Source organism: Agarivorans sp. 1_MG-2023, assembly GCF_030548385.1.
Lineage (GTDB): Bacteria > Pseudomonadota > Gammaproteobacteria > Enterobacterales > Celerinatantimonadaceae > Agarivorans.
The window spans coordinates 1-57,671 of sequence record NZ_JAUOSJ010000004.1 but is presented as its reverse complement, the minus strand read 5'-3'; the positions used below and the strand labels follow the sequence as shown (position 1 = coordinate 57,671).

Sequence of the window (57,671 nt, the reverse complement as noted above, 5' to 3'; positions counted from 1 at the left end):
CTGCCCGTTCCTACTGCGATTAATAAACAAAAACCAATGCTTGATACAAATACCGGTGCCATAAACGCCAAGGGATGCAAAATGCTTTGTGCCAGCACCAAGGCGACTGCCGCACCAGCCATCAAACTAGCTCCAAGCCACAAGCCCACTGTTTGGCCAAGCCACTTAATTACTTGCGGCGCTATAAATGCGGCGACGATGTTAATCGCCGCATTGCTACCAAACCAAAAGGCGTAATCACTGCTTGAGAGCTGCATATCCACCATTAAACGGCTAGGTGATTGAGACACATAAGCGATGATCATTGCCATGCCTAGCATCACCAATAACGAATAAAAGCGAAAACTGGCCACCCGTAATACGCTGCTATAACGGCTTAGTGAATACAAACGCCCGCTAAAAACATCACTTTGTGGTTTGGTTTCTTTTAGTGCCAGCAGCATGCTAAAAAACACCAGCACGGCAAAACCCACCATGAACCAAAAGTTAGCCGACCAAGACCACCAATGCGTTAACACGCCGCCCAGCAAAGGAGCTAATGCTGGCACGATGCAAATCACGCCATTGAGATAACTAAACATACTTTTGGAGCGCTCAGCGCCAAAGTGGTCACGTACTCCAGCAAATGCAGCCACCGATAAACAGCTGGCCGCAATTCCTTGGCCCAAGCGGGCAAGCATTAATACTTCGTAACTGTTGGCTAGCGCCGCAAGTGCAGAGGTAACCAGGTAAAGCAGCGCACCAATTAAAGCGATGGGTCGGCGGCCAAAGCGATCCGCTAACGGCCCCACAAATAGCTGGCCAATGCCAAAAGCAAACAAAAACACCGGAATGGTTTGCGCTATCCACGCCACCGGAACATTAAAGGCTTCGGCCATTTCCGGTATAGCAGGCAAAAAGATGTCAATTGCTAAGGGAGAAAACAGCACCATTAGCATGAATATGGGTAAAGGGTTAGACAAACGCATTAATCACTCCTAGTTCTAGCTGAATATTGTAGAACTGCAGTAATATGAATGATAATGATAGTTTGGATTCAACCTAAGTCGCTAAAGGAATATTATGTCACAGCAATATGACTTAAATTTACTGCGAGTGTTACTCACCTTGCTAGAAGAGCAAAGTGTATCGCGCGCGGCAGAAAAACTATTCCTCACCCAATCTGCCGTTAGCAAGCAATTAGCTAAGTTAAGACAACAACTTAACGATCCACTATTTGTTCGCCATGCCGGAGGATTAAGCCCCACGCCGCGAGTGCGTAGCCTTGAACCCAAACTGAGGCAATGGCTGCAAAGCGCCAATGACATGATTGAAGCGGAAGGCTTTGAGCCAAGCTCCAGTCAACGAAACTTTCGTTGTTGCTTGAACGAAACCTGTTTTACTACCTTACTGCCGCGCTTTTTTGGCAAGTTAATGCAACAAGCACCGGGCTTAAAACTCGATACTCACCGTTTAGACAGTTACAGTATTGATGGCTTAATTAAGGGTGAATTTGATCTTGCGATTATTGCTCGAGACAACGATGAACGCGCCCCTAGTACTTTTCAAACACGACAAATCCCCGAGCAACTGCAAACTGTAGAACTGTTTACCGAAGACCATGTATGCTTAGTTCGCAACAACCATCCAGTGCTACAAAAGCCATGGAACTTACAGCTCTATTTGGCACAAGCGCATGTAAATTGTGAATGTGAAGTGGGCGACCGTTGGTTATTACACAGTGTCTTGGCCGACCAAGGCTTACACATTGAAAACAGCACTCTTACTGCGGATTTTTTTGCAGCATCCTTGTTGTGTAAATCCAGTGATTTAGTGTTTACCTGCACCCGCAGCTTCGCCACTGAAGTGATGGATACTCACCAGCTCACCATGTTGCCCTTACCGGTAGAAATGGCGCCGTTTAGCTATTTACTGGCTTGGCCGCAACATTTGGAGCACGACCAAGCACATCGCTGGTTACGGCAATTCATTATTGAGCATTGCAGTAAAACCACCAAACCCCTTAATCCTGATTAAGTTTTAACTTCTTAGCCAAGGGTTCAATGGCTGCGCCTTGGATAAATACCGAATAGAGAACCACAAAAAACACCATGTGCATCATCTCTAAGGCGCCCTCTACTCCAGCGGCGGCGGGGATGAGGGCAAACACAATTGGAGTGGCCCCTTTTAAGCCAATGGAGGAGATAAATAAACGCTTTTTCCAAGACGCTTTGGTAAAAGGTAAGTAGCAAAGCTGCACCGCTAGCGGCCTAGCGACCAGCATGAGTAACACACTAGGGATAAGGGCTAGCCATACCACCTCAAGCAACTGCTGAGGGAAGATCTGCAAACCCAAGATAATAAACATGATGGCTTGTGCCAGCCAAGACACACTATTAAAGAAGTGTTTATTTACTTCTTTTCCTCGCTTCAAACCATTACCAATCACTACACCAGCAACATACGATGCCACCAAAATATTACCGCCTGCTAATTCACTGCCATAGGCCGCCAGAATGAAACAAGCTAATACAAATACTGGAATCAATCCGTATTCTTGCAAGCTAATTTGGCGCAGAGCAATAACACACAATTTACCCACTACATAACCAATGGCGAGGCCGCCAACAATTTGCAGTGTTAAGGTTTGGCTTATTTCTAGGGCCGATACACCGCTATCTGGCGCTAACGACAAGCCCGTAAGAATCACCACCATAATCAGTGCCACCGGGTCATTGGTGGCCGATTCAAACTCCAGCACCGTATCGGTACTTTCTTTAAGTTTGAGTTTTTTTGATTCAAGAATAGAAAACACAGCCGCTGCATCGGTAGAGGACACCACCGCAGCAAACAACAAACAATATACAAAGTCGTAGTCGCTAACTAAGTGAAAGATGATGGCAAAAATAAATGAGGTAAACAGCACGCCCAGCGTAGATAACACTCCACCTTCTTTATACGCCAGCTTAATATTGCTTATTGGAGTATTAATGCCACCAACAAACACAATAATGTTCAGCGCAAATGACCCCACCAATGAAGTCACTTGCAAGTTGTCGTAAACAAAGTTGAATTCACCGTTACCAATCGACAACCCCACCCCCATAAAAATCAGCAACGAGGGAATACCCAAAGTACGCGAGGGGTGGTGTAATAAAATGCCTACGGCAATCAAGCCGGCTAGGCCAAGTAAAACCAACTGGTAGGGCATGGCAACTCCAAAAATTTTGCACTATTTTAGCATAGCTAAGACTTTGAATTAGTACTGCAAATACACTTTAACAACGCAATGAGACACAACACTTAGTTGGGTCTGCTATGGTTTATTTTATTACTTAGTTTATAACCATGGAGTCATCATGCAGGGTTTAAAATTTTTAGCTTTTTCCAGCCTATTTTTATCAATCAGTGCCCATGCCCACGATTCAACCTTAACACTGCGAATCATTGAAACCACCGACATTCACGCCAATGTGATGGATTTTGATTATTACAAAGACAAACCCTCGGCAAAAATTGGCTTAGTTCGCACAGCTAGCTTAGTGAAACAAGCGCAAGCAGAAGTCGCCAACAGTGTATTGGTGGATAATGGCGATTTAATACAAGGTAGCCCTATGGGTGACTACATTGCCAATAGGGGCTTGAATAAGCAGCAAGTTCATCCAGTTTACAAGGCCATGAATACCTTAAATTATGAGGTGGGTAATATCGGCAATCATGAGTTTAACTATGGCTTAGCCTTTTTAGATAAAGCCTTGAGTGGCGCCGCTTTCCCCTATATTAACGCCAATGTTATTCGAAGTGACAACCAGCAAAATTACTTCTCTCCTTACTTGATTAAAAGCTATAGCTTTAACGATAAGGCTGGCCAAGCCCAAACTCTGAAGATTGGTTACATCGGCTTTGTACCGCCGCAAATTATGATTTGGGACAAAGCCAACTTAGAAGGAAAAGTCAGCGCTCAAGACATTAAGCAAAGTGCCGAATTTTGGGTGCCAAAAATGAAAGCAGAGGGAGCCGATATTATTGTCGCGATCCCTCACTCAGGTTTATCTACCGACCCTTATAAACTGATGGCAGAAAACTCGGTCTATTATCTTTCTGAAGTCCCCAATATAGACGCGATTGCCTTCGGCCATGCCCACAGCGTATTTCCAGGTAAAGGCTTTGATAACTTACCAGGAGTAGACAACCAACTTGGCACTATTAATGGAGTGGCTGCGGTAATGCCTGGTCGCTGGGGCAGCCATGTGGGTATTATCGACTTAGAGTTAACACACACCGAAAGCGGTTGGAAAGTTAGCAAAAGCCAATCTATCAATCGGCCTATTTTTGATAACAGCAGCCAGCAAGCCCTCGCGAAACCAGACCCTAAAATTGTTGCCGCGGTGGCGTCCGATCATCAAGCCACTCGTGATTATGTTAATCAACCTTTGGGCAAGTCGAGTGATTTGATGTACAGCTTCTTGGCCTTAGTGCAAGACGACCCAACCATTCAAATTGTTAACCTAGCACAAGCCGATTACGTGCAAACATTGATTCAAGGTGACCCAGACTTAGCCGACTTAGCGGTGTTATCTGCTGCGGCGCCATTTAAAGCCGGCGGGCGAAAAAACGACCCAAGTAATTACACTGAGGTGGAAGCCGGCGAGCTTACCGTTAGAAATGCCGCCGACTTATATCTTTACCCTAATACTCTGGTGGTACTTAAAGTAAGCGGAGCAGAGGTTAAAGACTGGCTTGAATGTTCAGCCGGACAATTTAATCAAATAGACCCAATGCAAGCCACCCCGCAAGCCTTAATTAACTGGGACCAGTTTAGAACCTATAACTTTGATGTGATTGATGGAGTCAATTACCAAATTGATGTGAGCCAGCCAGCGCGCTTTGACGCCTATTGCAAACCGGCTAATCCTCAGTCTGAGCGGATTAAACAACTCACTTATCAAGGCAAAGCGATAGACCCTTCACAGCAGTTTTTAATTGCCACTAACAACTACCGCGCCTATAGCGGAGGCTTTGCAGGCACCGGCGAAGATAAAGTAGTGATTCAAGCCCCCGATGAAAACCGCACCGTATTGGCCAATTACATTAGTCGTGTGAGCAAAAGCCAAGGGGAAATAAACCCTACTGCGGATAACAACTGGACATTTGCGCCCTTGCAGTCCAAAAGCAAAGCCAAAATAAACATCTTTTTCGAAACGTCGCCCAGCGACAAAGCCGCCAAATTTATCGCGGATAACGCTATTTATCCAATGCAGAAAGTCGGCTTAGATGATAGCGGATTTGCCCTCTATCAAATCGATTTACCAAGCCATCCTTAATCAAGGTTGCGGCCAGCAGCTTAACCCGCTAGGCCGCGGTTTTACCTTACTATGCCAACAGTTTTAGATATCGCTCACTGCGCGGCATCTAAAACTGAACTTTTTTGCTTGTTCATCAACAATATCCAAGGAAAATAGAGCGCAAAATTCAAAAGTATGCGATTGTATCCGCAGACGCATTCACGGAGGATCAGAATGGCGAATCTGTCGTTTAAATTTAAACTACTTATCAGTATCACTGTATTATTTATTGTTGTGTTAACCAGCATGTTGATGTTTGGCGGAGCCTCGCTCAGTGCCGAACAAGCGGCAGCCGCTAGCCAGCTAAGTGCTGCAGAATTGCAGACACTATTTGCCCAAACGGCAGCTGACGCAAAAGGCAAAATGATCATGATTTCTGCGGTTGTGGGAATCATCGCGCTATTTATTGTATCTCGTATCGTGCAGGGCTTTTTGGAGCCACTCAACGCCATAACGCGTCGCATTGGCTACCTTGCCGGCAAAGATGGCGATTTAACCTTAAAGTTAGATATTCAAAGCCACCAAGAACTGCTTGAAATGTCTACGCAGTTTAATGCTTTCACTGAAAAGCTACGCCTGATGATTACCCAACTGCAACAGCAATCTGGCCAACTCACTGAAGGCTCAAAAACTCTCGCTAAAAATGCAGAATCTGCCGGAGAAGCTAGCCGTTTACAACGCAACGATACCGACAACGTAGCCGCTGCCGTAAACGAAATGTCTTCTACGGCTAGCGACGTTGCCGGCCTTGCTCAAGGCACTGCCAATAACGCCCAACAAGCTGAACAACAGCTCAGTAAAACTCAGCAAGAGTTTCAAAATTCGGTTGAGCAAATTCGCGGTGTATCCACCAGCATGGAAGGCATTAGCGAACGTATCACTAAAGTGGCTGGGCGCAGCCAAGATATTAATAGCATTCTAGAAACCATTCGCGGCATTGCCGAGCAAACCAACTTATTAGCACTGAATGCAGCGATTGAAGCAGCACGAGCTGGTGAACAAGGGCGTGGTTTTGCGGTTGTTGCTGATGAAGTGAGAAACCTAGCAGGTAGAACACAAAGCTCAACTGAAGAGATTAATCAGCTCATTCAAGCGCTACAAAGCGACGTGAACGCAACGGTTGATTTAATTGCCACTAGCCGTGAGCAAGTGAACACCACCGCTGTAGATACTGAAGCCAGCTACGAGCAGCTACACACTGTAGTCGCAAGTATTACTGCGATTAACGATAATGCCGTTCAAGTAGCAACAGCAGCCGAACAACAAAGCCAAGTGAGCGAAGAAATTAATCGCAATATAACCGGCATTGGCGAAGCGGCTGGCGTGCAGAACTCATTAGCGCATGACATAGAAACCATCAGTACTGAATTGTCGCAAGTGGCTAAGTTAATTGATAGTCAGCTTTCCACACTAAAAGCGTAAACCTAGTTCTAGATGATAAAAGGCTGCCATTGGCAGCCTTTTTTGTTTCAGCATCGCTTAATCTTGATTCTTTATCACAATGGTATTGGCCATACGATCGCCTAAACGGCGTTTTCCTTGAAACAAAATAAAAATCGCGTCAATCCAGCCAATAAATGGACTCAAAATATTCCGACCAAAAGACTGAAAGTAGCTACAATATGCGCCGCTGTCCTTATCAATGACAGTGATCCTTAAAAACCTTTTGGCAATACTTTGGCCTTTAGGCAAACCATCAGATAACAAAAAATAGCTCGCAGCAGCGAATAGCGCTATCCAGCTAGCACTCTCGGTATCGTTAACCATATAGTGGCCTAACTTTAAACAAACTAAATACAGCAAAACACTGATCAAGCCATCAATTACCTGCCCGACATATCTACGCCCAACAGACGCTAATTTTGTTGAGCTTAAATGTTGAGACTTAGCCGCTAAAGAGTTTCCATTGGTATCTGCGTCATCTATCTCAGATAAGCTCGGTTCAATTCTACTCATTGTTATTCCATTAACTAATACACTATTGATATTTATACCACTTATAAGCGTTATCTTCACTTAACATCCCGCTAGTACAAGCTTTTTCCAATCCAGCCAATACCTCTTATCTCAGCGCTCTTTTACCCAACGAACTGTAACGATTTGCTATGGCGCACAAAATACCCACAAACGCTGGTCTATCCTTACAGTGAAGACGTCTAAATAAGACGCCAAAGAACTGAAAAGAGGAACCAACATGACCATGACTCTGCAGTTTTTAGGTGCCACCGAAGAAGTCACCGGCTCTTGTCACTTACTCACGCTAGATCAACACCAAATATTATTAGATTGTGGGCTTATTCAAGGCAGCAAAGCCGATGCTATGCGCAATTATCAAGACTTCCCCTTTGATCCCAGTAGCATCGACGCGGTCATTCTTAGCCATGCCCATATCGATCACTCAGGGCGCATTCCCCAATTAGTCAAAGCGGGTTTCACCGGCCCTATATACACCCATAAAGCCTCGGCAGAACTTTGCGAAATCATGCTTAAAGATACTGCAATGCTGCAAGCCCGAGATACTCAAAGGCTTAACAAAAAGCGTATTCGCAATAACCTACCCGAACTTGAAGCCTTGTTTGATGACCAAGATGTTGCACAAACCGTAAAACAATTTGTGCCGCTAAATTATGGCCAAAAGGTAGCGCTGTTTCCGCAACTCAGTCTGCAACTTTCTGATGCTGGGCATATTCTAGGGTCGGCGATTGTCGAGTTATGGCTGAGTGAAATAGGCACTCGCAAAAAACTGGTATTTAGCGGTGACTTAGGCCGAGAAGGCATGCCTATTTTGAATGACCCAGTAGCCATTGAGCAAGCCGACTTGGTGCTAATGGAAAGCACTTACGGCAATCGCTTCCACCGCTCGTGGGACGATACCATTAGTGAATTGGAGCAGATATTTTCCGCCGCTATTAGTGGCAGCCAAGGCAATATACTATTGCCCGCCTTCTCGGTAGGGCGCGCCCAAGAACTACTGTATTTATTCCACCTTTATGCCAAACAATGGGACTTATCACGCTGGAAGATTTGCTTAGACAGCCCCATGGCGATTGAAGCAACCAAAGTGTATATCAACAATTATCCGGTGATGGATGATGACTTCAAACGCTTTACTCGTCAGCACCCTGGCGAACATCCACTGTTATCCAATGTAGAATTCATTCAAAGTACTGAGCAATCAATGGAGCTAAACGAGGTAAGTAAAGGCTTAATCATTATTGCAGGTAGTGGCATGTGTAACGGCGGTCGGATCCGCTGTCATTTAGAACACAATTTGTGGCGTAGCGAATGCGATGTGATTATTTGTGGCTACCAGGCAATCAGTACACCGGGGCGTATGTTAGTTGATGGCGCCGACCACCTCACCATCCGCGGTAAGCCTGTAAAAGTTGCCGCAAAACTGCATACCGTGGGCGGTTTATCGGCCCATGCCGACCAAGCCGAGTTAATGAGTTGGTACCAACAGTTTGTAGATTCTCCACCATTAATATTAGTGCACGGCGAGACCAGCGCTCAGCAAGGACTTATTGATGCAATACGGGAATCGCCTACCTGTCAGCCGCAGGCTTTAGTGGCAGCCAAACGAGGCGACAAGTTAGATTTAGGCGCTCTACCCGAGCTAGTCTGGTTGCCTTAGCCAACAAAAGTATTACCTGGTAAAAAGGTGCGTTAGCAAACAGTTATTGGCTGTTGTGAGAGGTTTAACGTTGACCTCCCCCAGCTTAAGTGATAATTAAGTCACTTTAATTTCCCATAACAATAAACGTAATTTTTCTATGAATCTCAGTACATTAGCTATTTCAATTATGAGCTTAAGCATTATTGCATGCTCAAATGTAGAGCAAGCGGCGGTAACCAAAGCAACATCAACCCCTCCTTCGCTGGTAGGCCTTTGGGGGAACTCTGATGACCATGGTCAGTCGGTATGGGGCTTCGATCAATTTAATGCCGACGGTACAACGCTAAGTTGGGGAGTGATTCCAGATACCTATGCTGACTTTAGAATTGATGGCACCTATGAGATAAGCGACACCACTGATAAAACGCTTTGCACCACCATTACTAAATCAACTATTCCGCAAATTATGCCTATTGGCAGTATTTGGTGTGATCAGATCATTTCAATAAACGAAAACGAGCTATTGTACATAGATGGTGAAGGCCAACAAAACATACTGTACCGACAAAAAGTAGGTAAGGCTTATTACTAATAAGCCTTGGGCTGAACTTAAATAACATAGCCATACACCGTGGCAAAGTGGCATGCGCACCCCGCCACAACAAACAGATGCCAAATGGCGTGAGTATAGGGTTTATGCTTAGCGACATAAAACATCGCCCCCACGCTAAACAGCAAGCCTCCGGCCGCTAACAGCCACAACCCTTCCGCTGCTATATGTTGATACATAGGATACGCCAAGGCTAACGATAACCACCCCATGGATAAGTAAGTGGTAAGCGAGACTTTAGGGAAGCGAGTGCCAGTGAGTAACTTAAAGCCCACGCCAAAAGCCGCTAAGGTCCATATCACTATCATCGAAATAAGCGACAACAAACCGTCAAACGACACCAGTAAAATTGGCGTATAGGTACCCGCTATCAGTAAGTAAATAGCCGAATGGTCAAACAGTTTTAAGCCGGCTTTCCAAGAGTGTTGAACCACAGCGTGATACAAAGATGAGGCCAGAAATAACAGTATCAGTGAGCCACCATAAATACTCACCGCGGTTAATTCCAGAGCGCCATCCGCTTTAGCAACTAACATCACTAAACCCACAATCGCTATCAGTAAGGCCAATACATGAGAGATCACATTGAGTTGTTCTTCTCTAGCGCTATAGCTAGTAGCCAGCATTTAATTACCCAAACTATTATCGACTTTTTATCACCATAATATTTCAGCGTACACATGTACACTGAAATATTGTGACCATTTTCTTTCACTAGGATAAAGCGGCCAATAAGCACCACTAAACAAAGATTTAAAAGCAAAGCTAAACCAATGAAAGTAAATTAATTAATCAATCTTTATTGTTTAAATCGCTATCCCGATAGCTGCTTTAAACGCCTAAAAAAACATTCTGTTTAAAGCCGTGGCAACAAATTCACTCAGCTTGCCTATACTCAAACTGCACAAAAGTGATAATTATTCACCCTGTTAAGGCGAAGAGATGAAGCAACAGTTACCCCTAGAATTAGCGCAATCTTTGGCACTAAGCAAGGACGTTAGCCAGCTGCAATTTCACCAGCTACTGCAAAACATAAGTGACGACCCGCAGCTCAAACAGTTTGCCCCAGATGGTATTTGCCAAATTGATCCACGCAATGGCAACTTAGTAATCTACAATTCGGCCCGGGCAAAACGGGTGCACACCACCGCTAAACCTAGCCACCATCAAAACGATACACAGTGCCCAATTTGTGAGGGGAAAAGCGCCGATATATTAGATATTGCCGAACACAGCGAAGGTTTTACTTTCATCAATAAAAACCTCTACCCCATCTTCCACCCTATTCAAGATATTCCTCAGGAAGAAGCCGACTACTTTCTGCATCAAGATCCAGAGCACCAAGGTCGCGCGTCTTACGGCTTTCACTTGCTGCAATGGACCTCATCTTTACACGATAAAGATTGGCAAAACTTGCCTTATGCCGACGCCCTTATCAGTTTTGAACGCTTGGCAGTATTAGAGAAAAATTTGCTTTGCCAACCTACCGACTTTATGGCGCGTTCAGAAACTCAGCTTAACCAAGAAGTGGTGAGCGGCTATGTGTCGATCATTAAAAACTATGGGGCGAGCGCTGGCGCGTCTTTGGTGCATGGGCATCAGCAGATCGCTTACAGTAATATTTTACCGCAGCACTTTTTCAACAATTTGCGTTTTAGAAAACGCCATAACAAATCCTTTAGCCAATACATGATTGAAGAAAACCCGCCAGAATTGCTGATCAAAGATTACGGCGAGTGGCAATTACTGGTGCCTTATTTTATGAAACGCCCGTTGGATATGTTGCTCATTTTGAAAGACGCCGACAAACGCTATTTACATCAGTTAAATCAAGATGAACAGCAGCAGGTGGTGTTGGGGTTACAGCAAGCCATTCAAGCGATTTTGGCTTTAATGGAGCAAATGAACATATTGCCTGCTTACAACATGATCATTAACAATGGGCCAGGCTGTGGCTTATATGTGGAATTTTTGCCTAAAACTCAAATGATGGGGGGCTATGAGCAAATTGGCTTATTTGTTTGCCAAGATAATGCAGCTCACTCCGCCGAACGACTCCGTGAGTATATAAATGCGGCAGACTAAGCAGGGCAACTTCACTTATTCACGCCTAAATAAACGGGCAAACAACAAACAAGAAAGACAAGTAAAAATAAATTAAATCAATCATCTATAAATAATTCAAATAGAATCGTTAAGTTACGAACTACCGCATTGTTAGTGTAATAATCTTCCCGCAAAATCTGCACAAATGGGCAACTTATAGCCCATTCATTTTGTATTAAATAGACCAATTGCAGTAGCGAGAACAGTATGGAAATATCTCACCCAACCACCATTAGAGTGGGCAAAAATGACTATGACTTCGATATTATTTCAATAACAAAAACCTATGGTGGTTCTAAACACTTTAGTGATGGTATCAACATATATCTAGAAGATAACAATGGCAAAGTGGAAACAATGGGCGTTGATTTTAAGCCTGATATTCCGCCAACCACTCAGCATATTTCAACCCTATGGGGCGAAGACAAAAAAACTAAAAAAACGTTTCGTTTTGGCTACTACCTGCATTCCAATGACTTCTTGGGTTATACCTCTCAAGCTAATCTATTAAACGCTGCCAAGCGCATCATTCCACTACAAGGCTTTGCCGCAAAGCTAGAGAAGTGGAGCCCGTTAATCACTGGCTTTTTGGCACTTCTGTTTGCTTGGAACGCCTTTTGGACGGGGGCTGGCGTTAGCCACCACGGGATAATGTCCTTCTTTACAACAATGCCTTATGTATTGATTGATACGCCGCAATTAATTGCTAACTTTTCTGATGCCGCGCGCTACAACAATGTTAGCTATGGCTGGGCATTCATGGGGGCTATTGCGGGTTTTGTGCTCAGCAAATTATTCATTGGTATTCCGCTTGGTCGGCTGCGCAACAAGATGCGCTTAGCCTTTGCTGGCTCGCTAAAACAAGAACTTATCAAAGCTTTTGAAAATACTAAGCAAGCAGCACCTGCAGCTCCGATTTCTGGCAAGCCTAGTTCAGATGCAACCACCGATGCCGACGGCTACCAAACTCTTATTTAATCCAAGATATCGTTTAAGGAAACAACATGTCTTTTGAACATGGTTCTCTCAATTTAGGGATCCGCAATCCCTTTCGCTTTGAAGGTACCTTGCGTGCCATTCGCGGTGGCATAACCGCACTTCTTGGTTTACTCGCACTACTAAACGTAGCGAGTGCAGTGCAAACCCACCCTATTACTGGCTGGACTTACGCACTGATTGGCTTTTTATTAATGGCTAATGGCTTATGGACCCTAGGCCGCGGCTTAATGCAGGTTATGCGCTTTTACGTTGGACGCTCAGCGCCTACTTCGCTGTCGTTTAACCATGCTAAGTCTGAGCAAGATAGTGCCAGCCGAGAAAAGAGAGATGTGGCCTACGACCAGCAACAAATAGAATCTATGTTGGTTGGCAGCAAAAACTACACCTTTAAAGAGCCGGTTGGCTTAGTGGCGCGCTTACTGCACACCTTGTTCCCTAAAATTACTTTTGTGCCTTACCCAATTCAAAACCTAGCACAGCGAATTACCGGCGCATTAACGCAAACCTTGGTGGCCTTGTTTATTTTCGCCATCTTAAGCTTTGTGACTTCGGTAGGTTTAGCTGGCGGCAATGCAACCCTGTTGATGCCGTTTTTTGCCTTCACTTTATTGTGCTACATCGCTTTAGTGTGGTTTAGAGCTGGTAGGCCGCTTAACCGCCAACTTGGCCGAGGCATTGAAACCGTCAGCGCATTGGGTTTTGTAAAAATGGTGGTGATCTGTAGCTTAGTCCCGGTCATTGTAAACAGCCTGCTTAACAAGGTATTTGAATACCAAGAAACCATGAAAGCCGCAATTATCGACAGCTTACGTGGGGTAGAAATAGCGCCTGACCTATTGAGCAATGCCGAAACAGAAGTCGCCAACATGGTTAACCTTGCCTATAACAGCTATAGCAACTCAACCTGGTTAGGTTTGATCTTTGTCTTCTCCATCATCAGCTGCGCGCTGGTTCTTGGCCTGACCGCGTTGCGTGCCAGAGAAGCCAATCCAAGCACCGAAATTACCGACAAACTGCCTCGCACCAGTGAAGTAGGTGCGCGACCAATGGACATTTTCAACGAGTTCACTCACCAAGTGATGGAACGTCGCCGCTACATGAAAGTGCCCAACCGTGTATATAAGCCTTTAAGTGCTCGTCAAAACCCAAACAATGGTGAATTTGACGGAGAAGTGATTCAGGAAACCCAGCCTAAAACACTGGATAAAAATGATGAGCCCGTCGCTAAAAAGCTGCGCATTATTACCACCAGTATCGCTCAAGCATTATTGCTGCTAGCCACCTTGTTAGTGTTTTACAGCCTAACGCCTGTAACAACCTTTACCGATTACTTTGATGGCATTGATTTCGATGCCTTAAGCAATGAACAAGGTAAAGAGTTTGCTCTTATCAGTATTGAGAGCTTTTTCTCAGTATTAGGAGTATTAGCAGCCGCTGCCGTATGTGGTATTTTTGGCCGCTTACTAAGCAACCTAAGTCACCCCTTCTGGAGTGAGATTCAGTTTGAATCAAGCTTGGTTTACTTCAAGTGTAAGGGCACGGTTAAAGAAGATACCCGTACCTTTGGTAAAGGCTATAACGACAGCACCAGCCTAGAAACCAGCGTATTCACCTCTACTATTCAGCCACGTTTGTTTGTTACTCGTGTCATCAGCTCTACCTTTGCCGGTATTGGTAACACCAATCTAATGTTCCCACGCCACATTATGACCATGCATGGCGACGAGAACTTAGCCGACGAGTTACATCACGAACTAATGCACAGCATTACTGGCCGAGCAGGTACAGCCGCCATGAATGATGAGCAGCGTAAAGTTGTGGATGAGTACAACAGCTCAAACCTAGAGATGAAAGCAGAATCAGCACCAGAGCGTTTAGCTAATCGCAGCAGCGAATTAAGCTTAGACGCGACCAAAGCACAAGCGGCTTTAGCGCAAAAAAACGATACTGAAGATGAGTTAGCCGCCGAGGCCGATACTCACTAAGTCACTTAAGCCAGCAGCCTTTTCGGGCTGCTGGCTTACTTTTTACTTCGCTCCCCCCTAAACCAGTAATCCCCATAGGCATCATCTAAGGCTTGAGTTCGCTGGCATACTTCAGGCAAACTCTAAATAAGTCTTATTTAACTACAGAGTTGCTTTCCTTTGTCTCAGCCTAGCAATCAATTACAAACTCAATTTGAACGGCTAAAACGTAACAAGCTGTTTGAGCTATTTGTTATCTCGGTGATCTTGGTATCTGCTCTACTGATTGGTGCCAAAACCTACCCACTGCCACCTCAAGTAGTTACCGCAACGGTGATTCTCGACTACCTCATCACCTTGTTTTTCCTGATTGAGCTTACTATTCGCTTTATCGCCGAGCCCCACAAAAAGCGCTTCTTTAATAACTTCTGGAATGTGTTTGATACGCTGATTGTATTGGTGAGCCTCGTCCCGATAGAAAACTCCGAACTGGCGGTTATTGGCCGCCTCATTCGTGTATTCAGAGTGCTGCGCATGGTGTCGATTATTCCCGAGTTGCGCATTCTGCTTACGTCTTTGGTTAAAGCATTACCGCAACTAGGTTATGTAATGCTACTAATGTTTATCATCTTCTATATTTATGCCGCCATTGGTAGCACCTTGTTTGAGCAAATAAACCCTAATCTTTGGGGCGATATCGCCATCTCAATGCTTACGCTGTTTAGGGTAATGACCTTTGAAGATTGGACCGACGTAATGTACGAGACCATGGCGGTGTACCCCTTAAGCTGGAGTTACTTCTTAAGCTTTATCTTCCTCTCCGCTTTTGCCTTTCTCAACATGGTAATTGGCATTGTGGTGAATGTAATGGAGCAAGAACACGCTAAAGTGAGAGAAGAAAACAGTGTGGCAGAGGGCACCAACGAGCCTTCGTTACGCGAGTTACAGCAAGAATTAAAAGAGATAAAAGCCTTGCTTAAACAGCGCTCTTAAGACTCAGCCTAGCAACACAAAAAAGCCCGCTTAAACTCAGTGTTTAAACGGGCTTTTCTTATCCAGCTTAGCGCCTTAGTTTAGCTATACGTACTTCCTCACCGCACGCTATAAGACTCTAATACTACTAGTCTTGTTCGCTTTCTGCTGAGTTTTTCTTGACCAATTTTTCAAGGTTAAGCGCCATAGATAACACCAAGGTTAAACCTTCTTTAAATAGCGACAGGCCAATAGGAGCAAAATAACCGGCAAACAAGGTAGAAAAAGCTGCACCAATTTGCGCTTCACGGTAGTAGCCATCGCTAAACATGCCACCAATGAAGGTGAACAAGAAGGCGATAATCGTTAATAACCAACTTAAGAAGATTACGCCATCCCAACCGTTTTTAAACCAGTTAAGCACAGGAAATTCGGTGTCATCAGCTTCATTGCTCGATTCGTTAGAACGAAGCTCAGACAAGCGTTTTAGTGCGCCAATCCAAATCTGAAAAGGAATAGTAAAAACACGCACAATACAAAGTAGAAAAGCCTGGAAAAGCGCAGGTAGAAAATTCTTTTTAACAATATCCATGTTGAAACTCTTTGATTATCTTTCAATTCATTAATGAGTAATGAGGAGCGCGCCTACTTTAACAATTAAAGCCCTAAAGCATTCGCAAAATTAACTCATAAATTCCTTAAAAAACATAAAATTACCTAACAATCCATCAACTAATAACACTATGAAAATGTAACAAATCAGCTTTAGTTATCTTGGTGATAAACAATAAAAAAGCCGCTCTAGTGAGCGGCTGTAGCATTATTAAAGTTTAAAATTTGGACCTATGTTGATAAGCAAATCCACATAACATGACGATAAATAAAGCTACACTTGCCGGTTCAGGGACACTTACAATATCACGAACCAACCAAGTACCTTGATCATGCCTGCCGAAAGAAGTAGTCCGACCATTGGTCTCCCAGACATCTATCAGGTCATCAAATCCATCGCTGAGAGATGTAACATACTGTCCATCGAATACATGTGTCGACGAAAGCTCGTTAGAACCAAAATCTCTATAAGTGTCTATCAGACCAAATGAAAAACCGATGTTATCTAGGAAGGTATTCCTATCTTCGTCGGGGTAAAAACCATAGCGATCAAAAGTTCCTTCATGATGCGTATCACCGAATAGAAGTATAAATTCTTCTACTATTTCTACATTTTCGTTAAACGAGTAGGTTGTATGACCCGATATCGGAACCCCAAAAAATTCTGTAAACATGTCCGAAATATTCACTAATGAAACAGTTTTCCAACCCGAAAGCTCACTAGATGATAAGTCTCTTAAGTCTAAAAATGCTCCCACATTAATAATGAACCCATCAGGAAATGATAATTGCTCGTGATTCCCTAGCTGACCATCAGCGAGGTCTTCGACTAATACATCATAAGCAATACCATTCGTTTTTGTTAAATCTAACCATTCACGTACCGCAACACCGTTTCTATATTCAGTTGTTATTGAACCGTTGTTTACAAAGTTACCATTAGCGCCGTAACCGTTACCTAAAATAAGAGTTGCATTAGCCGAATGTGATAGTAAAACTAAAAGCACGAACCAGCACTTATTGAACACCTTTCTTTCCTTTTATACTTAATTAATACCTTCCTTGAGGTCGCGTAGAGTATCTCAACTCTAACCTATTGACAATAAAGTGTTTAAACGCGGTACCAGATTGTGATGCAGCCAAAAATGTTTCAATAAAGCTATTGGACAAAACAAAAAAAAGCCGCTCAAGCGAGCGGCTATAACATTAACGCGAGTTAACTTTTTAAACGCTCATCCAACGTTTTACGTCGGCTTCATCTATTTCATCCTTGCTGCCTTGCAACACTACGTTGCCGCGATCTAACACGGTGTAGTGGTCGGCTAAAGCTACCGCAAAATCAAAGTACTGCTCTACCAATACAATCGCCATTTCGCCGCGATCGCGCAGTAGTGCTAATACCTTTTGAATGTCTTTAATAATTGAGGGTTGAATACCTTCGGTCGGTTCATCCAACATCAGCAACTTAGGGCGCATGATTAAAGCTCGCGCAATGGCTAACTGTTGTTGTTGGCCACCTGACAAATCACCGCCTCGGCGCGCTAGCATTTGCTTTAACACTGGAAACAAACGGAAGATTTCATCGGGAATAAAACGCTCGGATTTTGGCAATACCGAAAAACCCGTTTTAAGGTTTTCTAATACCGTAAGTTGGCCAAAAATCTCACGCCCTTGCGGCACTATTGCTATGCCTTGTTTGGCACGTTGCGCCGCCGACATTTTGCTTATGTCTTTGCCATTAAACATGATGCTGCCGGCGCTAATACTTTGCTGGCCAGCTAAGGCTTTAAGCAAGGTGGTTTTACCCACACCGTTACGCCCTAGTACACAGCTAATTTTACCGGGCTCGGCACTTAGGCCTACATTGTAAAGCGCTTGGCTTGCCCCGTAATGGCTATCAACTTGAGAAAGCTCTAGCATTGGCTTACCTCACTGCAAAGCTGGCTCAAACCACAAATCACTTGGTTATCAACCTGAGAAAGTTCTAACATTAATTCTTCTCCTAACGCCCTAAGTAAACTTCGATGACTTGCTGATTTTGCTGTACTTGCTCAAGGGTGCCTTGGGCTAATACCGAGCCTTCATGCAATACCGTTACCGGGCAATCGAGGGCTTTAACAAAATCCATATCATGCTCTACCACAACTAAAGAGTGCTTTTTAGCCAACTCCTTAAACAGTTCAGCAGTAAGGGCGGTTTCTTCGTCGGTCATACCTGCAGCTGGCTCGTCAATAAGCAATAACTGCGGCTCTTGCATAATTAACATGCCAATTTCTAACCACTGTTTTTGCCCATGAGACAACGAGCCCGCTAGCCAGTCTTGTTTATCGGCTAAACGAATCAGCGCTAAGGTGTCGTTGATTTGTTGATTATCGTTAGACGATAACTTGTGGATCAGTGATTCAAATACACCACGGCGACCCGCAAGGGCTAGTTCTAAGTTTTCAAATACGCTGAGATTTTCAATCACCGAGGGTTTTTGAAACTTACGACCGATGCCAATGTTGGCAATTTCGGCTTCATCGTGCTGTGTAAGGTCGATGTCGTTATTAAAAAATACCGTGCCTTCATCGGGGCGCAGTTTTCCAGTAATGACATCCATCATGGTGGTTTTACCGGCGCCATTAGGGCCAATAATGGCACGCATTTGTCCCGGTTCTAGAATCAATGACAAGCTGTTTAAGGCTTTAAATCCATCAAAGCTTTTGGTTACACCATCTACATACAAAATGGTGTCTTGAGGAATATGAACACTACGCATTTACTGCTCCTTCTGCCGAGTCAGTTGAATCCGTTTTAGCTGCGGTTGCCGCTTCTTCATTGGCTTTTTGCTGAGCAAGTTCCGCGTTCTTTTTAGTGGCTGCACGTTCTTGCAGCTTAGCTTTAATACTGCCATATAAACCCACCACACCTTTAGGTAACCACAGCGTGGTAATCACGAATAAGGCGCCTAAGAAGAACAGCCAAAGCTCTGGGAATGCCCCAGTAAACCAAGACTTACCAAAGTTAACTAGCAAGGCGCCAAATACCGCACCAAATAAGGTTCCACGACCACCTACCGCTACCCATACAATGCTTTCGATTGAGTTAAGCGGTGCAAATTCGCCGGGGTTAATAATGCCCACTTGCGGCACATATAAAGCGCCTGCAACACCGGCCAACATGGCCGAGACTACAAATACAAATAGCTTAAAGCGCTCTACTCGATAGCCAATAAAACGAGTACGGCTTTCGCTATCACGTACCGCAATAAGCACTCGCCCTAGTTTTGAATTAACAATCCAGCGACACAAGACATAGGCACCCGCCAAAGCTAGGGCGCTTAAGGCAAATAACACAGCGCGTGTGGTATCGGCTTGTAAGCTAAAGCCGAGAATATCTTTAAAATCAGTTAAGCCGTTGTTGCCACCAAAACCCATGTCGTTACGGAAAAACGCCAGCATTAGCGCGTAAGTAAGCGCCTGAGTAATAATCGACAGATATACCCCAGTAACACGCGAACGGAAGGCTAAGTAACCAAAGATAAAGGCCAAAATACCTGGTGCTAAAAACACCATCAGCATGGCAAAGGGGAACATATCAAACCCCATCCAATACCACGGTATTTCAGACCAATCTAGGAACACCATAAAGTCGGGTAACTCTGGGTTGGCATACACACCACGGTCGCCAATTTGGCGCATCAAATACATGCCCATGGCGTAACCACCTAAGGCAAAAAATGCCCCGTGTCCCAAACTCAAAATACCGCAATACCCCCAGACTAAATCAACCGCTATCGCTAATAAGGCATAACACAGGTATTTACCCAGTAAGGTTACCCAGTAAGAGCTTAAATGCATTGGGTTTTCTGGGCTAAGCGCCAGGCTCATAATCGGCACTAAAATCGCCGACAATAACAAAGCCAGCAACATCGCGTTGCCCACTTTATCTTTTACTAAAAATCGAACTAATAATGACTTAGGCATGGTTTAGTCCTCCACCGTACGGCCTTTCAAGGCAAACAAGCCTCGAGGACGTTTTTGAATAAACAGAATGATGAAAACTAACACCAAGATTTTGGCCAATACTGCCCCAGCAAAAGGTTCCATTAGCTTATTGGCAATACCCAAAGTAAGGGCACCAATCACCGTACCAAATAGGTTGCCTACACCACCAAATACCACCACCATGAACGAGTCAATAATGTAGTTTTGGCCTAGGTTAGGGCCTACATTGGTAAGCTGACTTAAGGCTACGCCTGCAATACCCGCAATGCCCGAACCTAAACCAAAGGTCATGGCGTCTACCCAACTTGAGCGGATCCCCATTGAGTTGGCCATTGGGCGGTTTTGAGTAACAGCTCGCATTTGCAAACCAAAGAAGGTTTTACGCAAAATAGTCCATAGAGTGGCAACGACCATAAAGCTGAAAATAATGATGTATAAGCGGTTATAGGTCAGCGATAACACGCCGTTTATTTCTAGCGAACCACTCATCCATTGTGGAGTAATTACCGCTTGGTTTAAGGGGCCAAAAATACTGCGTACTGCTTGCTGCAGCACCAAACTTAAACCAAAAGTCGCCAGCAAGGTTTCCAGTGGGCGACCATACAAAAAGCGAATCACACCACGCTCAATAAGAATGCCCACTAAACCCGATACTACAAAGGCCGCCGGAATTGCCACCAGCAGAGACCATTCAATATTGTTAGGCATTAATTGTTGAACCACATAAGTGGTGTACGCACCCAGCATTATCATTTCGCCGTGGGCCATATTAATCACGCCCATCACGCCAAAGGTAATCGCCAAACCTACTGCGGCCAGTAACAGCACGGCACCCAAACTAATACCGAAGTACATATTCTCGGCAACGGTGTTAATTTGCAGTAGTTGTTGATTAGTGGCGATAGCTTTATCAATGGCAGCTAGAACTTGCGGGTCTTGTTCAGCTGATTGCTGTTTTACCAATACGTTTCGTGAAGCGGGATCAAGCTTACCAGCGAGCAGTTCAGCTGCTGCTTCTCTTGCTGCTGCATCTCCCTCTTGCAAGTTAATAATCGCCTGCATTTCTTTTAGTTTGGCGATCACGTCTTTGTCTTGCTCGGCCACCAAACGTTGCTCAATAATTGGTGTATACGAGGCATCTGCGGTATTCATTAACGAGCGGACCGCAGCAATACGTTCACTTGCATCGTTGGCGTTTAAACCCACCAGCGCCAAGCCATTACGTAATTGGCGACGAATTTTATTGTTAACCGAAATCTTTTTAATTTTAGATTTTTTAAGCGCACCTAAATCGGCGCCATCTATAACCGAACTTAAACGATAAAGACTGCCTTCTTTAATCGCCACAACCACTTGCTTATCAGATTTTTGATAGTACAAATTTGCTTCTAGCAAGCTGTTAAAAATAAGACTATTACGCTTATCACCTGTGGCAATAAGCTGTTCGATTGCTTGTTGTTTTTGATTATTTTTTTTAGCAGTTAAGGCCTGCACTGCCTGTTCCCAATCGCTAGCTGCCGCAGGTAATACCCATAATACGAGTAATACACTGGCGATAAAGCGAGAGAAACGAGATATGTATATGCTCAAAACAATCCCTACTCTTGATTGATTCAATACAAAAAGGCGCCACCGAACCACTTCGATCGCGCCTTTAAAAAAGTGCCTTTCGGCACTTAACTGTGTACGCGAACTAAATTAGTAGTTCTGGCCAGAACATTGGCCGGTTTTAATGTTGAAGTTGCCGCACTTAATCGGGGCAGTCCAGTCAGCTACAATCAAGCCAGACTCTTCAAGATGGTCAGTCCATGCATCACCAATTACGCCACCAGCAGTTTGCCATACTGTGTCGAATTGACCGTCGGCTTGGATTTCACCAATTAGTACTGGTTTAGTGAGGTGGTGGTTAGTGTTCATTACCGCGTAACCGCCAGTTAGGTTAGGCACAGTGATACCGTACATTGCTTCACGTACTGGGTCGGTATCTGTAGTACCAGCTTTCTCAACCGCTTCAGCCCACATTTGGAAACCAATGTAAGTGGCTTCCATTGGGTCGTTGGTTACACGCTTGTCGTCACCGGTGTAAGCTTTCCAAGCTGCAATAAATGATTCGTTCGCTTCGCTGTCAGCGCTTTGGAAGTAGTTCCAAGCCGCTAAGTGGCCTACAAGAGGGGCAGTATCAAAACCAGATAGCTCTTCTTCACCTACTGAGAAGGCTACTACAGGAATGTCTTCAGCCGAGATGCCTTGGTTAGCTAACTCTTTATAGAATGGTACGTTTGCGTCACCGTTAATGGTTGAAACAACCGCTGTTTTCTTGCCAGCACCACCAAATTTCTTCACATCAGAAACAATGGTTTGCCAATCAGAATGACCAAACGGTGTGTAGTTGATCATGATGTCAGCTTCAGCCACACCTTTAGACTTAAGGTAAGCTTCTAAAATCTTGTTAGTAGTACGTGGGTAAACGTAATCGGTTCCCGCTAATACCCAACGTTCAACACCTTCTTCAGCCATCAAGTAATCTACCGCAGGAATCGCTTGTTGGTTTGGCGCAGCACCGGTGTAGAATACGTTTTTAGAACTTTCTTCACCTTCATATTGAACCGGGTAGAACAGCATACCGTTCAACTCTTCAATTACTGGTAATACTGACTTACGAGATACCGAGGTCCAGCAACCAAAAATTACGTCTACTTGTTCTTTGTCTAAAAGCTCACGAGCTTTCTCAGCGAACAAAGGCCAATTTGACGCAGGGTCAACCACTACAGGCTCTAACTTCTTACCTAACAAACCACCCTTTTTGTTTTGCTCTTCAATCATCATAAGCACAGTGTCTTTCAGTGTGGTTTCACTAATCGCCATGGTGCCAGACAAAGAGTGTAAAACACCTACTTTGATGGTTTCAGCGGCTTGCGCTGCGTTAAGAGAGAACGCAAGGGCTACACCACTTGCTACCGTTGCTAACTTCTTCCATTTGCTATGTTGTGTCATTGCTATATTTCCTATTTTTTTATAGTCCTTTAGAGCATGCGGTACCTCATGCAGTGCTGAGGGGACTACAGCATTGACTGTGCCAAACACAAAAAACACAATAATAACAACAAGTTAATGTATAAACATTTAACTCAATAGAATTTAACTGCACACTTTACGAGCGTTAGCCTCAGAAAAACGCACCAAAATGATCGAATAGATAATAATCCCCAAACTGATGCACTAACTTGAATCGCCCGCACCAAATTGATCCACCAATGAACCAAATAAAAGCACCAATATGTAACAAAACCGCGCCCCTAGTAAGGCCAAAAAACTGGTTTAGTTCTTGCTGTATATAGCTAATGAAACACAGCCGAAAACAAGCAGTTAACTAAAGGAGCAATGTGAGCCAGCTTATTCAAACCCAGCGCAGCAAAGCAGCAGCGCCAATCAAACAAGGTTGGTTAGCAAAGCTTGAGCTTGGTTTTGCCCCCATTGCCAACAAAACGCGCTTAACCCTAAATAAGAGCATTGGCCCTTTAAGGGTGCAACGCCCCTTTCATCCAGAACTTGGTGCACCCGACTGTTGCCACGTTTATTTATTGCACCCACCCGGTGGATTAGTGGCCGGTGATACATTGCTGATGAATGTGGAATGCCTCGAAGGCAGCAAAGTGGTACTTACCACGCCAGCCTCAGGCAAGTTATACCGCTCTAACTTAGCCCGCCAAGAACAGTGTCAGCAGCAACGCTTTCATCTGCAAGACAGCAGCAGCCTTGAATGGCTTCCACCAGAAACCATTATATTTAATGGCGCTCAGGGGCGCCTCGACAGTCATTTCATGTTGCAAGGCGATGCTCAGCTTATCGCCTGGGAAATCACCTGCTTGGGGCGTAAAGCCAGTGACGAAGACTTTGACCATGGCGAGCTAATGCAGTCAATTAAAGTCTATCGCGAACAACGTCCACTACTAATTGAAAACACCCGTATCGACAACGCTCAAACGGCAGCTAACCCAGCGGCACTCGCAGGCAAGCATGTTTATGCCTGCATGTTGGCTACGGTAGATAAGCTAGATGAACAAGCGCAAAAGCAGCTACTAGAAGAACTACGCGAACAACTGGCTTGCCCAGATATAGGCATCACCTTAGTGCGCGGTTTAGTGATATTGCGCTACCTCGGCGACAACGCAGAGACAGTACGAGAAGAGTTTGAAGCGGCTTGGGCAGTGATTCGCCCACGTACATTAGGGCATGCAGCTGTTCGCCCACGCATTTGGAATACCTAATTTTAACATTACGAGGCAAACATGGAATTAACCCCAAGAGAGAAAGACAAGTTATTGCTGTTTACCGCGTTTTTGGTCGCCGAGCGACGCAAAGACAAAGGGCTAAAACTCAACTACCCAGAAACGGTTGCTTACCTCTCTGCCAGTATTGTTGAAGGCGCACGTGAAGGCCGCAGCGTTGCCGAGCTAATGAGTTGGGGGCGCACCCTATTGAGTCGCGATGAGGTGATGGATGGTATTGCTGAAATGGTGCATGAAGTTCAAGTAGAAGCCACCTTTCCAGACGGTACCAAACTGGTCACCGTGCATAACCCAATCCCTTAGGCCACCACAGAGGAACCACCAATGATACCTGGAGAATTGATTGTTGAAGACGGTTGGATAGAACTAAACCCTGGTTTAGCCACTATCACCGTTGATGTAGCCAATAGTGGTGACCGCCCAGTACAAGTAGGCTCCCACTACCATTTTGCCGAAACGAATCCGGCCTTACATTTTGATCGCAAAGCCGCACTGGGTTTTCGCTTAAACATTGCAGCTGGCACCGCGGTACGTTTTGAACCTGGCCAAAGCCGCAAAGTAGAATTGGTTGCGCTAAGCGGTAAACGCGAGGTCTACGGATTTAGAGGCGAAGTAATGGGCCCACTAAGTGATAAGGAACAAGCATGAGCAAGATGGATAAACGCGCCTACGCCGAAATGTTTGGCCCCACTGTAGGTGACAAAGTACGCCTAGGCGATACCGAACTGATCATTCAAGTTGAAAAAGATTACGCTCAATACGGCAGCGAAGTAAAATTTGGTGGCGGTAAAGTAATTCGTGATGGCATGGGACAAAGCCAAGCCAGCTGCGCCATGGTACCAGACACGGTTATCACCAACGCGCTAATTCTTGATCACTGGGGCATTGTTAAGGCCGATATCGCACTTAAAGAAGGCCGTATTCAAGCCATTGGTAAAGCCGGTAACCCAGATATTCAAGACGATATCGACATCGAAATTGGCGCCGGTACTGAAGTCATCGCTGGCGAAGGCCAAATTATTACCGCTGGCGGCGTAGATTCGCACATTCACTATATTTGCCCTCAGCAAATTGAAGAGGCCCTAATGTCGGGCACCACCACCATGTTAGGTGGCGGCACCGGTCCAGCCACTGGCACTAACGCAACCACTTGTACTCCAGGGCCTTTCCACTTAGGGAAAATGCTGCAATCGGCCGACAGTTTCCCAATGAATTTGGGCTTTCTAGGTAAGGGGAACGCCAGTTTGCCGCGCCCGCTTGAAGAGCAACTCATGGCTGGGGCCATGGGTTTGAAGCTGCACGAAGACTGGGGCACTACGCCAATGTCTATCGATAACTGCTTAAGCGTGGCCGAAAACTATGACGTTCAAGTGGCGATCCATACCGATACCTTGAACGAATCAGGGTTTGTTGAAGATACCATTGCAGCCTTTAAAGGCCGCGTGATCCACACTTACCACACCGAAGGTGCAGGGGGCGGACACGCTCCCGATATTATTACCGCCTGTGGTTTAGATAACGTATTGCCGTCGTCAACCAACCCTACTCGACCGTATACCATTAACACCGTTGATGAGCATTTGGATATGTTGATGGTGTGTCACCACCTTGATCCTGCCATTCCTGAAGACGTGGCTTTTGCTGATTCTCGAATTCGCAAAGAAACCATTGCCGCTGAAGATATTCTGCATGATTTAGGCGCATTCTCGATGATTGCTTCCGACTCGCAAGCCATGGGTCGAGTTGGCGAAGTGATTACCCGCACTTGGCAAACCGCCCACAAAATGAAAGTACAGCGTGGTTTGTTGCCTGAAGATAAAGACATTGGTTGTGATAACTTCCGCGCAAAACGTTATATCGCCAAATACACTATCAACCCAGCAATTACTCACGGCATCGCCCATGAAGTAGGCTCGGTTGAAGTGGGCAAATTAGCCGATTTAGTATTGTGGAAACCAGCCTTTTTTGGTGCTAAGCCCTCATTAATTATTAAAGGTGGGGCGATTGCTGCGGCACCAATGGGCGATCCCAATGCGTCTATTCCTACGCCACAACCGGTGCACTACCGTCCAATGTTTGGTGCCTATGGCAAAGCCATGACCGAAACTCGGGTGACCTTTGTTAGCCAAGCCGCCATAGATGCAAAAATTGATGAGACCCTAGGTTTATCGAGTCGCTTAGTGGCCTGTAAAAATACCCGCAAGATCAAGAAGCAAGACATGGTGCATAACCATTATCAGCCGCATATGGAAGTTGATTCACAAACCTATGAAGTGCGTGCCGATGGCCAACTGCTTGAGTGCGAACCCGCTACCGAGCTACCGCTCGCTCAGCGTTACTTTTTATTTTAAGGAGAGAATGAATGTTAAAGGTGTATCAAACCCTCCATCACTACCACGGCCCGGTGCATCACCAGGTGGTATTGAGTTATGAGCTGCGCAAAAAGGCCCGTATCAAGGCACAAACCGAGGATAAGCAAGACATAGGCTTTTTCTTGGAGCGTGGCCAAGTGCTACAAAATGGGCAGTTTTTAGAAGCTGAAAATGGCGAAGTGGTGGAGATTAAAAGTGCCGACGAACTGGTGACTACCGCCTACAGCGACAACCCATTAATGTTTGCTAAGGTCTGTTACCACTTGGGCAACCGCCATACACCGCTACAAGTAGGCGAAGGCTGGGTGCGCTTTCAACCCGACCACGTATTGCAAGACTTGGTTGAGCTATATGGTTTGCGTGTGGAGCAGCATCAAGGCCCCTTTGACCCAGAAACGGGCGCTTACCATAGCCACTTGCCGGCGCACAACCACTAATGTCTAGCATGGCGCAACTGCAACTCATGCGTTTGGTTAGTCCAAGCTTGCCAGTGGGGGGCTTTGCCTATTCACAAGGTTTGGAATACGCCATAGAAAACGCTTGGGTGAATAACCCAGAGCAACTGGCAGCGTGGATAAGTGGTTGTTTAAACGCCGGCTTGGCTTGTTTAGACATCCCTATGTTAGCGGCGCTGTATAAAGCGTGCGCAGACAAAGATTTTGCCCAATTTGAAAGCGTAAACCTAGAGCTAATCGCCAGTCGCGAAACGCTTGAGCTGGAGCTAGAAGATGTGCAAATGGGTAACGCCCTGCGCACTTTGCTCAGCCAACTCGATGAGAACATCACTGCGCATTTAAGCGATGAACCCATGAGCTGGACCAGCATGTTTGCCTTGGCCGGTGTGCATTGGCAAGTTGAGCTAGATGAACTGGCCGACGGCTATCTATGGACCTGGCTAGAAAACCAACTGGCCGTGGCAGGTAAAACGCTGCCCTTGGGGCAAACCGCCTGCCAAAAGCTATTGAGCGAATTACTGCCCTTGTTGCCACCAGCACGAGAAGCGGGGCTAGCCTTACCTTTTAACCAAATTAGCGGGTCGCTGCCAGCATTAAGCTTGGCCAGCGCCTTACACGAAACCCAGTATTGTCGGCTGTTCCGCTCTTAAGCGCAGCCACAAATAAGAGGAATAACAATGAGCATTAAACAAACCTTACGCGTAGGTGTTGGCGGCCCAGTAGGCTCTGGAAAAACAGCATTACTCACCGCTTTATGTCGTGAACTAAAAGATCGTTTCAACTTGGCAGTAGTGACTAACGATATCTACACCAAAGAAGACGCCCAGTTTTTATTACGTAACGATGCCCTAGCTGAAGACCGTATTTTGGGTGTAGAAACTGGCGGCTGCCCACACACTGCTATTCGCGAAGACGCTTCAATGAACTTAGCAGCAATTGCCGAACTTAACCGTCGCCATAAAGGCCTTGATTTGGTCTTAGTAGAAAGCGGCGGCGACAACCTAAGTGCCACTTTTAGTCCAGAGTTAAGTGACCTAACCCTATACGTGATTGATGTCAGTGCTGGTGACAAAATTCCGCGTAAAGGCGGCCCAGGCATCACCAAGTCTGACTTATTAATCATCAATAAAACTGACTTAGCGCCGCATGTAGGAGCCTCGCTTGAAGTGATGGATCGCGATGCGAAAAAGATGCGTGGCGAACGCCCGTTTGTATTCAGTAATCTAAAAACCAATAAAGGTTTGCAAGACATCATCAACTTTATTATTGAGCAAGGCATGCTGGAAGAAACCAGCCCAGTCGCTGCTAACTAAACTATTTTATAAGGATATCAAACATGAAAAAGCTACTTACTTTAGCCGCAGGCTTACTCTTTTCGTTACCGAGTTTTGCTCACGAAGGTCACCACCACGGTTTGTCAGAAGGTTTATTACACCCCCTAACAGGCCTTGACCACCTTATCGCCTTAAGCCTAATTGGTTTACTGGCTAGCCAAACCGGCAAACTAAAACTTAGCCTTGCTCAAAGCGTATTTGCTTTAATACTAGCGGCAGTAGTGGCAAGCATGGGTTTTGTACCACCAATGCTAGAAACAGGCTTAGCCATTTCCTTGCTAGTAATGGCAGTGTTAGTGGCTAAAGTGCTACCACGCTCAACCGGTGTTGTAGGTTTAGTGGTATGTTTAGTGGCAGCTCTACACGGCGCAGCTCACGGTAACGAAGTACCCGCTGGCGCAGACATGAAATTGTTCTTCGCCGGTTTCATTGCCAGTTCAGTAGCGCTAATTTGTGCCGGATTCGCACTAGGTAAAGCGGCTCAACAATCTCAATATACGCAAAAAATCACTCGCACCATTGCAGGTCTAGCAGGCGCGTTTGGCATTAGTGCCTTAGTCGCTTAATTCTTACGTAATGATACGCCGCTGGCGCATAGCAACAGCGGCGACAAACTTCACAGTTTGCGGCATAATGCCGCTATGAGCATCAATTCTTTGTCAACCCAGCCCCTGCAACAGCAAAGCCAACTTAGGCCTAAGCACATTGCTCTAAGCATTGGTGAGCAGCATATTAGTTATCAGCAGCTTTATGCCATGGTAAGTGCTACCGCTGAGCAATTGCGCATGCAAGGAGTTGGCAAAGGTTCGCGAGTATGTTGTTTTGGCGAAGACCCGCTGCGCATGCTGCTATTACAACTCGCTAGTTTGCAGCTAGCTTATGTTTTTTGCCCGCTCAATCATCATCACCCGCTCAGCCAATTACAAGCCTTAAGCGAAACCGTAGATAGTCAGTTTTATTGGAGCGATTTAGATCTCTGTTTAACGACACCCAAGCGCGTAGAGTTTAACCCTCATCAAGCACTAAGCTTTAACGCCGAAGCAGAACTCGACAGCGAGTTACCGCAAAGCATGGTATTTACCTCTGGCAGCAGCGGCCCACCAAAGGCAGTGGTGCATTGTTGGCGCAATCACTTCTTTAGCGCACAAGGCTCACAAGCGGTTGTTCCATTAGATGAAAACGACCAATGGTTACTGTCTTTACCGCTGTATCATATTGGTGGCCAAGCCATTGTATGGCGCTGTATTTTAGCCGGTGCACGGATTGTAGTGGCACAAAACAAAGGTCGCGTTTTCCCCGACTTGCTGGCAAGCCAAACCACCCATGTATCACTGGTACCCACTCAACTATACCGTTTGCTCACACAAGCCAAATTTTGGGCAAGCGCGCTTAGCCTAAAACACATTTTGATTGGCGGCGCAGCGTGTAATGATAGCTTATTAGAAGAAGCCATTAGTCGCGGTTTTCAGGTTTATAGCTCCTATGGCAGTAGTGAAATGAGCTCACAAATTGCTACCCGCCACCACCGCTTAGGGCAAGCAACTTACCAATTGCTGCCGCACCGGCGGGCTAAGATTCACCAAGGTGAAATCTATTTACGCGGAAAAACCTTATTTTTAGGCTACTGGAAAAATGGCGACATAATACGCGCTTGCGACCCCGATGGTTGGTTTAACAGCGGTGATTTAGGCCGTATTGAAGGCGCGCAGCTATTTACCTTAGGCCGCAGCAACAACATGTTTATTTGCGCAGGCGAAAACATTCAGCCAGAAGAAATTGAATTGGCCTTGTTACAGCACCCGCAGATCAACCAAGCGATAGTTGTACCGCAGCAAAACAGCGAATATGGTCAACGACCGGTGGCATTTATTAGTAGCGAACTGGACGTTAACCCACAGCAGTTAAATCAGTTTTTACGCCAGCAGCTAGCGGCAATCAAACTGCCGATTGCCTATTTTGATTTACCCGAGCAAAACTCACTAAAGCCATCGCGAAGTGAGCTAAGCACATTAGCTAATCACAAATCGAGCTGTTGCGACCAATGTTGAAATTCAGAAATGTTAATCCAAGACTGTTGATAGGCGTGTTGTAAGGCACAGTGTTGCTGCTCTTTTAGGTTTTGGTGGGAATCAGGAACAAAGCAGCATGCCCCTTTAAAGAATTGTTCTCTTTCTGCCAAGTAACGGCCTAGCAAACCGGTTTTTGCAAAATCTTGTTCTCTTCTCATAAGCACTCCTTACGACTATTAATAGCTAGCGCTCAAGGGTGGCAAGCCAAACAAAATGCCACCACTTACCTTACATTTAGCACGCATTTTCGCCGTCAACAAGTACTATTTATCTGCAAATATCCAAACAAGCTAGGCTGTCACGATAAATGCGCAGTGGTGCCGATAAAAGCAGCAGCGGTTTTGTTTACCTTATTGATAAGCCTCTTTAAAATGCCCAGCAAATAATAAATGAGGTGACTATGAAAATTGCAGTAATTAGCGTGAGCCTACTGAGTATGGTGGCGTTATCTAGCCAAGCAAACCCTGAAGTGGGTGTAATGGTAGGTAGCGACAATGGCTTAAGTGCCCAATTTGATGACATTCGCGTAAATCTAGGGTTTAGCGAATTTTCGCTAAGTGGCGACAAAATCATTGGCTTTCCCGATCAAGAACACTTTTATTATGGTTTTGGCGGTAAGTGGAGTGACCACCATCATAACAAGCTGGGTGCTCGAGCAGTATTTGGCGCGCATACTGTGGTTGAGCAATTTCGCTTTTTTGCCGAAATTCAACCGATTGTGTACGTGGTAGACGACTTAGAAGTAAAACTTGAGGCTAGCGCAGGGGTTCGTTACCTGTTCTAAAGCCGCTCGCTTCGCCATTATCTGCTAGCCTTATAGAAGAACAGCAATCATGGCGAACGCGAATGCAAGAACCGGATATTGAGTTGCTCAACCGGTTTGTTAATGCCTACGAGCAACGTCACCATTACCCAGAAACGAGTAGCCCTAGCAGCCGTAAAAAAGTGTTTGCGGCCCTTGAGCAATCGCTAAGCTGCAAACTATTTGATGGTGACTACTCAAACCTTAATTCACAAGGTCAGTTGCTGTACCAACGCGCTAAACAACTGCAATTGCAGTTAGATAATTTCTTACAAAGCCCATTAGAAAAACCTCAGCCGCAGCAAATCATTATTGGTTTAGACGAGTTTGTACCAAGCCAAAGCTTACTGCATTACTACCCACGCTTTATTAGCGAACTGTCACTGCAGCAACTCAAGTTAGTGCAGCTCAGTAGCGCTCAATTACAGCAACAACTCTGTGCCGGTGAAATAGACATCGCCTTACGAGTGGCCCAGCAACAAAAGCCGCCAAAAACCCACTCGCGCCGATACTGTAATCTTAATCTGGCTTTGGCGTGTGCGGCGCGTCATAGCCTAAGTAAACATCAGCAACTCTGCGCCGAACAACTGCAGCGCCATCGTCAGCTATGTTTAAACCACCTTCCTGTCGAGCTACAACTTAATCGGGTAAATTGTTGGCAATTGGCCCACCGAGAAATGCTGCATGATTTATTAGTTTTGGGCATGGGATGGGCTTTTGCGCCACGCCATTGGCTGGAGTCCAGCTTTAGAAACGGGAGCCTGATTGAGCTGCACTTAAGCAATTACTTTTCACCCACTAAATTAGAAATAGAAATACTGTGGCTAAATAGCCAGCACGATAGCCAAGTCGCCCAATGCTTAAATTTATTAGGTTTAAGTGCTTATGATGGATGAAAATACTAAGCAACAAGCGCTTGCCGCTTTTGTATGCCTGGCCAAACATGCCGACTTAGCCAAATGCGCTGCGCAGCAACAATGCTCGCCTCAGCAAATACTGACACGGATAGATGCGCTTCAGCAGCAGCTCAATTGCACACTGTTTAGCCAGCATAATCCGCCCTATCAACTGAGTAGTGCTGGCCTCGCGCTGGTGGAGCAGGCAGAGCTTATTGTAAGCCGCTATCAAGAACTACAACGACACTGCCGTCATCTTCAACTCGACAAAAGCTTAAGCTTAAGTATTAGCTTTCAAGCCTGGTTTCCTAGCCCGTGGCTCACGTTGTTGGCCAACCAACTACAACGCTTTGATCCTTTGCTAGAGTTGCACTTTAGCTGTACCTCTCAGCAGCCGGTTCACTTTAGCTTCTCTGCCAGCTCCTCAAAGCAGCAGGTAGACACGCTTAAGTGGAAGCCCGCGAGCTTAATCAAGGTGGCTCATCCTAAGTTGGTAAACCATCAGCAACGGTTCGACGGGCATCTCAAGCTATTTGACGTGCGTGAAGCCGAACAGAACAACCTGTTTAATGGTGAGACCCTACTGCTAGATGCCCTAGAGGCGGGCTTAGGCTGGGCAATTCTGCCACAAATTAGTGTCGAGTCTCGCCTAGCTGAAGGAATACTTAAAGCTTGGCCAGAGCCTATTGGTGAATTACCTACCTATTTACACCTTGCTCAGCGTTGCCCTGAAGATATCAGCGCTTGGCTCAAGCAACAGCAGGCTGAGTTTTGTGACTAGATTATTTAGGCAGGTTATACTCGACCTTCATTTTTGCCACTGACAAATCGTTAAATGAGTCGAGCCCGCTGTCAACGTTGTTTGCGCCCGCAAACTCACTGCTTATGTAAGCACATTAATCCATGTGAGCATCACCACCCGGTGATTATTTTGCAGCACCCTAGTGAGCAAAAACACGCCAAAGGCACCGCTCAACTGGCTTGTTTGGCACTGAATAAAGCGCAGATTATGGTGGGAGAAACGCCACTTGATTTTGCCATACTTAAGCAGCAAGTGTTAGCCCACCCAGAGCGGTTTTATTTGATTTACCCCAGTTCACAAAGCCGAGCTATTGAACAGGTGTTTTCCTCAATAAAAACTCAAGAAGCGCCCCTCAACGATCCACCATGCCTGCCCAGCCTCATTTTTTTAGATGGCACTTGGCGAAAAGCTAAGCGGCTTTGGCACCTCAATCCATGGTTACACAATTTAGAACAATTTCACTTTACCAGCGCACCAAGCGGACAATATAAAATACGGAAAACATCGATAGATAAAGGCCTATCAACTATTGAGGCTATCGGATACTCACTTGAGCAGATAGAAATGTTTGACCCTACTCCCTTAGTGGGTATACTACGCGCCCTTGCTAACCAGCAACTTTCCGCAATGCCTGAAAAAGTGAAACATCGCTATTGATGTGTTGTTGATCCTTGCCACAGGTTAGCTCAAAGATCTAAGCACAAACTGGTCAAAATTAAGTAACAAGACTAAGTTAAATTGTATGCATAACATAAATGTAGGAGTGCATTTGCATGTCTAGTAACAATGTCGTGGATGACAAACCCAGTAAGTCTGACGAGTGGAAAGTATTCCTGTTTATCGCAGTGATTCTGTTTCCTATTTTGGCCGTAGCATTTGTCGGTGGTTATGGCTTTATCGTTTGGATGCTGCAGATACTTACCGGCCCCCCAGGACACGGTTAATCGCCCTAATAATACACTTTAGAAAACGAACTAATTCGCAGTAATGTGAGATACCACGATGAAAAATATGCTGAAGAAATTTTGGTTAATAGTGAGCAAACCAAGCGTCCATTTAAGCTTTGGTTTTTTGACTATTGGCGGCTTTGTTGCCGGTATTATTTTCTGGGGCGGTTTTAACACCGCTTTAGAGGCAACCAATACCGAAGAATTTTGCATTGGCTGCCATGAAATGGCCGACAATGTTTATGTAGAACTTCAAGAAACCGTACACTGGAAAAATAACTCTGGGGTACGCGCCACCTGCCCAGATTGTCACGTACCACATAATTGGACTGACAAAATTGCCCGTAAGATGCAGGCTTCAAAAGAAGTTTATGGCAAGATTTTTGGCACCATTAGTACCCGTGAAAAATTCTTAGAGAAACGCGGCGAGCTGGCTCAACATGAGTGGGACAGGTTCACTGCTAATAACTCTTTAGAATGTAAGAATTGTCACGACTACAACAGCATGGACTTCGATTCAATGTCGGAACGTGCTCAAGTACAAATGAAAATGGCTGCCGAGCGCGACCAAAGCTGTATTGATTGCCACAAAGGCATTGCCCACCATCTGCCTGACAATATGAACTCTGGTGAGGGCACCTTAGCTAAACTAGAAGAAATGGCCACCTCAGGGTACAAGAAAGGCGAAAGCTACTTTAGCGTGCGCCAATTGCCCTTGTTCACTAATCCTGAGTTAAACGAAGAGGCCGGCCAGTTAAACGCCGCCACCGAAGTGAAGATTCTAGAAGTTAAAGGTGATGCAATTAAAGTTGAGATAGATGCTTGGCGTAAAACTAAAGGTTTTGGCCGGGTATTGTTTGAAGACTTTGCCATGAACATTAACGATGGTTACCTGACCAAAGAAGTCGCGCAAGCCGAAGGCAGCATGACCAAGGGGGAAACCAAAGAAGACGATTTAACTGGTTTGCCTTGGCAAAAAGTGTCAGTGGAATTGTGGATGCGTAACGGCTCCTTAACCGATTCTCGCGATACCTTATGGACCTTCGCCAAAACCACTTACGATAGCGCGTGTAGTGTTTGTCATACTCAACCCGCCGAAAACCACTTCGACACCAATACCTGGCCAGGTATGTTCAACGGCATGTTGTCGTTTGTGAATTTAGACGGTGATACTCAAGCGCTGGTATTAAAATACCTTCAAAAACATTCTTCAGATTTTTCTGACGCTGGCCACTAATTAAGGAGATTAACATGGCAATTACTCGTCGCGGTTTTCTCAAAGGCATCTTAGCCACCAGCGCTAGTACTTTGATCGGCCCAAGTTTATTGGCAGTAGCTAACGATGCAGCTGCCGCTGAAACAGCTGGTACTTGGAAAGTATCCGGCTCTCACTGGGGCGCATTTAGAGCTCGAGTGTATGGCGGTAAAGTGCAAGAGATTAAAGCATTTGAAGCTGATAAATACCCTACCGACATGCTTAACGGCATTAAGGGAATCATCTATAGTCCATCACGTATTCGTTACCCAATGGTGCGCTACGACTGGTACCTAAAACGCAATAAAAGTGACACCACTCAGCGTGGTGACAATCGCTTTATTCGGGTCACCTGGGATGAAGCATTAGATCTGTTTTATCAAGAACTCGAGCGTGTGCAAAAAGATTACGGGCCATGGGCACTGCATGCTGGCCAAACCGGCTGGCGCCAAACAGGGCAAGTACACTCCTGTGGTAACCACATGCAGCGCGCGGTATCCATGCACGGCTTCTCGGTAAACAAAGTGGGTGACTACTCGACCGGTGCAGGACAAACCATTATGCCTTACGTACTAGGTACCACCGAGGTGTATGCACAGGGAACCTCGTGGCCACTGATTCTCGATAACAGTAAAACCATCATATTGTGGGCCACCGACTTGGTGAAAAACCTGCAAGTAGGTTGGGCATGCGAAACCCACGAGTCTTTTGAATACCTTGAACAGTTGAAAGACAAAGTCGCCAACAAACAAATTAGGGTAATTAGTGTTGACCCTGTGCGCACTAAAACTCAAAAGTATTTAGACTGTGAGCAACAATACGTGAACCCGCAGGCCGACGTGCCATTCATGCTGGCAATTGCGTATACCTTGTACAAAGAAGAGCTTTACGACAAAAAATTCCTCAGCACCTATGCCTTAGGGTTTGAAGAGTTTATTCCTTATGTCACCGGTGAAAGCAAAGACAAGGTAGAGAAAACACCAGAATGGGCCGAAGCTATTTGTGGCGTACCTGCTGAAGACATTCGCGAATTTGCTCGCTTGCTGGCGAGTGACCGCACTCAGCTAATTTTTGGCTGGTGTATTCAACGCCAACAACACGGCGAACAGCCTTATTGGATGGGCGCGGTAATAGCCGCAATGTTAGGTCAAATTGGCTTACCGGGTGGCGGCGTTTCTTACGCTCACCACTACAGCTCAATTGGTGTACCGTCTACTGGCGCAGCCAGCCCAGGTGCCTTCCCGCGTAATCCAGACAAGCCTAATGAACGGGTTCATATGAACCAAGATTTCAAAGGTTATAGCAGCACCATTCCGGTAGCACGTTGGATTGATGCGATTCTGGAGCCTGGTAAAGTGATTAACGCTAACGGCGCTAAAATCACCTTGCCAGATATAAAAATGATGGTGTTCTCAGGGTGTAACCCATGGCATCACCACCAAGATCGCAACCGCATGAAGAAAGCTTTCCATAAGCTAGAAACAGTGGTGTCGATAGACTTCACTTGGACAGCCAGCTGTCGCTTCTCCGACATTGTTTTACCTGCGTGTACCCAATGGGAACGTAACGATATTGATCTCTACGGCTCCTATAGTAATCGTGGCATTATTGCCATGCATAAGCTGGTAGACCCGCTGTACCAATCTAAAACTGACTTTGAAATTTTCACCTTGCTGACTCAGCGCTTTGGCAAAAGCAAAGAATATACCCAAGGCAAGAGTGAAATGGACTGGGTTAAACAACTCTATGATGAGTGTGCCGCAGCCAACAAAGGCAAGTTTGATATGCCAGATTTCATGACCTTCTGGAAGGAAGGCTGGGTAGACTTTGGCAAAGGGCCTAACTGGACACGCCAAGCGGCGTTCCGCGAAGACCCAGAGATTAATGCCTTAGGTACACCATCAGGCTTTATTGAAATATTCAGCCGTAAGATTGACCGCTACGGTTATGACGATTGCCAAGGCCACCCAATGTGGTTTGAAAAAGCCGAACGCTCTCATGGTGGCCCTGGCTCAGAAGAGTTTCCTATTTGGCTGCAATCTTGTCACCCCGACAAACGCTTGCACTCACAAATGTGTGACTCTGAGGAATTCCGTGCAACTTATGCTGTTCAAGGCAGAGAGCCACTGTACATCAATCCAGAAGATGCCAAGAAACGTGGCATTAACGATGGCGACTTAGTGCGTGTATTTAATAAGCGCGGCCAACTATTAGCTGGAGCGGTGGTATCAGAGGATTACGCCAAAGGCGTAGCCCGCTTGCAAGAAGGTGCGTGGTACGGCCCAGTGGATGAGAGCATTGGTGCGCTCGATACCTATGGCGATCCTAATACCCTAACCATGGATATCGGTAGCTCGCAACTAGCTCAAGCCACCAGCGCAAATACTTGTTTAGTGCAATACGAGAAGTTTGAAGGCAAAGCGCCTGCAGTAAGCTCTTTTGGTGGCCCTAAGGAGATGGCGTAAATGATAGAAACGCCAAATATTAGCGAAGAAAACGAAACCCGTGCCAGCATCTATTGGTGGTTTGCTACGGTGTTCACCAAAGAGCTAGATAAGCAACAATTAGCTGCCTACACCACTGGTGAAGGCGCGCAGTTATTGAAACAATTAGCCGACACCGCTGAGCTAAGCCCAGCGGTGAAGTTGGTTAACAACCATCTTGCTAAATGCATGGCGCTGCAACACCCAGAACTGGAATTAGCGGCAGATTTTTGCCAACAGTTTCTGAGTGACAGCAAAGTTGGTGCACCACCTTACGCGTCTATTTATTTATCTAGCAGTAAGTTGATGTATCAAGAGCCGCACGAGCAAATGCTCGCATTGCTGGTTGCACAGGGTCTGCGAGTAGATCCTGAATTTAACGAACCTGCAGATCATCTTGCCATTCAGTTAGATTATCTAGGTAATCTCATCATGCGCGAAGATGACAACCCGCAACAACAAGCCGAGTTTATACAACAACACTTGTTATCGTGGCTACCGCAATGGTTAGAGGCGCTAAGCAAAGTCAGTAAGGGTGGATTTTACCAAGGCTTTGCAGAGCTACTGGTTGCCTACCTTCGCTTAGAGCTGCAACATCTTTAACATTTAAGCTAATCGCCATTATGCTCTGCATAATGGCGATTAGGGTCCACATAGTGCATCAATCTTTCTCATATTTCGCTAAATTTAACATTTGCCGCTGTAGCTTAATTCAATCACTTAGCCACAAAACAAACATTTAGTTAACATTATTTAAACATAACACTAGCGTTTTTCACCTGCTGTTTTATAGTTATATTAAGTCGGTTGTCGCTTCTAGATGCCCGGGCGGTAATACCTCATCTGTTAGGCGTTACGCCCCTCCTATCTGTTAGCGGTGCCGGCTGGCCTATTTCTGGGCCACCTAAATTCAACATTTCCCCAACATTTCAGCATGACCTAACACCAAATTTGTGAAAAAATACCTCTCTTGTTTGCCCTAGTTAAAGATCTAATCACATGGATGATAAAAAACGCCCGCTCTACATTCCTTATGCTGGTCCCGCTTTACTTGAAACTCCACTATTAAATAAAGGCAGCGCCTTTAATCAAGAAGAGCGTATTTTCTTTAACTTAGAAGGGCTACTGCCAGAAAACATCGAAAGTATTGATGAGCAAACAGAGCGCGCTTATTTACAATATCAAAGCTTCACTAACGATTTAGATCGCCATATTTACCTTCGGAACATTCAAGATACTAACGAGACCTTGTTTTACCGCTTAGTTGAAGATCATATTAGTGAAATGATGCCGATTATTTACACCCCTACTGTGGGTGCAGCCTGTGAGCAATTCTCTAATATTTACCGCCGCTCACGGGGCTTATTTATTTCTTATCCAAACCGTCACCGCATCGATGAACTGCTAAACAACGCCACCCGTCATAATGTGAAGATCATTGTTGTTACCGATGGTGAACGTATTCTTGGTTTGGGCGACCAAGGCATTGGCGGAATGGGCATTCCCATTGGTAAGCTCTCTTTATATACAGCCTGTGGCGGCATTAGCCCAGCGTATACGCTACCAATAGTGCTAGATGTAGGCACCGACAACCAACAGTTGCTTAACGACCCAATGTACATGGGCTGGCGCCATGAGCGAATTAGTGGCACCGAATACGATGAGTTTGTAGAGCTATTTATGCAAGCGGTAAAAGTGCGCTGGCCTGATGCGCTTATTCAGTTTGAAGACTTTGCTCAGAAGAATGCTATGCCCTTGCTACAACGCTATAAAGAGCAATTTTGTTGCTTTAACGATGATATCCAAGGCACTGCGGCAGTTACCGTGGGTTCACTATTAGCAGCTTGTAAAGCTGCTGGTTCTAGCCTTGCTGAACAACGCGTCACCTTTGTAGGTTCAGGATCAGCGGGCTGTGGTATTGCCGAAGCTATTATTAGAGCAATGGTCGAGGAAGGCATTAGCGAAGCTCAAGCTCGTAGCCAAATTTTCATGGTAGATCGCTGGGGCTTATTACAAGACAACATGCCCAATTTACTAGATTTTCAGCAAGCCTTGGCACAACCAGCCCAACTTCAGCAGCAATGGGGCTTAAACTCAGACAGCTTGTCATTACTCGACGTCGTTGAAAATGGCAAACCCACGGTGCTTATTGGTGTGTCGGGTGCACCAGGAGTGTTTACCCAACAAGTTATTGAAAGCATGCATCAACACTGCCCTAAACCGATAGTGTTGCCGCTTTCTAACCCCACTAGCCGTGTGGAAGCGCTGCCTGAAGATATACTCCGCTGGACCAATGGCCAAGCCTTAGTCGCTACTGGCAGTCCATTCCCACCGGTAAAACTGGGCGAGCAAACCTTTCCCATTGCCCAATGTAACAACAGCTATATCTTCCCAGGTATTGGCTTAGGTGTACTGGCTTGCCAAGCCACCCGCGTGAGCGATGAAATGCTGATAGCCAGTAGCCGAGCGTTGGCCGAATGCTCGCCACTAGCCAACGATGGCGAAGGAGCGTTACTGCCACCATTAGAAGAAATTCAGCTCGTCAGTAAACACATTGCCTACGCTGTAGCTACCACCGCTATGCAACAACAACTCGCGGTAAAAACCAGCGATGAAGTGCTGATGCAAGCCATTGAAGCGAGCTTTTGGAAGCCTGAGTATCGCCACTACAAACGTACTTCTTTTTAACTACACTTATTAAGTTACTCATTGTAACAATTCGAATTTAGATGTTTAGCTGACCTAATAATTAGGCCAGCTTTTCATCGTTTCTCAATAGCTGTGCTAGCTGCTGCCTTTTGGCGATCCTAGGAGGGATAATGTTCTTTAATCAACTTACCATTCGTAAGAAACTCACCATCACCATCGTATTAGCCGTGCTTGCTTCTACCAGTATTATTGGTCTGGTTAGCCAGCGCCAAGCACAAACCATTATCGAAAACAGAATGGTAAACAACGAGCTACCAGCCTTACTTAAACAAATCCGTAATAGAATCGACAAAGAAGTGACCGTGCTGCTGCAATCAGCCGAGCAACTAGCAAACAATGTTTTTGTTGAAGAGCGCACCCTAAAATCAACCAAGCCAAACTCTGAGACTCAGTTGATTGAAATGCTGGGGCGTTTAAAAGAACAATATGGCCTAGCTGATGCCTCGGTTTCTAACCGAAAAACCGCCAATTACTGGAATCAAAAAGGTTTTTTACGCCAATTGAACCCTGATCGAGACAGCTGGTTTTTTGCCTTTCGTGACTCAGGCAAAGAAACCATGGTCAGCGTATATTCCTCCACCACAGAAGAAACCAAATTGTTTCTAAACTACCAACAGGTGAATGGCCACACCATGTCTGGTGTATCTAAACCAATGGATGAAATGATCGCCTTTCTCGACAGTTTTAAAATCGAAGAAAGTGGCTTTGTTTTCCTTAGTGACGGCGAAGGTATGATTCGTTTACATCGTAATAAAGAGCTCGTAGGAAAGGTGTCACTCGCCCAAGAGTTTGGCGACGCCACCAGTTCGCTGTTTAATAAACAAGGCTTTAGTTTGGTTGAAGTGAACCACCAAGGTAAACAGCTATTTCTAGGCTCAAGTTATATTGAATCCATGGACTGGTACTTGATTGCACAGGTACCTAAAGACGAGGTATTTGAAGAGCTGTATCAATCTCGTTATTACATGATAGTGACCACTCTCATTGTTATTGGCATTTTCTTGCTGGTCGCAGTGTGGCTGGCAGGTACCATTACTCGCCCCATCGCTAAACTTGCCGACGTTTTTCAAGATTTAGGTGAAGGTGAAGGCGATTTACGCCAGCGTTTAGATGCCGACAACAAAGATGAAATGGCGAAACTGGCGATGGGCTTTAATAGCTTTATTGAAAAAATTCACCGTTCAGTAAGCTCTGTAGCTGAAACTGGCGACCACCTCGGTGAAGCTTCTCGCTCTGTGGCAAGCCAATCTCAGCGAACTTTAGAGAACACCCAGCACCAGCAAGATCGAGTAACCCAAGTGGCTACCGCCATCAATCAAATGGGTTCTACGGTAAATGAAATTGCCAACAACGCCTCGCAAGCCGCCGATGCCGCGCAAGATGCAGAGAAAGAATCAGATAAAGGCCAGCAGGTAGTACTTAAAGCGCGTGACAACATCATGCACTTAGCCGAAGAGATGCAACAAGTAGCCACCGTTGTCGCGTCACTCGCCGAAAGCAGCCAATCTATTGGCAGCATCTTAGACGTTATTCGAGGTATTTCTGACCAAACTAACTTGTTGGCACTAAACGCCGCTATTGAAGCAGCCAGAGCTGGAGAGCAAGGGCGAGGATTTGCGGTTGTTGCCGATGAAGTGCGTAGCTTAGCAGGGCGAACTGCCGAGTCTACAGACGAGATTCAGCAGATGATTAACAACCTACAAGAACAAGCGGCCCGAGCAGTAAACGCCATTGAACAGAGCAGTGGAATGAGTACCCAAGGCGCTGAAGAAGCAGGTCACGCTTATTCCGCCTTGCAAGAAATTTCTAATCGAGTCACCTTGATTTCGGATATGAATATTCAAGTGGCCACCGCCACCGAGGAGCAATCATCGGTCGTTAGTGAGCTAAATGGTAACGTAGAAGAAATTAACCTTAGCACTCAAGAAGCTACCGACACCGCAGCTGAGTTGTCGGAAGCCAGTAAGTCACTCAAGCAACTGGCTGATAAGCTGGCTGAATTGGTGGGCAGCTTCAAACTGTAAGGCTAGCCACTAGATACAAAAAAGAGGCCTATATGGCCTCTTTTTTATTACTCTACAAAGGTTTACCCAATGGTTTATTTTATGGCTCTACATACCAAAGCCATAAAACTCAGGGAATACCAATATCGACGCTAACACCATTATTTGTAAGATAATAAAGGGAACCACTCCCTTATAGATGTCGGTGGTTTGAACCTCGGGCGGGGCCACCCCTTTTAGGTAAAATAAACTAAACCCAAAGGGCGGCGTAAGGAACGAGGTTTGTAAGTTCATCGCAATCAAAATAGCAAACCACGTTAAATCGATACCAAGTAACTCAGCCACTGGGTACAACATTGGCACCACAATAAATGAGATTTCTACGAAGTCGATAAAAAAGCCCAGAATCAAAATCACAATCATGGTTAAGATTAAGAAGCCCCATTTCTCACCCGGAAGGCTGGTCATCACTTCTTCAATCACTTCTTCGCCGCCGGTATAAGAAAACACCATCGAGAAGGCCGTTGCACCAATAAAGATAGCAAATACCATTGAGGTGACTTTTACTGTCTCAATTGATGCTTCGTAAACAATTTTCCAAGAAAACTGACGGTAAATAATCGATAGAATAATCGCGCCAATGCCACCAATTGCTGATGACTCCGTTGGCGTAGCTATACCGTAGAAAATAGACCCTAATACTGCAATCATTAGCGCTAATGGCGGAGCGATAGCTTTAAAGGCATTCCAACATGGTTGCACACCATGACCAGCAGCTTCGTCTTTAGGTAAAGCAGGGGCTGATTCAGGTTTAAAGTAAGAAACCCCTAGTACATAGAGGATGAAAGCTCCCACCAATACAGCACCAGGCAGTAGCGCAGCTTTAAACAAATCGCCAACCGGCACCCCCATTACATCACCCAAAATAATCAGGATGATAGAAGGAGGAATAATTTGTCCAAGCGTGCCCGAAGCACAAATGACCCCAGAGGCTAAACGCTTGTCATATTTATATTTAAGCATCACTGGCAACGAGATTACGCCCATGGCGACAACCGACGCACCCACCACCCCAGTAGAGGCGGCCAACAAGGCGCCCACTAAAATGGTAGATACCGCTAAACCACCACGAACCCGGCCAAACAATTGGCCCATCGCTTCTAACAGTTGCTCAGCCAAACGGGTTTTCTGCAACACAATGCCCATGAAGATGAACAACGGTACCGCCATTAACACCGAGTTTTGCATAATGCTCATTATGCGATACGGCATAAAGGCAAACAGGTCTATGCCTTCTGCAAATACGCCAAAAACCAGCGCGACACCACCAAAGATAAAGGCTACCGGAAAACCAGTAAGCAGCATTAGCAAGGCCACGAAAAACATGACTATCCCAATCATGACAACTTCCTTTTTGTTATTACGAGCTAGGCGGTATTTCGCAGCTGAATAAGATTTTTAAGCAACATGCCAAAGCCACTTACAGCTAAACATATCGCGGAGATGGGAATCATTGATTTGATGATCCAACGATAGGGCAAGCCACCTGGGTCACCACTGGTTTCACCCAAATTGTAAGATTCCAAGGCAAAGTCGTAGCCATACCAAGCAATTAATCCACAAAAGGGAAACAGAAAAAATACTACACCCAAGCTGTCTATCCAGGCGCGTTTGCGACTCGACAACTTGTCATAAATAATGTCTACACGAACATGCCCCTCGGCCTGCAAAGTAGAAGCAATACCTAATAAAAACATTGCTGCAAATAAATGCCACTCTAGCTCTTGCATACCAATTGAGCTGGAGCGAAAAAAGTAACGCATGATTACGTCGTAAAAGATGTTTACCAACATTAACAGCATCAGTACCGCTGTTAGACCTGCTATGGCCTTGGAGAATCCATCTACTGCTCGTTGCAAACGCAACATCCCTAGCCTCCCAAGCAATCCACTTGCTTATTCTGGTTTAGCTGATGGAGCCGCAATACTCTGCGGCTCCAACTATGCTCTACAAACCTTCGGTACTGTTTAAGTAACCTTGTTCTGAAATCGCGGTATAAGCGCGAACTTGTTGCATGTACTGCTGTTGAGACTCAATGATTTTAGCGGCCATTGGGTCAGCTGCTGCTTTCTCTTTTAACAAATCATCGTTAGCCGTTTTAAGCGCTTTGATGACTTCTGGTGGGAAAGTTTTCACCTGAATATCAGGGAACTCTTGCAACATGGTTTGCCAGTTTTTAGCGCTTTCTGCATAAGAGTGTATATACATGTCGTAGGCAGCTTTACGCATCGCTACAGCCAAAATAGCTTGTAAGTCTGCTGGCATTTTTTCTAACTTTTTCTTGTTAGCAATAAACATCAGCTCGGTGGCTGGCTCGTGCCACCCCATGTAGTAGTAAGGGGCAATTTTATGAAAGCCCATACGCAAATCTAACGAAGGGCCTACCCATTCCAACGCATCAATGGTGTTGCGCTCAAGTGCGGTGTAAAGCTCACCCGGCGGAATATTCACTGGCGTAGCACCTAGCTTAGCCAATACTTCGCCGGCGAAACCCGGGATACGCATTTTCAGGTTTTCTAAATCACCCACCGAGTTGATTTCTTTACGGAACCAACCACCCATTTGCACCCCAGTGTTACCACCTGGGAACGGCACTAAGTTGTGGTCAGCATAAACTTGGTTCATCAAGTCTTGACCACCACCATATTGCAACCAAGCGTGTTGCTCTGGTGCATTCATACCAAATGGCATGGTAGTGAAGTAAAGGGTATTAGGCACTTTACCTTTGTAGTAGTAAGACGCTGTATGGCCTAGGTCATACTGGCCACTTTTTACTAGATCAAAAACACCAAATGGTGCTTTGTGTTTGTTTGAAGAGTCAACACGGATCTTTAAACGACCATTCGACATTTCGTCGGCCATTTTCACCATGTTTTTCACCGCATCACCAAAAACGGGGAAGTTAGGGCCCCAAGTTTCAGCCAGTTTTAGTTTGTACACTTTATCGGCTGAAACAGCTGCCGAACTAAACGCGATAATAGCAGAAGCCAGCAGAGTTTTACTGCAGAGGGACTTAAGCATGTTGTTCTCCCTTTCGTTGTTATTTTCCATTGTTGGTTAAATGTTCTAGATGTAAACCAACTGCTTAATGGTCACCTTTAATGTTAGCGACTTGTTACAATAAAGCCTATCCGCTAAAGCACGGTTTTTTTCTACGTAAGATCACGTACACGCTAGACTTTGGTAGGAGTGAGAGCTAGATCACTATTTTTAGGAAATAGCATAGATTAACATATACTTAACATTCTCTTTGTTAGGCCGTCACGAGATGTGGTCCCTCAAGTTTAAAATTATCTTGTTATCAATTGTTCCTCTAGTTTGTGTTACTGCGCTAATTGCCACTCTGGTTTTTAAACAGTCTTCGATTCTTACCGACCAACAGCTGGCGCTGATCAAAGAAAACATCATGCGCAGTAAAACCCTAGAGCTGCAAAACCATATCGACCAAGCTTTTGCCAGCATTCGCGACATTTACGAACCCGCAGCCGCCGATGACGAGCACGCTAAACATCAAGTACGGGAACTACTAAATCGCCTGCGTTTTGCCGAAGACGGCTACTTTTTTGCCTACACCTTAAAAGGGGTGAATTTAGTTCATCCAATCCAACCCGAGTTAGTCGGTCAGAACCTCTGGGATTTTGAAGACTCTGAGGGCACTCATCTAATCCAAGACTTAATTGCCCAAGCCAAGGCTGGCGGCGGCTTTAGTAATTACTTATGGGAAAAACCCAGCACCGGAAAACGCGTTCAAAAGCTTGGCTACGTGGTGATGCTAGACAAATGGCAATGGATGTTTGGTACTGGCGTATATTTAGATGATGTGGATGTAGAGCTCGCCAAGCTGGAAATGCAAACTCAAGAGAACATTAACAGAACCTTTATCTGGTTATTTATAATTACCACCATTTCGGGGATTTTAATCGCTTTTTTAGGGGCATCTTTAAACATTTCGGAGCATAAGCTAGCAGACAAAAAGCTAAAGGAACTTACCCAGCGGATTATTGATTCGCAAGAACAAGAACGCCAGCGTGTATCACGCGAGCTTCACGATGGCATTAACCAACTACTGGTCTCTATTAAGTATCGCCTAGAAAGCGCTACTGAATGTAACAATACACCAGCTTCGGTAGCCGCCAGCCTTAATCAAGGCCTAGGTACCATTAATGAAGCCATTGGCGAAATTCGTCGTATCTCTAAAGATTTACGCCCCAGCGTGTTAGATGACCTGGGTTTAGCGGCCGCATTAGGCGGTTTTTGCCAAGAGTTTGAACACCGTACAGGAATAGATGTGTTTTTAGAGTGCGACATTGATAACCTAAATATACCGTCTACGGTTGAAACCACCTTTTATCGCATCACCCAAGAAGCACTGCAGAACGTGGAAAAGCATGCACAAGCCGACACCGTGGACATAGTGTTAAACCAGCATGCAAAAACCTTAGTGATGAAGATCAGAGACAATGGTATTGGTTTTGAGATGGGTAAAAGAGTACGCCGCCATTCAATTAAAGAGCTCACTCGACGACCAGAACTGGCCAGCAGCGGCCTTGGCTTACGCAATATTTTTGAACGCATTGCCCATATCGACGGCCACGTAGACGTAGACAGTCAATTAGGAGAAGGGACTCTGATAACGATTAAAGTACCACTGCTAGAAGTTGAAACAGCTGTTAAGGCTATTCAAGAGCAAACTGCATGACCAGTATTCTATTGGTAGACGATCACCCCTTAGTTCAAGACGGACTAAAAATGCGACTAGAAGCCAACCCCGGCTTTAATGTTGTAGGCACTGCGGCAGATGGGGAGCAAGCCTTAAGTATGGCGCAGCAACTTTGCCCAGACATTGTGCTTACCGATATAAACATGCCTAAGTTAAATGGTATTCAGCTTCTAGAAGCGTTGGCAGAACAATGTCCAAACAGCAAAGTGGTGATGCTTAGCATGCACGACAATAAAGAGTATGTGCAGAACGCGATGCGTAATGGAGCCAAAGGATATTTACTGAAAGATATTGCCTCTAGCGAGCTGATCAGCGCGTTGGACGCGATAGCCAATGGTGGCCGCTACATCAGTGCCGGTGTATCCAACATGCTGTTTGATAATGAGAGCAGCTCCAGCACAGTAAGTTTAACCAAACGTGAGCAGCAAGTACTGCGCCTGCTAGCCACTGGTTGCGGTAACAAAAAAATCGCTGATAGTTTATCGATTAGTATTAGAACCGTGGAAACTCACACTTTAAAAATCCGTCGTAAATTGGATTTAGACAGCAGCGTTGCAATGATTAAATACGCCATTGAACATTATGGCAGCGAAAAATAAGCAAAAGCTAAGGATAGCCTTTGAATCAATCTGTAAAAATTAAGCCTCAGTGCTGCAAACAAACATCACAACAAGTCCGCTTCGTAAGTGGTGTTTGCCAAGCTAAAGACCATAATGCCCAGCAGTTTAACTTTAGCATGGCCTTAGAACAGGCTTTAAACGCGATTGAGAACGTGCGGCGACCAAACAGCTAAGTCTAGCGCAGCATATTATCCAGCTGATCAACTAACTCAGCCCAATCAGCGTCTTGCTCAACCGCTTCAGCCAAAAAACTCGCCTGAGTGGGAGTCCAAAAACTGGCTTTATGTAATACCACTCCGGCAGCAATTGGGCCCTTGTCGGTAACAAATTGAGCAATCCCATTAATCGAAGGATCTAAGCCTAGTTGTTCAAACAAATCACTCAGTGTATGCATTCCTGATTCCATAATACGCCCTCAAAATGTGTTCGACTTACGAATACTATAAACTCACTATGCTTAATAGCTTAGTTTAGCTTAGTAACTGCTTAGCGTAGGCAAACAAGGCGGGGGTTCCACCGGTATGCCAAAACAGTATTTTTTGCTGGGAGGAGTACTTCCCTTGCCGTACTCGAGCAATTAATCCCGCCATCGCTTTGGCGGTATAAACCGGATCTAATAGTATCCCTTCGGTCTCGGCCAGCAACATAATGGCCTCTCGCTCAGCATCCCCTAACACAGCATAACCTTCACCAAGGTATTCATCATCTAAACAAACGTCTCTGGCGCTAAATTGAGAATCAAGGCCAAATTGTTCACTCGCGGTATTTGCCAAATCAGCAATGGTTTGACTGAAATGTTGAGTGCGATGATTGGCCTTATCGATATTAATTCCGCGCAACTGGATCGAAGAGTCTAAGTAAGCTTTAGCTAACATTAAGCCTGCATGGGTCGCGCCAGAGCTTGAAGCAAATACAATCTCTTCAATATCGCTTTGTTGTTGCAATAGCTCTTCTAAAGCAGCGGCAAAACCTAAACAGCCAATCGCATCGGAGCCACCATAAGGCACCACATAGGGTCTTAAGCCTTTGTTTTTAAGCTTAGCCTCGAGTGCTGCTATACCTTCGCCCTTTCTTTGTTCGCCTGTCCAAATAACCGTCGCGCCAAACAGTTTATCAAGCAATACATTGCCTTGGGCATGTTCTGGGGCTTTGCCACCTAATAGTAAATAGCAGGGTAAATTGAGCTTAGCGGCAGCGGCTGCAGTTTGTCGGCAATGATTAGACTGGGCGGCACCAGCACTAATAATGCAGTCAGCTTTTTGTTGCAGCGCTTCACCTAGCAAAAACTCTAACTTGCGGACTTTATTACCACCTAGGGCTAATCCACTTAAGTCATCACGCTTGATATAGATTTGCGGGCCGGCTAGGTGCGCCGATAAGCTCGGTAAGCTATGCATAGGGGTAGGGAAAAAGCCTAACGGCTGTCGCGCGATAGATTGCCAGTTCATTATTATTCCCTCATTTATAACACACTATATGGAGGGAAGATTGATGGCTATTTTTTCCCTGGCATTAACGGAACAAAACTAATTTTTCCGTTTTCATATTGAGTTTCGGTGGGCCCATACTCTCGATTAGTAAACAGCTTTTGGCCAACAATGTCGAGACGCACATTGGGGTGCAGCTCTTTCTTAACGGTAAGCCGAGCATTCGCAAAAAACTCGTCTTCCATTTGCTGATTGTAGTCCAAGGCAAAATCAATCTGTACAAGCTCTTGGCGAGTATGATGCATAGTGGCAGACAGTTTTTCTGCCGTGCCTTCTTCGCGGTCTTCTTGCTTGGTAGAACTCAACTTCATTTGTGCATCAAGCACCTTGCTGAGCTTTTGATGTAGGTTATGCTTGATATTGTTAAGGCTACGGCGCTCGTCTTGAATACCTTCAAACTCACCTGATATACGCAACTGCGTGGCGGTACCGGCTGTTGCTCCCAACACTACGGCGCTAATCTCTCCGCCAGCATCAATTGAACCACCAACTAAGGTGCCGCGCAAACCGCCGGCATCACTTACCGTAACTTTGCCATCGGTTTCAATTTTACTGTGGAGCATTTGGCTGGTAATGGTAACGTCTTTTACGGTTTCGATATGTGAATATTGCACAAAGGTTGCGTGCAGCTCGCCTTTTGCATTGACCTTACAAGAGAAGTTTTCGTCACCTTCCATGAGGCGATGACCAATAATACCTTTACCCACCACTACATCGCCGCCGGCGGTTATATCTGCCGACTCTACAAAGCCATTAATGTGCACATCACCAGTAGCTTTAACCTTCATGCCTTCACCAACATTACCGGTGATTAATACACTGCCAGCGAAATCTACGTGACCATAACTCACGTCTACACTTTTAATGGATAATACATCATCAACCTTCATACCATTTTCAATTTCTAGTGGTAATCCGGTTCTATCAGCAAGCAATAAGTTAGCGTCATTGGGGGCAATTTTAGTGCCTTCACCCACAGTAAACGGCTGCTCATGGCCTTGCTTAAATGGCAGCTCTTCACCGCAAACATTTTTACCCGCTTGACCAACGGTATGTGGATGACGGCGCATCAATTCAACCTCAGGTTCAACCGTTTCTAGGTTGCCTAAGTCTCGCATATCAACGCGACCATCTTCGGTTTCTTTAGGTTTAAGTAGGCGCTCTTTTGGGGTGGCAACAAAGCGTTCGAAGCGGCTATCTTCACCATCGACTGAAGGACGGCCTAAAGCCACCACTTTCTTAGTTTTTACGCCTGGGTCGGCTTGTTTAGCAGTAGCGAGTAAGTTCAAAGCACGTTGTTTTTGCAAACCAAATACCACACCTGCTTCTTGCATAGCACTTACCAACTCCCCTTGAGAAATTGGATTTCCAGCGTAGGCTGCAGTGATCATGGCTCGTGCTACCATTTTGTCTTCTGACACATCAATGGTGATTTCAGCGTTTCTAATATTAGCTAACTTAACAAAGGTTTCACCCCATTGCTCAATCAGCTCTGGCGACTCACGTAGCTCGGCAAACTTGGCTACAGCATCGTCAATCGCTTCTGGATCGACAAAGTAATCACCAAAGTTTGAACGAAGAATTAATGCTTTAACATCGGTGACACTAACATGTGTCTCCTGTGGAGTTATTTCAATTAATGCCGCAAGTTTATCTTGAGATAAACGTAAACAACTTAATTCGAGCATCAAATCCCCTTTCTACTAATAACTCAGCCTTACTACATAGCTGTGTTTACCAACGCTTATTCAATGTAATTATGCCCTGTCGCATCTTGGGAACCAATACTCCCCGAAGCTTTACTTTTCAAGTAATTGAGCTGGATCTGACTTTGCACTAATTTGCCTGCTAATAGACATATTATTAAACAAAATTTCACAACTAGCTTATCAATTATCTAAATTGTATGACAAGAATCGCAGTTATACATGAATCGCTAATACCCTAATGATTTTAGGATATTAGCGGTGATAGGTGTAGAAAAGTTATTTTTTAGACATAATCAGCGGTAACGCAAGGTTGCTCACGTCTTCGGTAACGATAGGCTCCACACTTAAACTAAGCCCATTTAAATTTGAACTCACTTCAACTGGGGTGATGTTGTTACGTACCGGATAGGCACCACATAACTCGCCTTGATCGCAAATAACATAATCGTTATCGAGGTCAGTACTCACATACAGACGGTAACTTCCTTCTCGCACTTCAGCAAAGTTAAAGCTAAATACACCATTGTTCATGGAAGACAGCTGAGTGTATTTAGTTTCACTGGTTTCACTATCTAATAACAGTATGTAAACCAAACCGTTATCACTGGCCTGCTGGGTAGAAACAACCATAGACACTGCAACAATATGCTGCGAACTATCGGACCCAGTAATAGTAATATCGGCGCTGTAATTACCGTCACTTAAGCCGTCTCGGCTTGCTTCAATAACATAACTACCTAAACCACTACCATCAGTTGCACTAGAGTCTACGGTAAGCCAAGCGGCTTGCTCTTCAACACGAGTAACGGTAAGTGCGTTAGGGCCAATGGATTGAATATTGAAGCTCGCTTCGCTTTCTTGGGCACTTAGGCTAATTTGACTAATGCTTAAGCTCAAGTAGCTGCGGTCGGGGTCAAGCAAATCTAGCTGACTTTGTACCGCTTTCTCAGCGTTAAACAAACCGTAACCAAAGGAGGAATCCTTGCCGCTGGCGCCAATATCATCACTTAGCTTTCCGTTTGCTAATAGAGATAAGAAGCTCGATGTATTTAGCTGTGGATTTAATTGCTTCATCAACGCTACGCCGCCAGCTACATGGGGAGCGGCCATGCTAGTACCGTTTAAGTATTGGTAGCTAGCACTTAAGTTACTACCACTTTCATTAACGTAAGTACTGTAAACACCATCACCATAGCCATCACCATTAAGATCGACACTGCTATTGCCACCTGGTGCTGCTATATCAATATAAGTGCCGTAGTTTGAGTAGCTGGTAAGTTGTTTGCGGGCATCAACAGCGCTGACACCAATCACATTGTCAAAAGCGGCTGGATAACTCAGTTGCGAGGTACTTTCGTTCCCGGCTGCCGCAACCACGATAACACCTTGGGCAACAGCGTCTTGCACAGCATTGTTAAAGGCTGAATCAAAGCCACCTCCGCCTAAACTCATATTGATAACGTCTGCGGCTTTGTTCGGTAAACGACCCGACGAGTTACTTAAACCGGCGGCGTATAACACCGCTTGGCTGATATCAAAAGTAGTACCTCCGCCAAAACCAAGCACCCGAAGGTTCATTATTTTAGCGTCTGGCGCAACACCGGCCACACCCACAGAGTTATTAGTACGCGCTGCAACGGTACCTGCTACATGGGTACCATGCCAAGAAGAGCTACCATTTGTACCACTTTTATCACCTGGATCCTCAGGGTCAGTATCTACGCCATCTCCATCTAAAGATATTTGGGTATTAGAAATGAAGTCCATGCCATCGGTAGTAAGTTGAGCAGTTAAATCAGGATGGCTTTGGAATATCCCTGTATCGAGTACGGCCACTACAACATCGCTTTGGGTTTGTCCCTGCATGGTTTGCCATGCGGCACTTAAACCAATTTGCTCATAATGCCATTGTCGCGTAACAAGAGGATCATTTGACAAAGCGCTAGGTTGATACAAGTAGTTTGGCGAAACCAAATCACTGCCCAAGCGATACTTCATTTCTTTAATCTTGAGTAAGGTGCGTTTTTTAGCAAGGTATTCTGCGTTATTGCTTGGCTTTAAACCGCTAGGTGAATCAGCGCTAGTCGCTAATGCAACCGCTAGAATTTCTTCGGCACGATACAAGCTCATGCTTGGTCCTGTAGCAACAGAAGAAAGACCATAATCTTCATTACTAGCCGCTCTAAACTGTTGCTCACTACGCTGAATAATCATTTCATCAACCATGAACGCATGTTGAGTACTTAAGCTAGTACTTTCAGGGACATTTTGCGGGTTTTGATCGATAAGGCGTAACGTATAAGCACCGTTTGACCTTACTTGATTTTCCCCCAAAATAGCATAAACCTTTATATAGTAACTATCAGTAGCTTCAACGGTGATAAGCTCAGTTTTGTTTGTGCCGATTGAACTAGCTACTTCAGTTTCGTCACTCACCCTATATAAGGAAAGATCAAAATCATTACTGCTTGTTTCCCAATCAGCAATTTCCAAAAACAAGGTTTGCCCAGCTTCTAAATCAACTCGGTAAATATCTACTGGATCGTTCATGTTCGCAAAGCGGTCACCGCTAACACCGGTAAAATGGCTAGCTAAATAGCCACTTACTACCGCAATAGGAGGGATAACTTGAGCAGTACTAGCAGTATTATTGGAAGAGTACAGCGCATTAGGGTCGTTCACATCGCTATCAACTACAGTGTTGGTAAGCACATTCGCGGTGCCACTTACTGAGTAGCTAGGTCTATTGTCTACCACTGTAGATTCACCACCACCGCCGCCACAAGCCAACAAACTAACGACGAATAACAGAGTAAAAATCGTTTTCATATAATCCCTTACATCAACAACTGAGCTGCGCCCATGATATGCAATTAACGCACAAAATAGTATTCAAGCCCTAAGCTTTTCATCAAGCAATTATAACAAACCCCATGAAATAGGGAGAAGAAGCACAAAGTATTGGAAGGGCTACCGGCCTAGAAGAGAATTAGGCCGGGTATTTACTGCGGCTAAACCTTGGGTTTATTGGGATCTAACAACTCATCGTCATTGATGTTAGCTTGTGCCTCTAACATTGCTTTTGGCACACTCCCCTTGGTAGGAACGCTTTTACCTTCTTGGCTAGTGCCAATAAGGCCAGCGGCAGACTGATTAGCTGCTGCCACTTGTAAACCACCTTCATTAACTATTTCAGCGCTGGCTAAAGCCGCTTGCTCAGCAAGTTCTTCAGCGGTAGGTAATACCTGAGTGGCACTTGGGTCACCAGACAAACCGGCCACCAAGGCCGCAGCGATTCCTTGCCCTAACTCAGTGAACTGCTTTTCAATATCAGCCTTTAATACAGTTTGCATTAAATCTGCTCCAGCCAAGCCAGCCTGAATGGGATTTCCAGTGGCTAAACCAAGACCAATATCCATAGCAGCAGGGGCAATGTCAGTAATTCCCACACCATTTTCTGCCGCCGCACCCGCTTTTTGGGTGCTGCTAGCAACTTGTTCCGTCACCGGTTCTTTTTGGCTATCTGGAGTGAGCGCTTGCTTTAGCTTTTGACTAAAACTGGTATCAGTTTTCACTTCGCTAGGCTGCTGATTGCTGACATCAAGTAACTTAGGTTTGTAGGCTACGTCATTAGTAGCCAATGGCGTAGAACTATAAGATGTTGTCATGTTCCGTTCCTTTAGAATATCACTGTGAGCTGTCGGTAATCGCAAATGGATCGTTGTCCACTGCCACCAACACATCTCGTATTTGAATGTTTGCCATATCTGAAAAACGCTTGGTCGCTAACACTGCGCGGTCTGATTGCACCGACATCACCGTTAACTGAGTATCGTCTGCATTAAATATCGGGCCACGCAAGCCGCCATCTAAGTGCATCAAGTACTGCTGCCTCACCAGTTCAAACTTGTCACCTTTGCGCACACCATTGGTTTGCCCAATATTAATCACCACCTGTCCGTTATATAAACCCACCACAGTGGCTAAACTTTGGCGGCAATACAGGGCATCCTCTACGTCTACAACCGCTTGGTCGATGTAAGAATCAATCAAGTTGCCATAGTCAGAAGACCAAAATGTTTGTCCTGTTACATCAAGTTTCATGGTGACATCAAATGGCCATTCTCGATTAGAGCCATAGCTCTTACGTAAGATTGTTTCGCCATTTATCCCGTCTATCACATATAACTTCACTTGAAAGTTACGCTGCTTAACAGTGCTCTTCATGCCCAATAAATTGGTGCTTGTTTCGTTGTAGCTAGACATATCATTGATTTTGCCAAACAAGATGTATTGCACGTCGTATTGCGAAGATAGACTCCTCGCAACCTTCAACATTTGCGGCTCAATATCATTAGCGTAACGACCGTCAAAAGCGATTTGTCGGGTCATTAAATGCCGTGCGTCTACTCGCTTGCTCTTTAACTTGAAGCGGTGAAACAAGCGCTGAGATACTTCCTCAGGGGTACGATAAATACCACCAAGTTGTGCATGTTCGCGCTTTTGTAGCTGAAAAGGCCCAACAAACAACGTTTTCGCATAACTGTCTTTTTCACAGGTATTAAGAGGAAAGATGTCGGCCGCAACCGTGACTGTCATTTGATCGTCTTCAATGGTCTCTACTAACAGCTTCATGTCATAAACTTCGCCATTAGTGCGCACCGTTAGCTCGTCGGTTTCTAATACTCCTGACTTCACTATCTGTAGCGACTTTACGCTCGCTCCACCTCGATACATCAGGGTAAGCAAAGCATCTTGAATCGCTTGTTGGCGCGCTTTATCCACTTGGCCGTCTACAATCTTGGCTTGGCCTTCGCCTTCAAACCACACGGCATAGCTAGGGGCGTTAACGCCCACTAGCATTACCCATAGGCAGAAAGCCCTAATAAATAAGGACATTGGCTTTTCCTATAGTGGCCACATACTTCCACCCAAGAATGACGACAGCCAGCCTTGAGTCTGTACGTCAGCATGATCCCCGGTACCGCTAAACTCGATTCGAGCATCGGCTACTTGATAAGAACCAATAGAGTTGTTTTCACCAACATCAAGTGGTCGCACTATGCCAGTAAAGCGCATGTACTCTTTGCCGTTGTTTATTACCAACCACTTTTCACCCCGAACCACCAAGTTTCCGTTATTCAGTATGTCTACTACCGATACAGTAATGCGACCGGATAAGCGGTGGCGTTGGTTAGCATCAGAGGTTCCGTCAAAGTCTTGTTTCTGGCTCATCTCGAGTTCAACAACTTTGCCATTAATCGTTAGCGATCCACCAGGCACAGTCACAGGGTCAAGTTTGTAGCTATTTTCTTTGGCAAGGTTTGAGCTAGCAGACTTAGTCGCCGTTGCCTCTTCTTCAAGCATCACTGTAATGGTATCGCCTAAGGCGAAAGGCGGCGTATAGCTATATAAACTGCGAGAGGTATTACTATTGAACATAGAGCCCGTAACAATCACTGGGTCGGCTGCTGGGCTAGGTTCAATTGGCGCATAAAAAGGGTCGTCAGGGATCGGAGAACGACTATCGGTACTCACCGTTACTTGGCGTTGGTTACGATCTTCTCTTTCTTGAACATCGTCAGCTACTTTTTCTACCCCGTCGACAATGGTTGAACATGCAGACAACAGTAATGTGCCGCATAACACTAAAAATCGGGAAATCATTGGTCTATTCCTACTTACGTTAGTTTCCGTTTACCACTTTCTTCCATTCGCTTTAACTTAGGCTCGAGCTTTTAGCTCAATTGTTATAATTAGTTACCTAAGTAAGCCTTAGGCTACAAATAGCAAAGCAAATGCCACTAACGTCAGTAGAAACATATCCTTACGAACATCTACATGACAAATAATTCTGCTCAACCGACAACATTCCGTCGTTTTTGCCGCTTCTGGTTGGGCAGCCTAAAAAATGCAAATTAAATGCCATAAAATAACCAATCACCAGCATTTCATAATGTTTTTATAAAATCATATAAATTTTAATTCAGAACCGCCGATACAGCTTTAAGTGCCAAAAAGTCTCTATTGAACGACTAAACCGCACTAAAAATCGGTATTGATTACCCCAAACCGGATATTATTTGCCTAGTAATTCTACAATTCCGGCAATGCTTACCTCACGATAATCTAAAAAACCCGCAATAGATTCACAATTAGTCCGATGCCACTAGGCAACTATTTGCATTTAATGAAGCCACTTATTAACGGATAACACCTTTTAGCGCTGCGCCAAAATCCCCTCGACTTAAATCAATCAGAGACATCCTTAGATGCTCCTACCGACGTAACTTAGTACTGAGCTAAAGGCTTAAGACGGTATGACACTTTATAAAACAGAAGAGGATAGGGGATGGGGATAGATACTGATGGTGGTTGTTTGCCTTGAGCGATAAATCGCAGGCAATAAAAAAGCCCGCTCATTGAGCGGGCTTAGTAATTGGCGCCTGGCGGTGACCTACTTTCAC

Annotated in this window: 53 protein-coding genes (1 of these 53 running past the window's edge); 31 read left to right on the top strand and 22 right to left on the bottom strand. The window is 45.3% G+C overall.

What is annotated here, in order from left to right; all coding sequences use genetic code 11:
- Positions 1-968, bottom strand: the 5' portion of a protein-coding gene (locus Q4592_RS06660) for a multidrug effflux MFS transporter (protein WP_303511398.1). Its footprint begins 208 nt before the window's first position; the window shows 968 of its 1,176 coding nt (coding positions 1-968); the start codon lies at positions 966-968; the stop codon falls past the left edge of the window.
- 94 nt (positions 969-1,062) lie between these two features.
- On the opposite strand from Q4592_RS06660, the gene Q4592_RS06655 reads away from it, so the two are divergent.
- The gene (locus Q4592_RS06655; RefSeq protein WP_303511396.1) at positions 1,063-2,016 is read left to right on the top strand and encodes a LysR family transcriptional regulator; all 954 of its coding nucleotides are present in this window, start codon (positions 1,063-1,065) and stop codon (positions 2,014-2,016) included.
- Here Q4592_RS06655 and Q4592_RS06650 read toward each other — a convergent pair.
- Positions 2,003-3,190 carry a potassium/proton antiporter gene (locus Q4592_RS06650; protein ID WP_137674128.1) on the bottom strand — a complete coding sequence of 396 codons (1,188 nt, stop codon included), beginning with the start codon at positions 3,188-3,190 and terminating at the stop codon, positions 2,003-2,005. The genes Q4592_RS06655 and Q4592_RS06650 overlap by 14 nt on opposite strands.
- 148 nt (positions 3,191-3,338) lie before the next feature.
- On the opposite strand from Q4592_RS06650, the gene Q4592_RS06645 reads away from it, so the two are divergent.
- Together Q4592_RS06645 and Q4592_RS06640 are read left to right on the top strand one after the other, a co-directional pair.
- Positions 3,339-5,303, top strand: coding sequence for a bifunctional 2',3'-cyclic-nucleotide 2'-phosphodiesterase/3'-nucleotidase (locus Q4592_RS06645; protein WP_303511390.1), 1,965 nt, complete (start codon positions 3,339-3,341; stop codon positions 5,301-5,303).
- A 195-nt stretch (positions 5,304-5,498) separates the two neighbouring features.
- Entirely contained in the window at positions 5,499-6,746 is a 1,248-nt protein-coding gene (locus tag Q4592_RS06640; RefSeq protein WP_303511388.1) for a methyl-accepting chemotaxis protein, read from the top strand.
- Between the two features lie 57 nt (positions 6,747-6,803).
- On the opposite strand, the gene Q4592_RS06635 is transcribed toward Q4592_RS06640, so the two are convergent.
- Positions 6,804-7,280 (bottom strand): RDD family protein, encoded by a 477-nt coding sequence (locus Q4592_RS06635; protein WP_303511386.1) that lies wholly within the window; start codon positions 7,278-7,280, stop codon positions 6,804-6,806.
- 238 nt (positions 7,281-7,518) lie between these two features.
- Here Q4592_RS06635 and Q4592_RS06630 point away from each other — a divergent pair, with 238 nt between their 5' ends.
- Positions 7,519-8,958, top strand: a complete 1,440-nt coding sequence (locus Q4592_RS06630) for an MBL fold metallo-hydrolase RNA specificity domain-containing protein (protein ID WP_303511385.1) — start codon at positions 7,519-7,521, stop codon at positions 8,956-8,958.
- 139 nt (positions 8,959-9,097) lie between these two features.
- Positions 9,098-9,532, top strand: a complete 435-nt coding sequence (locus Q4592_RS06625; RefSeq protein WP_303511382.1) for a hypothetical protein — start codon at positions 9,098-9,100, stop codon at positions 9,530-9,532.
- Positions 9,533-9,549: 17 nt separating this feature from the next.
- Here Q4592_RS06625 and Q4592_RS06620 read toward each other — a convergent pair whose 3' ends face one another.
- Positions 9,550-10,176, bottom strand: coding sequence for a hemolysin III family protein (locus Q4592_RS06620; protein ID WP_303511380.1), 627 nt, complete (start codon positions 10,174-10,176; stop codon positions 9,550-9,552).
- 316 nt (positions 10,177-10,492) lie between these two features.
- On the opposite strand from Q4592_RS06620, the gene Q4592_RS06615 reads away from it, so the two are divergent.
- The 4 genes from Q4592_RS06615 to Q4592_RS06600 all read left to right on the top strand — a co-directional run bounded on the left by Q4592_RS06615 (position 10,493) and on the right by Q4592_RS06600 (position 15,612).
- Complete coding sequence (locus Q4592_RS06615) at positions 10,493-11,635, top strand: hypothetical protein (RefSeq protein ID WP_303511378.1); 1,143 nt, start codon at positions 10,493-10,495, stop codon at positions 11,633-11,635.
- A 228-nt stretch (positions 11,636-11,863) separates the two neighbouring features.
- A complete protein-coding gene (locus Q4592_RS06610) occupies positions 11,864-12,634 on the top strand; it encodes a hypothetical protein (protein ID WP_303511376.1) in 771 nt (256 codons plus the stop codon).
- 26 nt (positions 12,635-12,660) lie between these two features.
- Positions 12,661-14,640: a hypothetical protein gene (locus Q4592_RS06605; protein ID WP_303511374.1), complete on the top strand. Its 1,980-nt coding sequence runs from the start codon at positions 12,661-12,663 to the stop codon at positions 14,638-14,640.
- Positions 14,641-14,799: 159 nt separating this feature from the next.
- A complete protein-coding gene (locus tag Q4592_RS06600) occupies positions 14,800-15,612 on the top strand; it encodes an ion transporter (protein WP_303511371.1) in 813 nt (270 codons plus the stop codon).
- Positions 15,613-15,739: 127 nt separating this feature from the next.
- On the opposite strand, the gene Q4592_RS06595 is transcribed toward Q4592_RS06600, so the two are convergent.
- The 7 genes from Q4592_RS06595 to urtA form a co-directional block, all read right to left on the bottom strand.
- Positions 15,740-16,183, bottom strand: a complete 444-nt coding sequence (locus Q4592_RS06595; protein ID WP_303511369.1) for a hypothetical protein — start codon at positions 16,181-16,183, stop codon at positions 15,740-15,742.
- A gap of 238 nt (positions 16,184-16,421) precedes the next feature.
- Positions 16,422-17,231, bottom strand: coding sequence for a hypothetical protein (locus Q4592_RS06590; RefSeq protein WP_303511368.1), 810 nt, complete (start codon positions 17,229-17,231; stop codon positions 16,422-16,424).
- Between the two features lie 196 nt (positions 17,232-17,427).
- Positions 17,428-18,123: an urea ABC transporter ATP-binding subunit UrtE gene (gene urtE / locus Q4592_RS06585; RefSeq protein WP_303511367.1), complete on the bottom strand. Its 696-nt coding sequence runs from the start codon at positions 18,121-18,123 to the stop codon at positions 17,428-17,430.
- A gap of 82 nt (positions 18,124-18,205) precedes the next feature.
- On the bottom strand, positions 18,206-18,964 hold the full coding sequence (gene urtD, locus Q4592_RS06580) for an urea ABC transporter ATP-binding protein UrtD (RefSeq protein WP_137674141.1): 759 nt from the start codon (positions 18,962-18,964) through the stop codon (positions 18,206-18,208).
- Positions 18,957-20,171, bottom strand: a complete 1,215-nt coding sequence (gene urtC, locus Q4592_RS06575; RefSeq protein WP_303511364.1) for an urea ABC transporter permease subunit UrtC — start codon at positions 20,169-20,171, stop codon at positions 18,957-18,959. The genes urtD and urtC overlap by 8 nt, the downstream gene beginning before the upstream one ends.
- A 3-nt stretch (positions 20,172-20,174) precedes the next feature.
- Positions 20,175-21,782: an urea ABC transporter permease subunit UrtB gene (gene urtB, locus Q4592_RS06570; RefSeq protein ID WP_303511362.1), complete on the bottom strand. Its 1,608-nt coding sequence runs from the start codon at positions 21,780-21,782 to the stop codon at positions 20,175-20,177.
- A 108-nt stretch (positions 21,783-21,890) separates the two neighbouring features.
- The gene (gene urtA / locus Q4592_RS06565) at positions 21,891-23,186 is read right to left on the bottom strand and encodes an urea ABC transporter substrate-binding protein (protein WP_137674144.1); all 1,296 of its coding nucleotides are present in this window, start codon (positions 23,184-23,186) and stop codon (positions 21,891-21,893) included.
- A 389-nt stretch (positions 23,187-23,575) separates the two neighbouring features.
- Here urtA and Q4592_RS06560 point away from each other — a divergent pair, with 389 nt between their 5' ends.
- The 9 genes from Q4592_RS06560 to menE all read left to right on the top strand — a co-directional run bounded on the left by Q4592_RS06560 (position 23,576) and on the right by menE (position 30,690).
- Complete coding sequence (locus tag Q4592_RS06560; protein ID WP_303511359.1) at positions 23,576-24,460, top strand: urease accessory protein UreD; 885 nt, start codon at positions 23,576-23,578, stop codon at positions 24,458-24,460.
- A 21-nt stretch (positions 24,461-24,481) separates the two neighbouring features.
- The gene (gene ureA / locus Q4592_RS06555) at positions 24,482-24,784 is read left to right on the top strand and encodes an urease subunit gamma (RefSeq protein ID WP_137674146.1); all 303 of its coding nucleotides are present in this window, start codon (positions 24,482-24,484) and stop codon (positions 24,782-24,784) included.
- Positions 24,785-24,805: 21 nt separating this feature from the next.
- On the top strand, positions 24,806-25,129 hold the full coding sequence (locus tag Q4592_RS06550) for an urease subunit beta (protein ID WP_137674147.1): 324 nt from the start codon (positions 24,806-24,808) through the stop codon (positions 25,127-25,129).
- Positions 25,126-26,832: an urease subunit alpha gene (ureC, locus tag Q4592_RS06545; protein ID WP_303511350.1), complete on the top strand. Its 1,707-nt coding sequence runs from the start codon at positions 25,126-25,128 to the stop codon at positions 26,830-26,832. The genes Q4592_RS06550 and ureC overlap by 4 nt, the downstream gene beginning before the upstream one ends.
- A gap of 11 nt (positions 26,833-26,843) precedes the next feature.
- Positions 26,844-27,290: an urease accessory protein UreE gene (ureE, locus tag Q4592_RS06540; protein ID WP_303511348.1), complete on the top strand. Its 447-nt coding sequence runs from the start codon at positions 26,844-26,846 to the stop codon at positions 27,288-27,290.
- Complete coding sequence (locus Q4592_RS06535) at positions 27,290-27,958, top strand: urease accessory protein UreF (RefSeq protein WP_303511346.1); 669 nt, start codon at positions 27,290-27,292, stop codon at positions 27,956-27,958. Before ureE ends, Q4592_RS06535 begins: the two co-directional genes overlap by 1 nt.
- 27 nt (positions 27,959-27,985) lie before the next feature.
- Positions 27,986-28,621 (top strand): urease accessory protein UreG, encoded by a 636-nt coding sequence (gene ureG / locus Q4592_RS06530; protein ID WP_303511345.1) that lies wholly within the window; start codon positions 27,986-27,988, stop codon positions 28,619-28,621.
- A gap of 23 nt (positions 28,622-28,644) precedes the next feature.
- The gene (locus Q4592_RS06525; RefSeq protein WP_137674152.1) at positions 28,645-29,208 is read left to right on the top strand and encodes a HupE/UreJ family protein; all 564 of its coding nucleotides are present in this window, start codon (positions 28,645-28,647) and stop codon (positions 29,206-29,208) included.
- A 75-nt stretch (positions 29,209-29,283) separates the two neighbouring features.
- Complete coding sequence (gene menE, locus Q4592_RS06520; RefSeq protein ID WP_303511343.1) at positions 29,284-30,690, top strand: o-succinylbenzoate--CoA ligase; 1,407 nt, start codon at positions 29,284-29,286, stop codon at positions 30,688-30,690.
- Here the strand turns inward: menE and Q4592_RS06515 are convergent.
- Positions 30,660-30,869, bottom strand: coding sequence for a hypothetical protein (locus Q4592_RS06515; protein WP_137674154.1), 210 nt, complete (start codon positions 30,867-30,869; stop codon positions 30,660-30,662). The two genes, menE and Q4592_RS06515, sit on opposite strands and share 31 nt — an antisense overlap.
- Before the next feature lie 242 nt (positions 30,870-31,111).
- Here Q4592_RS06515 and Q4592_RS06510 point away from each other — a divergent pair, with 242 nt between their 5' ends.
- The 10 genes from Q4592_RS06510 (at position 31,112) to Q4592_RS06465 (ending at position 42,629) form a co-directional block, all read left to right on the top strand.
- The gene (locus Q4592_RS06510) at positions 31,112-31,495 is read left to right on the top strand and encodes a hypothetical protein (protein ID WP_303511340.1); all 384 of its coding nucleotides are present in this window, start codon (positions 31,112-31,114) and stop codon (positions 31,493-31,495) included.
- Positions 31,496-31,557: 62 nt separating this feature from the next.
- On the top strand, positions 31,558-32,409 hold the full coding sequence (locus tag Q4592_RS06505) for a LysR family transcriptional regulator (RefSeq protein ID WP_303511338.1): 852 nt from the start codon (positions 31,558-31,560) through the stop codon (positions 32,407-32,409).
- Positions 32,399-33,190: a LysR family transcriptional regulator gene (locus Q4592_RS06500; RefSeq protein ID WP_303511336.1), complete on the top strand. Its 792-nt coding sequence runs from the start codon at positions 32,399-32,401 to the stop codon at positions 33,188-33,190. The genes Q4592_RS06505 and Q4592_RS06500 overlap by 11 nt, the downstream gene beginning before the upstream one ends.
- 54 nt (positions 33,191-33,244) lie before the next feature.
- Positions 33,245-33,868: a tRNA-uridine aminocarboxypropyltransferase gene (locus tag Q4592_RS06495; protein WP_303511334.1), complete on the top strand. Its 624-nt coding sequence runs from the start codon at positions 33,245-33,247 to the stop codon at positions 33,866-33,868.
- 116 nt (positions 33,869-33,984) lie between these two features.
- Positions 33,985-34,155 (top strand): trimethylamine N-oxide reductase system protein TorE, encoded by a 171-nt coding sequence (torE, locus tag Q4592_RS06490; RefSeq protein WP_137674159.1) that lies wholly within the window; start codon positions 33,985-33,987, stop codon positions 34,153-34,155.
- 58 nt (positions 34,156-34,213) lie between these two features.
- Positions 34,214-35,395 carry a pentaheme c-type cytochrome TorC gene (gene torC / locus Q4592_RS06485; protein ID WP_303511329.1) on the top strand — a complete coding sequence of 394 codons (1,182 nt, stop codon included), beginning with the start codon at positions 34,214-34,216 and terminating at the stop codon, positions 35,393-35,395.
- 14 nt (positions 35,396-35,409) lie between these two features.
- Positions 35,410-37,878: a trimethylamine-N-oxide reductase TorA gene (gene torA / locus Q4592_RS06480; RefSeq protein WP_303511327.1), complete on the top strand. Its 2,469-nt coding sequence runs from the start codon at positions 35,410-35,412 to the stop codon at positions 37,876-37,878.
- Complete coding sequence (gene torD, locus Q4592_RS06475) at positions 37,879-38,499, top strand: molecular chaperone TorD (RefSeq protein WP_303511326.1); 621 nt, start codon at positions 37,879-37,881, stop codon at positions 38,497-38,499.
- Between the two features lie 396 nt (positions 38,500-38,895).
- Positions 38,896-40,584, top strand: a complete 1,689-nt coding sequence (locus Q4592_RS06470; RefSeq protein ID WP_303511324.1) for an NAD-dependent malic enzyme — start codon at positions 38,896-38,898, stop codon at positions 40,582-40,584.
- Between the two features lie 131 nt (positions 40,585-40,715).
- Positions 40,716-42,629 carry a methyl-accepting chemotaxis protein gene (locus Q4592_RS06465; protein WP_303511322.1) on the top strand — a complete coding sequence of 638 codons (1,914 nt, stop codon included), beginning with the start codon at positions 40,716-40,718 and terminating at the stop codon, positions 42,627-42,629.
- 87 nt (positions 42,630-42,716) lie between these two features.
- Here the strand turns inward: Q4592_RS06465 and Q4592_RS06460 are convergent, their stop codons facing one another.
- From Q4592_RS06460 to Q4592_RS06450, 3 genes are all read right to left on the bottom strand, one after another.
- Positions 42,717-44,009 carry a TRAP transporter large permease subunit gene (locus tag Q4592_RS06460; protein WP_137674165.1) on the bottom strand — a complete coding sequence of 431 codons (1,293 nt, stop codon included), beginning with the start codon at positions 44,007-44,009 and terminating at the stop codon, positions 42,717-42,719.
- Positions 44,010-44,035: 26 nt separating this feature from the next.
- Positions 44,036-44,536: a TRAP transporter small permease subunit gene (locus Q4592_RS06455; protein ID WP_303511320.1), complete on the bottom strand. Its 501-nt coding sequence runs from the start codon at positions 44,534-44,536 to the stop codon at positions 44,036-44,038.
- A gap of 79 nt (positions 44,537-44,615) precedes the next feature.
- A complete protein-coding gene (locus Q4592_RS06450) occupies positions 44,616-45,689 on the bottom strand; it encodes a TRAP transporter substrate-binding protein (RefSeq protein ID WP_137674167.1) in 1,074 nt (357 codons plus the stop codon).
- Between the two features lie 247 nt (positions 45,690-45,936).
- Between Q4592_RS06450 and Q4592_RS06445 the strand changes: the two genes are divergently transcribed.
- The 3 genes from Q4592_RS06445 to Q4592_RS06435 are packed head-to-tail and all read left to right on the top strand — an operon-like array spanning position 45,937 to position 48,181.
- Entirely contained in the window at positions 45,937-47,367 is a 1,431-nt protein-coding gene (locus tag Q4592_RS06445) for a cache domain-containing protein (protein WP_303511317.1), read from the top strand.
- Entirely contained in the window at positions 47,364-47,987 is a 624-nt protein-coding gene (locus tag Q4592_RS06440) for a response regulator transcription factor (protein ID WP_303511315.1), read from the top strand. The genes Q4592_RS06445 and Q4592_RS06440 overlap by 4 nt, the downstream gene beginning before the upstream one ends.
- A 20-nt stretch (positions 47,988-48,007) precedes the next feature.
- A complete protein-coding gene (locus Q4592_RS06435) occupies positions 48,008-48,181 on the top strand; it encodes a hypothetical protein (RefSeq protein WP_303511312.1) in 174 nt (57 codons plus the stop codon).
- A 2-nt stretch (positions 48,182-48,183) separates the two neighbouring features.
- Here Q4592_RS06435 and Q4592_RS06430 read toward each other — a convergent pair whose 3' ends face one another.
- From Q4592_RS06430 to Q4592_RS06400, 7 genes are all read right to left on the bottom strand, one after another.
- Positions 48,184-48,402: a DUF2789 family protein gene (locus Q4592_RS06430; RefSeq protein ID WP_235836237.1), complete on the bottom strand. Its 219-nt coding sequence runs from the start codon at positions 48,400-48,402 to the stop codon at positions 48,184-48,186.
- A gap of 76 nt (positions 48,403-48,478) precedes the next feature.
- A complete protein-coding gene (locus tag Q4592_RS06425) occupies positions 48,479-49,456 on the bottom strand; it encodes a D-cysteine desulfhydrase family protein (protein WP_303511309.1) in 978 nt (325 codons plus the stop codon).
- A gap of 47 nt (positions 49,457-49,503) precedes the next feature.
- Positions 49,504-51,183 (bottom strand): DUF342 domain-containing protein, encoded by a 1,680-nt coding sequence (locus Q4592_RS06420; RefSeq protein ID WP_303511308.1) that lies wholly within the window; start codon positions 51,181-51,183, stop codon positions 49,504-49,506.
- 297 nt (positions 51,184-51,480) lie between these two features.
- The gene (locus tag Q4592_RS06415) at positions 51,481-54,033 is read right to left on the bottom strand and encodes a S8 family serine peptidase (protein WP_303511307.1); all 2,553 of its coding nucleotides are present in this window, start codon (positions 54,031-54,033) and stop codon (positions 51,481-51,483) included.
- Between the two features lie 182 nt (positions 54,034-54,215).
- The gene (locus Q4592_RS06410; protein WP_303511306.1) at positions 54,216-54,872 is read right to left on the bottom strand and encodes a hypothetical protein; all 657 of its coding nucleotides are present in this window, start codon (positions 54,870-54,872) and stop codon (positions 54,216-54,218) included.
- A gap of 19 nt (positions 54,873-54,891) precedes the next feature.
- The gene (locus Q4592_RS06405; protein ID WP_303511304.1) at positions 54,892-56,103 is read right to left on the bottom strand and encodes a flagellar assembly protein T N-terminal domain-containing protein; all 1,212 of its coding nucleotides are present in this window, start codon (positions 56,101-56,103) and stop codon (positions 54,892-54,894) included.
- A 9-nt stretch (positions 56,104-56,112) separates the two neighbouring features.
- Complete coding sequence (locus tag Q4592_RS06400) at positions 56,113-56,871, bottom strand: flagellar basal body L-ring protein FlgH (RefSeq protein WP_137674175.1); 759 nt, start codon at positions 56,869-56,871, stop codon at positions 56,113-56,115.
- Between the last annotated feature and the right edge of the window lie 800 nt (positions 56,872-57,671).

What these genes read in the sequence shown, in the direction of transcription:
- torA (WP_303511327.1), top strand. Translation starts at nt 35,410, where the DNA reads ATGGCAATTACTCGTCGCGGTTTTCTCAAAGGCATCTTAGCCACCAGC.
- Q4592_RS06525 (WP_137674152.1), top strand. Translation starts at nt 28,645, where the DNA reads ATGAAAAAGCTACTTACTTTAGCCGCAGGCTTACTCTTTTCGTTACCG.
- Q4592_RS06655 (WP_303511396.1), top strand. Translation starts at nt 1,063, where the DNA reads ATGTCACAGCAATATGACTTAAATTTACTGCGAGTGTTACTCACCTTG.
- Q4592_RS06425 (WP_303511309.1), bottom strand. Translation starts at nt 49,456, where the DNA reads ATGAACTGGCAATCTATCGCGCGACAGCCGTTAGGCTTTTTCCCTACC.
- Q4592_RS06625 (WP_303511382.1), top strand. Translation starts at nt 9,098, where the DNA reads ATGAATCTCAGTACATTAGCTATTTCAATTATGAGCTTAAGCATTATT.
- Q4592_RS06450 (WP_137674167.1), bottom strand. Translation starts at nt 45,689, where the DNA reads ATGCTTAAGTCCCTCTGCAGTAAAACTCTGCTGGCTTCTGCTATTATC.
- Q4592_RS06605 (WP_303511374.1), top strand. Translation starts at nt 12,661, where the DNA reads ATGTCTTTTGAACATGGTTCTCTCAATTTAGGGATCCGCAATCCCTTT.
- torE (WP_137674159.1), top strand. Translation starts at nt 33,985, where the DNA reads ATGTCTAGTAACAATGTCGTGGATGACAAACCCAGTAAGTCTGACGAG.
- Q4592_RS06445 (WP_303511317.1), top strand. Translation starts at nt 45,937, where the DNA reads ATGTGGTCCCTCAAGTTTAAAATTATCTTGTTATCAATTGTTCCTCTA.
- menE (WP_303511343.1), top strand. Translation starts at nt 29,284, where the DNA reads ATGAGCATCAATTCTTTGTCAACCCAGCCCCTGCAACAGCAAAGCCAA.
- Q4592_RS06455 (WP_303511320.1), bottom strand. Translation starts at nt 44,536, where the DNA reads ATGTTGCGTTTGCAACGAGCAGTAGATGGATTCTCCAAGGCCATAGCA.
- urtA (WP_137674144.1), bottom strand. Translation starts at nt 23,186, where the DNA reads ATGACACAACATAGCAAATGGAAGAAGTTAGCAACGGTAGCAAGTGGT.
- Q4592_RS06510 (WP_303511340.1), top strand. Translation starts at nt 31,112, where the DNA reads ATGAAAATTGCAGTAATTAGCGTGAGCCTACTGAGTATGGTGGCGTTA.
- Q4592_RS06645 (WP_303511390.1), top strand. Translation starts at nt 3,339, where the DNA reads ATGCAGGGTTTAAAATTTTTAGCTTTTTCCAGCCTATTTTTATCAATC.
- Q4592_RS06495 (WP_303511334.1), top strand. Translation starts at nt 33,245, where the DNA reads ATGAGTCGAGCCCGCTGTCAACGTTGTTTGCGCCCGCAAACTCACTGC.
- Q4592_RS06635 (WP_303511386.1), bottom strand. Translation starts at nt 7,280, where the DNA reads ATGAGTAGAATTGAACCGAGCTTATCTGAGATAGATGACGCAGATACC.
- Q4592_RS06550 (WP_137674147.1), top strand. Translation starts at nt 24,806, where the DNA reads ATGATACCTGGAGAATTGATTGTTGAAGACGGTTGGATAGAACTAAAC.
- torC (WP_303511329.1), top strand. Translation starts at nt 34,214, where the DNA reads ATGAAAAATATGCTGAAGAAATTTTGGTTAATAGTGAGCAAACCAAGC.
- Q4592_RS06500 (WP_303511336.1), top strand. Translation starts at nt 32,399, where the DNA reads ATGATGGATGAAAATACTAAGCAACAAGCGCTTGCCGCTTTTGTATGC.
- ureA (WP_137674146.1), top strand. Translation starts at nt 24,482, where the DNA reads ATGGAATTAACCCCAAGAGAGAAAGACAAGTTATTGCTGTTTACCGCG.
- Q4592_RS06640 (WP_303511388.1), top strand. Translation starts at nt 5,499, where the DNA reads ATGGCGAATCTGTCGTTTAAATTTAAACTACTTATCAGTATCACTGTA.
- Q4592_RS06515 (WP_137674154.1), bottom strand. Translation starts at nt 30,869, where the DNA reads ATGAGAAGAGAACAAGATTTTGCAAAAACCGGTTTGCTAGGCCGTTAC.
- Q4592_RS06630 (WP_303511385.1), top strand. Translation starts at nt 7,519, where the DNA reads ATGACCATGACTCTGCAGTTTTTAGGTGCCACCGAAGAAGTCACCGGC.
- torD (WP_303511326.1), top strand. Translation starts at nt 37,879, where the DNA reads ATGATAGAAACGCCAAATATTAGCGAAGAAAACGAAACCCGTGCCAGC.
- Q4592_RS06430 (WP_235836237.1), bottom strand. Translation starts at nt 48,402, where the DNA reads ATGCATACACTGAGTGATTTGTTTGAACAACTAGGCTTAGATCCTTCG.
- Q4592_RS06465 (WP_303511322.1), top strand. Translation starts at nt 40,716, where the DNA reads ATGTTCTTTAATCAACTTACCATTCGTAAGAAACTCACCATCACCATC.
- Q4592_RS06610 (WP_303511376.1), top strand. Translation starts at nt 11,864, where the DNA reads ATGGAAATATCTCACCCAACCACCATTAGAGTGGGCAAAAATGACTAT.
- ureG (WP_303511345.1), top strand. Translation starts at nt 27,986, where the DNA reads ATGAGCATTAAACAAACCTTACGCGTAGGTGTTGGCGGCCCAGTAGGC.
- ureE (WP_303511348.1), top strand. Translation starts at nt 26,844, where the DNA reads ATGTTAAAGGTGTATCAAACCCTCCATCACTACCACGGCCCGGTGCAT.
- Q4592_RS06615 (WP_303511378.1), top strand. Translation starts at nt 10,493, where the DNA reads ATGAAGCAACAGTTACCCCTAGAATTAGCGCAATCTTTGGCACTAAGC.
- Q4592_RS06470 (WP_303511324.1), top strand. Translation starts at nt 38,896, where the DNA reads ATGGATGATAAAAAACGCCCGCTCTACATTCCTTATGCTGGTCCCGCT.
- Q4592_RS06595 (WP_303511369.1), bottom strand. Translation starts at nt 16,183, where the DNA reads ATGGATATTGTTAAAAAGAATTTTCTACCTGCGCTTTTCCAGGCTTTT.
- Q4592_RS06410 (WP_303511306.1), bottom strand. Translation starts at nt 54,872, where the DNA reads ATGACAACATCTTATAGTTCTACGCCATTGGCTACTAATGACGTAGCC.
- ureC (WP_303511350.1), top strand. Translation starts at nt 25,126, where the DNA reads ATGAGCAAGATGGATAAACGCGCCTACGCCGAAATGTTTGGCCCCACT.
- urtE (WP_303511367.1), bottom strand. Translation starts at nt 18,123, where the DNA reads ATGCTAGAGCTTTCTCAAGTTGATAGCCATTACGGGGCAAGCCAAGCG.
- Q4592_RS06400 (WP_137674175.1), bottom strand. Translation starts at nt 56,871, where the DNA reads ATGATTTCCCGATTTTTAGTGTTATGCGGCACATTACTGTTGTCTGCA.
- Q4592_RS06405 (WP_303511304.1), bottom strand. Translation starts at nt 56,103, where the DNA reads ATGTCCTTATTTATTAGGGCTTTCTGCCTATGGGTAATGCTAGTGGGC.
- urtD (WP_137674141.1), bottom strand. Translation starts at nt 18,964, where the DNA reads ATGCGTAGTGTTCATATTCCTCAAGACACCATTTTGTATGTAGATGGT.
- Q4592_RS06650 (WP_137674128.1), bottom strand. Translation starts at nt 3,190, where the DNA reads ATGCCCTACCAGTTGGTTTTACTTGGCCTAGCCGGCTTGATTGCCGTA.
- Q4592_RS06420 (WP_303511308.1), bottom strand. Translation starts at nt 51,183, where the DNA reads ATGCTCGAATTAAGTTGTTTACGTTTATCTCAAGATAAACTTGCGGCA.
- Q4592_RS06415 (WP_303511307.1), bottom strand. Translation starts at nt 54,033, where the DNA reads ATGAAAACGATTTTTACTCTGTTATTCGTCGTTAGTTTGTTGGCTTGT.
- Q4592_RS06440 (WP_303511315.1), top strand. Translation starts at nt 47,364, where the DNA reads ATGACCAGTATTCTATTGGTAGACGATCACCCCTTAGTTCAAGACGGA.
- Q4592_RS06460 (WP_137674165.1), bottom strand. Translation starts at nt 44,009, where the DNA reads ATGATTGGGATAGTCATGTTTTTCGTGGCCTTGCTAATGCTGCTTACT.
- Q4592_RS06620 (WP_303511380.1), bottom strand. Translation starts at nt 10,176, where the DNA reads ATGCTGGCTACTAGCTATAGCGCTAGAGAAGAACAACTCAATGTGATC.
- Q4592_RS06535 (WP_303511346.1), top strand. Translation starts at nt 27,290, where the DNA reads ATGTCTAGCATGGCGCAACTGCAACTCATGCGTTTGGTTAGTCCAAGC.
- urtC (WP_303511364.1), bottom strand. Translation starts at nt 20,171, where the DNA reads ATGCCTAAGTCATTATTAGTTCGATTTTTAGTAAAAGATAAAGTGGGC.
- Q4592_RS06505 (WP_303511338.1), top strand. Translation starts at nt 31,558, where the DNA reads ATGCAAGAACCGGATATTGAGTTGCTCAACCGGTTTGTTAATGCCTAC.